Origin of the sequence: Pseudoalteromonas sp. CO325X (assembly GCF_004208955.1) — a bacterium.
Lineage (GTDB): Bacteria > Pseudomonadota > Gammaproteobacteria > Enterobacterales > Alteromonadaceae > Pseudoalteromonas > Pseudoalteromonas ruthenica.
This window is the reverse complement of record NZ_SGPG01000036.1, coordinates 1-57,671: the sequence shown is the minus strand read 5'-3', so window position 1 is coordinate 57,671 and position 57,671 is coordinate 1. Positions and strand designations below refer to the sequence as shown.

The 57,671-nt window shown below is 46.8% G+C and carries 47 protein-coding genes and 1 tRNA gene (1 of these 48 running past the window's edge); 18 read left to right on the top strand and 30 right to left on the bottom strand.

What is annotated here, in order from left to right; translation table 11 throughout:
* The 10 genes from EXT46_RS18425 to rpsB form a co-directional block, all read right to left on the bottom strand.
* Positions 1 to 223, bottom strand: partial view of an OmpH family outer membrane protein gene (locus tag EXT46_RS18425; protein WP_022946763.1) — the start only. It extends 296 nt beyond the left edge of the window; only the first 223 of its 519 coding nucleotides appear in the window; it begins with the start codon at positions 221 to 223; its stop codon lies off the left edge, out of view.
* A 17-nt stretch (positions 224 to 240) separates the two neighbouring features.
* Entirely contained in the window at positions 241 to 2,712 is a 2,472-nt protein-coding gene (bamA, locus tag EXT46_RS18420; RefSeq protein ID WP_022946762.1) for an outer membrane protein assembly factor BamA, read from the bottom strand.
* A gap of 202 nt (positions 2,713 to 2,914) precedes the next feature.
* On the bottom strand, positions 2,915 to 4,267 hold the full coding sequence (gene rseP / locus EXT46_RS18415; protein ID WP_130149047.1) for a sigma E protease regulator RseP: 1,353 nt from the start codon (positions 4,265 to 4,267) through the stop codon (positions 2,915 to 2,917).
* Positions 4,260 to 5,465 carry a 1-deoxy-D-xylulose-5-phosphate reductoisomerase gene (gene ispC / locus EXT46_RS18410; protein ID WP_130149046.1) on the bottom strand — a complete coding sequence of 402 codons (1,206 nt, stop codon included), beginning with the start codon at positions 5,463 to 5,465 and terminating at the stop codon, positions 4,260 to 4,262. The genes rseP and ispC overlap by 8 nt, the downstream gene beginning before the upstream one ends.
* Entirely contained in the window at positions 5,462 to 6,328 is an 867-nt protein-coding gene (locus tag EXT46_RS18405; protein ID WP_022946758.1) for a phosphatidate cytidylyltransferase, read from the bottom strand. Before EXT46_RS18405 ends, ispC begins: the two co-directional genes overlap by 4 nt.
* A 16-nt stretch (positions 6,329 to 6,344) precedes the next feature.
* On the bottom strand, positions 6,345 to 7,130 hold the full coding sequence (uppS, locus tag EXT46_RS18400; RefSeq protein ID WP_022946757.1) for a polyprenyl diphosphate synthase: 786 nt from the start codon (positions 7,128 to 7,130) through the stop codon (positions 6,345 to 6,347).
* Positions 7,131 to 7,211: 81 nt separating this feature from the next.
* On the bottom strand, positions 7,212 to 7,769 hold the full coding sequence (gene frr, locus EXT46_RS18395) for a ribosome recycling factor (protein ID WP_022946756.1): 558 nt from the start codon (positions 7,767 to 7,769) through the stop codon (positions 7,212 to 7,214).
* A gap of 13 nt (positions 7,770 to 7,782) precedes the next feature.
* Positions 7,783 to 8,529, bottom strand: a complete 747-nt coding sequence (pyrH, locus tag EXT46_RS18390) for a UMP kinase (RefSeq protein WP_130149045.1) — start codon at positions 8,527 to 8,529, stop codon at positions 7,783 to 7,785.
* Between the two features lie 211 nt (positions 8,530 to 8,740).
* Complete coding sequence (gene tsf / locus EXT46_RS18385) at positions 8,741 to 9,592, bottom strand: translation elongation factor Ts (RefSeq protein WP_022946754.1); 852 nt, start codon at positions 9,590 to 9,592, stop codon at positions 8,741 to 8,743.
* A gap of 111 nt (positions 9,593 to 9,703) precedes the next feature.
* The gene (gene rpsB / locus EXT46_RS18380) at positions 9,704 to 10,432 is read right to left on the bottom strand and encodes a 30S ribosomal protein S2 (RefSeq protein WP_022946753.1); all 729 of its coding nucleotides are present in this window, start codon (positions 10,430 to 10,432) and stop codon (positions 9,704 to 9,706) included.
* Between the two features lie 304 nt (positions 10,433 to 10,736).
* Here rpsB and map point away from each other — a divergent pair, with 304 nt between their 5' ends.
* The 5 genes from map to EXT46_RS19070 all read left to right on the top strand — a co-directional run bounded on the left by map (position 10,737) and on the right by EXT46_RS19070 (position 16,193).
* On the top strand, positions 10,737 to 11,525 hold the full coding sequence (map, locus tag EXT46_RS18375) for a type I methionyl aminopeptidase (RefSeq protein ID WP_022946752.1): 789 nt from the start codon (positions 10,737 to 10,739) through the stop codon (positions 11,523 to 11,525).
* 18 nt (positions 11,526 to 11,543) lie between these two features.
* On the top strand, positions 11,544 to 14,174 hold the full coding sequence (glnD, locus tag EXT46_RS18370) for a [protein-PII] uridylyltransferase (RefSeq protein WP_022946751.1): 2,631 nt from the start codon (positions 11,544 to 11,546) through the stop codon (positions 14,172 to 14,174).
* Between the two features lie 22 nt (positions 14,175 to 14,196).
* Complete coding sequence (gene dapD / locus EXT46_RS18365) at positions 14,197 to 15,021, top strand: 2,3,4,5-tetrahydropyridine-2,6-dicarboxylate N-succinyltransferase (RefSeq protein WP_026111377.1); 825 nt, start codon at positions 14,197 to 14,199, stop codon at positions 15,019 to 15,021.
* A 122-nt stretch (positions 15,022 to 15,143) separates the two neighbouring features.
* The gene (locus tag EXT46_RS19075) at positions 15,144 to 15,710 is read left to right on the top strand and encodes an LD-carboxypeptidase (protein ID WP_240701171.1); all 567 of its coding nucleotides are present in this window, start codon (positions 15,144 to 15,146) and stop codon (positions 15,708 to 15,710) included.
* Positions 15,711 to 16,193, top strand: a complete 483-nt coding sequence (locus EXT46_RS19070; RefSeq protein ID WP_240701170.1) for an LD-carboxypeptidase — start codon at positions 15,711 to 15,713, stop codon at positions 16,191 to 16,193.
* 52 nt (positions 16,194 to 16,245) lie between these two features.
* Here EXT46_RS19070 and EXT46_RS18925 read toward each other — a convergent pair whose 3' ends face one another.
* The 4 genes from EXT46_RS18925 to EXT46_RS18345 form a co-directional block, all read right to left on the bottom strand.
* On the bottom strand, positions 16,246 to 16,407 hold the full coding sequence (locus EXT46_RS18925) for a hypothetical protein (RefSeq protein ID WP_022946748.1): 162 nt from the start codon (positions 16,405 to 16,407) through the stop codon (positions 16,246 to 16,248).
* An 18-nt stretch (positions 16,408 to 16,425) separates the two neighbouring features.
* The gene (locus EXT46_RS18355; protein ID WP_130149044.1) at positions 16,426 to 17,169 is read right to left on the bottom strand and encodes a putative DNA-binding domain-containing protein; all 744 of its coding nucleotides are present in this window, start codon (positions 17,167 to 17,169) and stop codon (positions 16,426 to 16,428) included.
* 2 nt (positions 17,170 to 17,171) lie between these two features.
* Positions 17,172 to 18,017 (bottom strand): DUF692 domain-containing protein, encoded by an 846-nt coding sequence (locus EXT46_RS18350; protein WP_053910963.1) that lies wholly within the window; start codon positions 18,015 to 18,017, stop codon positions 17,172 to 17,174.
* Positions 18,018 to 18,097: 80 nt separating this feature from the next.
* Positions 18,098 to 18,622: a hypothetical protein gene (locus tag EXT46_RS18345; RefSeq protein WP_130149043.1), complete on the bottom strand. Its 525-nt coding sequence runs from the start codon at positions 18,620 to 18,622 to the stop codon at positions 18,098 to 18,100.
* Between the two features lie 187 nt (positions 18,623 to 18,809).
* Here EXT46_RS18345 and EXT46_RS18340 point away from each other — a divergent pair, with 187 nt between their 5' ends.
* Together EXT46_RS18340 and EXT46_RS18335 are read left to right on the top strand one after the other, a co-directional pair.
* Positions 18,810 to 19,766: a tRNA-dihydrouridine synthase gene (locus tag EXT46_RS18340; RefSeq protein ID WP_130149042.1), complete on the top strand. Its 957-nt coding sequence runs from the start codon at positions 18,810 to 18,812 to the stop codon at positions 19,764 to 19,766.
* Between the two features lie 103 nt (positions 19,767 to 19,869).
* Entirely contained in the window at positions 19,870 to 20,241 is a 372-nt protein-coding gene (locus EXT46_RS18335) for a TraR/DksA C4-type zinc finger protein (RefSeq protein WP_053910966.1), read from the top strand.
* On the opposite strand, the gene EXT46_RS18330 is transcribed toward EXT46_RS18335, so the two are convergent.
* From EXT46_RS18330 to EXT46_RS18300, 7 genes are all read right to left on the bottom strand, one after another.
* Positions 20,210 to 21,190, bottom strand: coding sequence for a hypothetical protein (locus tag EXT46_RS18330; protein ID WP_130149040.1), 981 nt, complete (start codon positions 21,188 to 21,190; stop codon positions 20,210 to 20,212). The two genes, EXT46_RS18335 and EXT46_RS18330, sit on opposite strands and share 32 nt — an antisense overlap.
* 81 nt (positions 21,191 to 21,271) lie before the next feature.
* Entirely contained in the window at positions 21,272 to 22,537 is a 1,266-nt protein-coding gene (locus EXT46_RS18325; protein ID WP_022946741.1) for a tetratricopeptide repeat protein, read from the bottom strand.
* 12 nt (positions 22,538 to 22,549) lie between these two features.
* Positions 22,550 to 23,167: an energy transducer TonB gene (locus EXT46_RS18320; RefSeq protein WP_022946740.1), complete on the bottom strand. Its 618-nt coding sequence runs from the start codon at positions 23,165 to 23,167 to the stop codon at positions 22,550 to 22,552.
* Positions 23,167 to 23,568 carry a biopolymer transporter ExbD gene (locus EXT46_RS18315; RefSeq protein ID WP_053910968.1) on the bottom strand — a complete coding sequence of 134 codons (402 nt, stop codon included), beginning with the start codon at positions 23,566 to 23,568 and terminating at the stop codon, positions 23,167 to 23,169. The genes EXT46_RS18320 and EXT46_RS18315 overlap by 1 nt, the downstream gene beginning before the upstream one ends.
* A 14-nt stretch (positions 23,569 to 23,582) precedes the next feature.
* Complete coding sequence (locus EXT46_RS18310) at positions 23,583 to 24,107, bottom strand: MotA/TolQ/ExbB proton channel family protein (RefSeq protein WP_045979764.1); 525 nt, start codon at positions 24,105 to 24,107, stop codon at positions 23,583 to 23,585.
* Positions 24,107 to 25,471, bottom strand: a complete 1,365-nt coding sequence (locus tag EXT46_RS18305) for a MotA/TolQ/ExbB proton channel family protein (protein ID WP_022946737.1) — start codon at positions 25,469 to 25,471, stop codon at positions 24,107 to 24,109. Before EXT46_RS18305 ends, EXT46_RS18310 begins: the two co-directional genes overlap by 1 nt.
* 6 nt (positions 25,472 to 25,477) lie before the next feature.
* Positions 25,478 to 26,248 carry a DUF3450 domain-containing protein gene (locus EXT46_RS18300; RefSeq protein ID WP_053910990.1) on the bottom strand — a complete coding sequence of 257 codons (771 nt, stop codon included), beginning with the start codon at positions 26,246 to 26,248 and terminating at the stop codon, positions 25,478 to 25,480.
* Positions 26,249 to 26,685: 437 nt separating this feature from the next.
* Here EXT46_RS18300 and EXT46_RS18295 point away from each other — a divergent pair, with 437 nt between their 5' ends.
* Positions 26,686 to 27,891, top strand: a complete 1,206-nt coding sequence (locus tag EXT46_RS18295) for a DUF547 domain-containing protein (protein ID WP_130149038.1) — start codon at positions 26,686 to 26,688, stop codon at positions 27,889 to 27,891.
* A gap of 58 nt (positions 27,892 to 27,949) precedes the next feature.
* Entirely contained in the window at positions 27,950 to 29,734 is a 1,785-nt protein-coding gene (locus EXT46_RS18290; RefSeq protein WP_130149036.1) for a putative 2OG-Fe(II) oxygenase, read from the top strand.
* A gap of 6 nt (positions 29,735 to 29,740) precedes the next feature.
* Here the strand turns inward: EXT46_RS18290 and EXT46_RS18285 are convergent, their stop codons facing one another.
* From EXT46_RS18285 to EXT46_RS18275, 3 genes are all read right to left on the bottom strand, one after another.
* The gene (locus tag EXT46_RS18285) at positions 29,741 to 31,375 is read right to left on the bottom strand and encodes a sulfotransferase (RefSeq protein ID WP_165381162.1); all 1,635 of its coding nucleotides are present in this window, start codon (positions 31,373 to 31,375) and stop codon (positions 29,741 to 29,743) included.
* 95 nt (positions 31,376 to 31,470) lie between these two features.
* Positions 31,471 to 34,332 carry a TonB-dependent receptor gene (locus tag EXT46_RS18280; RefSeq protein ID WP_130149032.1) on the bottom strand — a complete coding sequence of 954 codons (2,862 nt, stop codon included), beginning with the start codon at positions 34,330 to 34,332 and terminating at the stop codon, positions 31,471 to 31,473.
* A 244-nt stretch (positions 34,333 to 34,576) separates the two neighbouring features.
* Positions 34,577 to 36,877: a DNA polymerase II gene (locus tag EXT46_RS18275; RefSeq protein ID WP_240701169.1), complete on the bottom strand. Its 2,301-nt coding sequence runs from the start codon at positions 36,875 to 36,877 to the stop codon at positions 34,577 to 34,579.
* 147 nt (positions 36,878 to 37,024) lie between these two features.
* On the opposite strand from EXT46_RS18275, the gene dinG reads away from it, so the two are divergent.
* Genes dinG through rsmS form a run of 6 tightly spaced genes read left to right on the top strand, consistent with a single transcriptional unit; the run spans position 37,025 to position 41,870 of the window.
* The gene (gene dinG / locus EXT46_RS18270; protein ID WP_130149028.1) at positions 37,025 to 39,097 is read left to right on the top strand and encodes an ATP-dependent DNA helicase DinG; all 2,073 of its coding nucleotides are present in this window, start codon (positions 37,025 to 37,027) and stop codon (positions 39,095 to 39,097) included.
* Positions 39,098 to 39,874, top strand: coding sequence for a TSUP family transporter (locus EXT46_RS18265; protein WP_022946729.1), 777 nt, complete (start codon positions 39,098 to 39,100; stop codon positions 39,872 to 39,874). It abuts the gene before it with no gap.
* Positions 39,874 to 40,482, top strand: a complete 609-nt coding sequence (locus tag EXT46_RS18260; RefSeq protein WP_130149026.1) for a primosomal replication protein — start codon at positions 39,874 to 39,876, stop codon at positions 40,480 to 40,482. Before EXT46_RS18265 ends, EXT46_RS18260 begins: the two co-directional genes overlap by 1 nt.
* Positions 40,479 to 41,393: a histone deacetylase gene (locus tag EXT46_RS18255; RefSeq protein ID WP_130149024.1), complete on the top strand. Its 915-nt coding sequence runs from the start codon at positions 40,479 to 40,481 to the stop codon at positions 41,391 to 41,393. The genes EXT46_RS18260 and EXT46_RS18255 overlap by 4 nt, the downstream gene beginning before the upstream one ends.
* A gap of 53 nt (positions 41,394 to 41,446) precedes the next feature.
* On the top strand, positions 41,447 to 41,737 hold the full coding sequence (locus EXT46_RS18250; RefSeq protein WP_022946726.1) for a late competence development ComFB family protein: 291 nt from the start codon (positions 41,447 to 41,449) through the stop codon (positions 41,735 to 41,737).
* On the top strand, positions 41,709 to 41,870 hold the full coding sequence (rsmS, locus tag EXT46_RS18245; RefSeq protein WP_130149022.1) for a pleiotropic regulatory protein RsmS: 162 nt from the start codon (positions 41,709 to 41,711) through the stop codon (positions 41,868 to 41,870). The genes EXT46_RS18250 and rsmS overlap by 29 nt, the downstream gene beginning before the upstream one ends.
* A 60-nt stretch (positions 41,871 to 41,930) precedes the next feature.
* Here the strand turns inward: rsmS and EXT46_RS18240 are convergent, their stop codons facing one another.
* The 5 genes from EXT46_RS18240 to EXT46_RS18220 all read right to left on the bottom strand — a co-directional run bounded on the left by EXT46_RS18240 (position 41,931) and on the right by EXT46_RS18220 (position 50,983).
* Complete coding sequence (locus EXT46_RS18240) at positions 41,931 to 44,594, bottom strand: 7TM diverse intracellular signaling domain-containing protein (RefSeq protein ID WP_130149020.1); 2,664 nt, start codon at positions 44,592 to 44,594, stop codon at positions 41,931 to 41,933.
* 47 nt (positions 44,595 to 44,641) lie between these two features.
* Positions 44,642 to 46,882: a TonB-dependent receptor gene (locus EXT46_RS18235; protein ID WP_130149018.1), complete on the bottom strand. Its 2,241-nt coding sequence runs from the start codon at positions 46,880 to 46,882 to the stop codon at positions 44,642 to 44,644.
* A 68-nt stretch (positions 46,883 to 46,950) separates the two neighbouring features.
* Entirely contained in the window at positions 46,951 to 49,167 is a 2,217-nt protein-coding gene (locus tag EXT46_RS18230; RefSeq protein WP_053910980.1) for an NAD(P)-binding protein, read from the bottom strand.
* Entirely contained in the window at positions 49,160 to 50,110 is a 951-nt protein-coding gene (locus EXT46_RS18225; protein ID WP_053910981.1) for an acetoacetate decarboxylase, read from the bottom strand. The genes EXT46_RS18230 and EXT46_RS18225 overlap by 8 nt, the downstream gene beginning before the upstream one ends.
* A 108-nt stretch (positions 50,111 to 50,218) precedes the next feature.
* Positions 50,219 to 50,983: a class II glutamine amidotransferase gene (locus EXT46_RS18220; protein WP_022946720.1), complete on the bottom strand. Its 765-nt coding sequence runs from the start codon at positions 50,981 to 50,983 to the stop codon at positions 50,219 to 50,221.
* Between the two features lie 307 nt (positions 50,984 to 51,290).
* Here EXT46_RS18220 and EXT46_RS18215 point away from each other — a divergent pair, with 307 nt between their 5' ends.
* The 3 genes from EXT46_RS18215 to EXT46_RS18205 all read left to right on the top strand — a co-directional run bounded on the left by EXT46_RS18215 (position 51,291) and on the right by EXT46_RS18205 (position 57,351).
* The gene (locus EXT46_RS18215) at positions 51,291 to 52,607 is read left to right on the top strand and encodes a diguanylate cyclase (protein ID WP_130149016.1); all 1,317 of its coding nucleotides are present in this window, start codon (positions 51,291 to 51,293) and stop codon (positions 52,605 to 52,607) included.
* 170 nt (positions 52,608 to 52,777) lie between these two features.
* The gene (gene fadE, locus EXT46_RS18210; RefSeq protein WP_022946719.1) at positions 52,778 to 55,237 is read left to right on the top strand and encodes an acyl-CoA dehydrogenase FadE; all 2,460 of its coding nucleotides are present in this window, start codon (positions 52,778 to 52,780) and stop codon (positions 55,235 to 55,237) included.
* 188 nt (positions 55,238 to 55,425) lie between these two features.
* Positions 55,426 to 57,351, top strand: coding sequence for an alpha/beta fold hydrolase (locus EXT46_RS18205; protein WP_130149014.1), 1,926 nt, complete (start codon positions 55,426 to 55,428; stop codon positions 57,349 to 57,351).
* Positions 57,352 to 57,594: 243 nt separating this feature from the next.
* Here the strand turns inward: EXT46_RS18205 and EXT46_RS18200 are convergent.
* Positions 57,595 to 57,671, bottom strand: a tRNA-Asp gene (locus EXT46_RS18200).

Below are 57,671 nucleotides of genomic sequence, written 5' to 3'. Positions count from 1 at the left end.
TCTCAGTTTCAAAGCGGATGTCGCCTTGTAGTTTTTCTAGCTCCTGACGACGCTCGGCAAATTCGCTTTGCAGGGTCTTCTCAATGGCTGCGGTTTGCGGCACTTGCGCATAGATTGTTTGCATATCAACAATGCCCACTTTGTGCGCCAAAGCGCTCATTGAAGTACCCATTGTTAGTGCAGCGAGTACCGCCATAGCCGTACTTTTAAATAATTTTTTCACAAAAAACTCCTTAAGAATTAGAAAGTATTACTGATGTTAAAGCTAATGGTCTTGGTATCATCATCTTCTTGTTCTTTCAACGGATACGCAAAACTAATTAACATCGGCCCCATAGGTGAAATCCACTGAATGGATAGACCTGTCGACACCCTAAAGCGTGACGGGTCTGAATAGTCATCTAAGCGAGCACGTTCATCAGGTTGTAAATTTTGATAACGATCTACGTTAAACTCAGTATCCCATACGTTAGCTGCATCAACAAAGAAGCTGGTACGTACGGAACTGGTATTTTCCTCGTCCAAGAATGGCGTTGGCACAATCATTTCCATACCAGCCACGGCCTTGGCGTTACCACCAATACGCCCAGCAAGGCGCAAGGTGTCGAACTCTTCTGCCCCACCGATACTGCCAGCTGGCGTGCCATCTGGCAAGGTGGTGCCAGGAATGTTCTGAGGTGCTCTTACCACTGCGCGCGGTAAGATGGTGTTTCTATCGAATCCACGAAGCTCTTGTTCCGTGATTCGGAAGAATTCTTGCACTGGTAATACTTGGTCAAAGCCGTTGGTAGAGCCATAACCATTACCATAGCCTAACGCCGCACGGGTTGAGAATACCCAGCGATGGTCGTTACTGATAGGCCAGTAAAAACGCGAGTTATAGTTCACTTTGTAGTAGTTAAGGTCAGAGTTCGGCGTGGTTGCCGTTAAGTTAAGCGACTGACGTGAACCCGCTGTTGGGAATAACCCTCGGTTCACGGTCACCCGTGACCAACCGGTTGAGAGCTCAAATTTAGTGAACTCAAAGCCCGCATCCGGATTTTCAGGATCTAAGAAAGTCTCACGCAACACTCGAGTTTGCTCGTATTCGGCTAAGTCTGAGAGCTCTTCTTCAATCCAACGAATACCGAAATTAACTCGGTTATTGGCATTAATTGGGAAGCCAATGTTAGTACCAAGGCCATAACTCTTTGACTTATAGTCAATCAAGCTGAACTCACTGGCATCGTAGTTACGATAGAAAATGCTTGAACCCTGAGATACCCCATCTGGTGTGAAATATGGGTCGGTGTAGGACAAGCTCACACTTTCAGAGCCGCGCGAGGTGTTGATATTAAACGACACCTGGTTACCTGACCCTAGGAAGTTTGACTCACTGACACCAATGTTAAATTGCAGGCCGTAATAAGAACCATAAGCGAGACCCGCAGTAAAGCTACCTGCTGACTGCTCTTTTACGGTGAAATCAACATCGACTTCATCATCAATACCGGGCACTGGGGTAACATCAAATTCAACACTTTCCATGTAAGGAAGACGCTGAATTTGCAGCTTTGAGCGCTCTAGGTTTTGGTTTGATAACCACGCACCTTCAAGTTGCGTCATTTCCCGGCGCAGTACTTCGTCAGCGGTGTTTTGGTTACCAGAAATATCGATACGGCGCACATAAACACGTTTGCCAGGGTCAACTGACAAGGTTAATTGCACCTCTTTATTTTCATCGTCGATTTCAGGGATGGTACGTACTTCAGCATTGGCATATCCAAAACGGGCTAAAAAGCTCTTAATGAATTCTTCTGAAGACGTCACCACCGAGCCATTATACAACTCACCTGTTTTGAGCGGAATAACGCTTTTAATTAACTCTTCACGGCCTAACAAATCACCGATGAAATCAAAGCCTTTGACCATGTACTGCTCACCCTCGGTGACGTTCGCAGTCACATAGACTGATTCACGCTCGGGGCTCACTGATACTTGGGTTGAGTCAATATTAAAGCGCAGGTAACCACGGTCGAGGTAATAACTGCGGATTTTCTCCAAGTCCCCTTCAATGGTTTGCTTTTGGTAGCGATCCGATGACATGAACATGTACCAAGGCAAATCTTGTTTAGACTCAGCGAGGTTAAGTAATTCTTCATCTGGGAATAACTCATTACCGACGATATTAATCTGGCGAATTGAAGCGGCATCACCTTCATCGAAGTTTAACTTTAAGCGCACCCGGTTACGCGGTAGGCGCGTGATTTCAAGGTCGATTTTGGCGTTGTACTTACCAATACTGTGGAAGAAGTCGATTAGCCCCTTCTCAACACTATCAAGCACGGTTCTGTCGAGTGGCTCGCCTTGGCGGATATTTTGTTGATTCAAGCTCTCACTGAGCTGCTCGTCTTTAATATCTTTGTTGCCATCGAATTCGATAGAGCTGATCGTGGGTCGCTCTGTCACTTTGAACACGATGCGTTCACCATCACGATACGCTTCGATATCATCGAAGTGACCAGACTTGTATAGCGACTTGATGGTTTTTGACACAGTGTAGGTGTCTACCTGATCGCCAACGTTAATTGGAATATGTGTCAGCGCTGCACCGAGTGCAACACGCTGCAACCCTTCTACTTTTAAATCTTCTACGATAAAGGATTCTTGGCCTAGGGCTGCAAAGCTTGCCCCTAATAAACTCGTAACTGCCAAATGTTTTTTTATAGCCATTTTATTATCTTTGTCCTTTACTACAGTGTCTTCACCCAGCTCACCCTCATTCCCGTTTTGCGCACGGCTGGCTGGGTGAGTAGGCCGTTGGCTGCATCATTGGCTGCCATCTTATCATTGCTGTTTGGCTTACACAGCTGTTTCTTTATACATCACGCTCAAAAAACACGCAGTTGACGCGTTAAGCGGATGGTGTACCTGTTTACAATCTTGCTATGTCGTTCAGTAATGCAAACGCGGTAAGCGCTAGCAACAACATGGCACCGATGCGAAAGCCAATTTCTTGTGTCTTTTCAGAGACTGGCTTTTTACGAATTAGTTCAATTACGTAATACATTAAATGCCCGCCGTCTAACACCGGCAAGGGGAGCAAATTAAACACCCCTAGGCTGACGCTGATTAACGCTAAAAAGCTCAAAAAGGCAACGAAGCCGTAGCTTACGCTAGTTCCAGCCCCGACTGCAATGCCCACCGGGCCACTGATATTTTTGATTGATACTTGCCCGGTGACTAAATTAGCAATCATCTCAAAGCTCAGGCTAATCATTTGCCATGTTTTTGCCACGCCCAGGCCAGCTGCATCAATCACGTTATAGCTGCGTGTTGAAGTGGCCTCTTCTGGCCAAGGCTCAACGACCGGCACCACTCCCAAGTAACCTCGAGAGAAGCCATCTTCAGTAGGCTTGTTAGCAGGGGTAATGATCACATCAAGGCCTTGGGCACCGCGCATAACATAAAAGTTCAATGCTTGCCCTGCTGAGCGCTCAATACGATTGACCAGGGCCTGCCAACTTTTGATAAGTTCCCCCTCAACACTGACCAACACATCGCCCTCTTTGAGCCCCGCACTGTGTGCGGGCGAGTCCGGAGCAACCATCGCAAGCGTCAGCGTTGCATCGGGTCGGTAAGGCTTGATACCTATCGACGTCAGTGGCGACTCATCGCGCTGCTGCAGCTTCCAGCCTTGTAAATTTAAGGTGCGCACTGCTTGAGAACCAGACTCAGCTTGCACTTTGACATTCACCTCGTCATCCCCTAGGTGCTGCATCAATGCCAATGTGACTTCTTGCCAATCTTGAGTTTGTTTGCCATCAATAGTCAGCAATTGTTCACCCGCCTGCAGACCCGCCGCTTCAGCACGGCTTTGCTCTGTCACATCACCGACGATGGGCTTGACTGACTGCACGCCGATGACATACATCAACGACAACGCAAAGATTGCAAATAGGAAGTTGGCCAGTGGGCCGGCACTGACAATAGCAATACGCCAATACACTGATTTGCTGTTGAAGGATAAATGCTTTTGTTCTTGCGGTACGTCATCTAATCGTTCATCGAGCATTTTCACGTAACCGCCCAGGGGGATCATTGCCAGCACATATTCGGTGCCATATTTATCATGCCAGCGTACCAGTGGCTTGCCAAAGCCAATAGAAAAGCGGAGCACTTTAACGCCCGCTTTGCGCGCCACCCAAAAGTGGCCATATTCATGAACGGTAACCAAAATGCCCAGAGCGAGAATAAACGAGCCTAGGTGCCACACAAATTCAAACATCAACCGCCCTCTTTGTAATTAATTGCTGCGCCGTTGTTCGTGCATCCGCATCACAAGCCAACACGCCCTCGAGACTGGCATCATACGTAAGCGTCAGCGCTGATAAAGTGTCAGCATTAATACTGTAGATATCAGGAAAACGGATCTGACCGCGTAAAAACGCCGCCACGGCCTCTTCATTGGCAGCATTAATGGTGGTGGTGGCATTTTGCCCCACACGACATGCATCCATCGCCAGTTTTAAGTTGGGGTAGCGGGTAAAGTCAGGAGCGTGAAAGCTAAAGTCTTTCATTTGGCTAAAGTTTAGCGGTGCTACGCCGGCATCAATGCGCTCGGGATAAGCCATGGCATGAGCGATAGGTGTACGCATATCGGGTTGTCCCATTTGCGCAAGCACTGAGCCATCGACATACTGCACCATGGAGTGAATCATACTTTGCGGGTGGATAACCACCTCAATATCGTCGACCTCTGCGTTGAAGAGCCATTTTGCCTCAATAAATTCAAGCCCTTTATTCATCATGGTGGCGGAATCTACAGAAATCTTTTGCCCCATAGACCAATTTGGGTGGGCAACGGCTTCGGCAACAGTAATATCGTCAAAGGTCGATAATGGCCGTTCACGAAAAGGGCCACCCGAGCCGGTTAATAAAATTTTACTCACCCCATGGTGGTGCAAGCATTGATCGCTGTGCCCTTGAATACCAGAGGGCATGCTTTGGAAAATAGCATTGTGCTCGCTATCAATCGGCAATAGCGTCGCCCCATGCGCTTTTACTTTGTCGATAAAAAGCTGCCCTGACATCACCAAGGACTCTTTATTCGCTAACAACACAATTTTGCCAGCTTCCACAGCATACAGTGTCGGTAATAGCCCAGCGGCTCCGACAATAGCGGACATCACCATATCGACCTCGTTGTCTTGGCAGGCCATAGCGAGGTCTGTTCGGTAATCGATCACCTTGGTGGGCAGTTGCAAGCGATTGAGCTCTGCTGCGAGCGCCTGATTAGCGGCATCGTCACTGAGGCAAGCAAACTTTGGAATAACGCGCTGGCAATCCGCAACCATCTGCGTCACATTGCTACCAGCGACAAGGGCGAAGACGCCATAACGATCGCTGTTACGGCTAACAACATCCAGTGTACTTTGCCCAATTGAGCCGGTGGAGCCTAATACAGTGACCCACTTTTTGCTCATAGTGTCATGGTCCATGCGTAGAACACCACAAAAATAGGCGCGGCTGCCGTTAGGCTGTCTATACGGTCAAGAATGCCGCCATGGCCAGGGAGACATTTACCGCTGTCTTTCATACCTGCTTCGCGTTTAAACATACTCTCAAGTAAGTCGCCAATGGCTGAAAACGCCGCCACAATCACCGCCATAGCGCCGTAGATAAGCCATAAGCTGGGGTCGATGCCATTGAAATAGCAAAATCCCACGACAAAAAGAGCAGCACTTGCGAGACCACCGACGAAGCCTTCAATTGTTTTGTTTGGGCTCACTTTAGGCATCAGCTTGTGTTTACCAAAGTTTTTACCGCAAAAATAGGCGCCGATGTCCGCGCTCCATACGATGCCGAGCACGGCAAGAATAAGAAATGAGCCAAATTGGCTGGAGTCGGTGTAATTGGCACTGCGCAATACGTTTAATGCCAGCCACAATGGAGCCAAAGTCAACAGCCCGGCCACACCGCGCATTACCAGACCTTGTGACCAAGCATCGCTGAATCTAGGATAACGAATGACCAAGATGGTGGCCACTAACCACCAGGCGAAGGATAAGGTGAACACATAATTGGCATCTGCCAGCAATTGGCCTTGCTGCCATAAACTATCGACTGGCCAATGCCACTGCATCAGTGCCACCAATACGCCGACCAAGGCAACATAGCCTAGGCGCTGTACACGCTTACAAATCCCCATTAGTGCAGACCATTCATAGGCGCCTAGTAAGACAATTGCGCCTGCACAATAACTAAACCAGTCTAACGGTGTTAAAAATACCAGCACCAAGGCCAGTGGCGCTAACACCAAAGACGTTAAAATTCGTTGTTTTAGCAAATGTTATACCTTCAACTTAGGGCTGAGCTGTACAGAGTAGTTGTTTTATTTGTTCACCAGTACATCCAAACCGGCGCTCTCGCGATACGTAGCAAGCGATCGCGTCAGCAAAAGCCGACTCGTTAAAGTCTGGCCACAACGTCGGCGTAAAATAAAGCTCAGCATAGGCCGCCTGCCAAAGTAAAAAATTGCTGATGCGTAAATCACCACCAGTGCGGATCAATAAATCCAGCTCACTTTGTTCATTAAGACTAATATGCTTTGCCAACGAATGCTCGTCAATGTCATCCGCTGATAATTCGCCTGCTTGTACTTGCTTCGCTAACTGTTGAGCGGCGTACCCTATATCCCATCGGCCCCCGTAATTGGCGGCGATATTTAAGCGTAACCCGGTGTTTTCAGCAGTTAGTGACTCAGCTGCAGCTATTTTTTCTTGTAACTTGTTAGAAAAGCGACTCATGTCGCCAATTATGGATAATTTAACGTTATTTTTATGGAGTTTTTTAACTTCGCGGCCCAGTACCATCATGAATAGCTCCATGAGCGTGCTGACCTCTTCCTCAGGACGACGCCAGTTCTCGCTGCTAAAGGCAAACAGAGTCAATGACTCAATACCTAGCTTAGAGCAAAATTTCACTGCATCTTTAACCGCATCAACACCCTTCTTATGTCCGTAAACACGAGGACGCCCTTGCGCCTGTGCCCAGCGGCCATTGCCATCCATGATAATCGCGACATGTTTAGGTAGCGATTGTTGTGCTATTTGCTGTGCGTCTAAAGCCATAAAACTCACATTATCCACAAAAAAACGCCGCCTAGTATACCCTAGACGGCGTTACAAGCCTAATGGCAATTTATGAGCAATATGCCCATAAATTGGGCGTTAGATTTCCATCAATTCTTCTTCTTTAGCGCTTAGTTGCGCGTCCATTTCTTTGATGTACTTATCTGTTAGCTTCTGAATTTCATCTTCGCTTTGGTGCGCTTCATCTTCAGAAATATCTTTGTCTTTTAGCAAGGCTTTAATTTCACTGTTCGCGTCACGACGGATATTACGCACAGCTACGCGGCCGCTCTCTACTTCACCACGCACGACCTTGATAAGGTCTTTACGACGCTCTTCCGTAAGCGGAGGAAGTGGTACCCGAATAACCGTGCCAGCTGCAGCTGGGTTAAGGCCCAAATCAGAGGTCATGATCGCCTTTTCTACTGCCTGCGCTAACGATTTGTCAAATACGCTGATAGCCAATGTACGTGAATCTTCAACTGTTACGTTAGCCACTTGGTTAAGCGGAGTATCGGCGCCGTAATAAGAGACAGTAATGCCGTCAAGTAATGCTGGGTGAGCACGACCGGTACGGATTTTAGATAGTTGGCTGCCTAGAGCAGCGACACTTTTTTGCATGCGCTCTTGCGCACTTTTTTTAATATCGTTTATCACGCTAGTATCCTACTTATTTTGTCTCGCTTGAGGCTTCTGAGGAAATTAAAGTTCCCTCTTCTTCACCCATGATCACGCGCTTAAGCGCGCCAGGTTTATTCATATTAAAGACGCTGATAGGCATTTTGTGGTCGCGGGCCAAAGTAAATGCCGCTAAGTCCATCACCTTCAACTCTTTTTCAATAATTTCATTATAGGCAAGATGGCGATAAAGCGTGGCATCTGGGTTTTTCACTGGGTCTTCACTGAATACCCCGTCCACTTTAGTGGCTTTAATCACGGTATCTGCTTCAATTTCAATGCCACGTAAACAGGCTGCTGAGTCTGTGGTAAAGAAAGGATTACCGGTGCCCGCCGAGAAGATAACGACGCGGCCAGACTTCAACAGGCTAATAGCTTCTGCCCAGTTATACGCGTCACATACACCGTTTAAAGGAATCGCCGACATGAGGCGAGCATTTACAAATGCACGGTGAAGTGCATCACGCATCGCTAAGCCATTCATCACTGTGGCCAGCATCCCCATGTGGTCACCAACAACACGGTTCATACCCGCCTCTGCTAACGAGCCACCGCGTAAAAAGTTACCACCACCGATCACCAAACCCACTTCTACGTCGAGTTCTACCAGCTCTTTAATTTCTTGAGCCATACGATCTAAGACTTTCGGGTCTATACCAAAGCCTTCATCTCCCATCAGTGCTTCACCACTGAGCTTGAGAAGAACACGTCTAAAAATAGGTTTGCGATTAATATTCATATTTTCCTGGCCAATAACGAATTGAGATAAAAAATAACCGCGCCTATGTGAGTACATAAGAGCGCGGTTATTCTAATTAATTTTGCTGTCTGACGCAAAAGCAAATCATCGCTTCAACCCCGTAAATAGAGGGATAAACCCGCTACCCGCGAAGCCTTGAACAAGTTGCTTATAATGCCAACACAACATGGTTAAATTCCAACCTAAGCGATTACTCGCCTTTTGCAGCAGCTACTTGAGCCGCAACTTCTGCAGCGAAGTCTTCTTCTTTCTTCTCGATACCTTCACCTACTTCTAGGCGCTTGAAGGTTGCAACAGAACCGCCACGCTCTTTAAGCATTTCACCAACAGTTTGCTTTGGTTCCATGATGAAAGCTTGACCAGTTAGTGAGATCTCACCGGTGAATTTCTTCATGCGGCCAGTAACCATTTTTTCAGCGATTTCAGCAGGCTTGCCTTCGTTCATCGCGATCTCAACTTGTACTGCTTTTTCTTTTTCAACTACGTCTGCTGGTACGTCTTCAGGGTTAACGTAGTCAGGCTTAGAAGCAGCAACGTGCATAGCAACGTGCTTAAGCGTTTCTGCGTCTGCATCACCGGCAACAACAACACCGATGCGCTCGCCGTGACGGTAAGAAGCCAGGTTTGCACCTTCGATGTACTCAACACGACGGATGTTCATGTTTTCACCGATTTTAGCAACTAGCGCTACGCGGTCTTCTTCAAACTTAGCTTGAAGCTCTTCAATGCTTAGTTTTTCAGCAATTGCAGCGTCCGCTACTGTGTTAGCGAAACCTAGGAAGCTGTCGTCTTTAGCAACGAAGTCTGTTTGACAGTTAACTTCAACAAGCGCAGCAACACCATCAGCTTCTTTGATGATGATAGTACCTTCGGCAGCGATGTTACCTGCTTTTTTAGCAGCTTTCGCTTGACCGTTTTTACGCATGTTTTCGATTGCTGCATCGATGTCACCGTTGGTTTCAGTCAATGCTTTTTTACAATCCATCATGCCAGCGCCAGTGCGCTCGCGTAATTCTTTTACTAGGGCAGCAGTTACAGCCATGGGAATTTCCTCAAATCAATGTGTTAGAGCAAGTGACCAAGGTCACTTTGAAATAAGAATATCAAGTCTTCATCGCACTAGGATGAAGACTTGATGACAAGCGAGTTGCAATTACTCAGCGGCAACGAAATCGTCTTTTTCAGCTTGCACTGCGATGTTGCTTTCACGGCCTTCAACAACTGCATCAGCAACTGCGTTAGTGTAAAGCTGGATCGCACGGATTGCATCGTCGTTACCAGGAACAACGTAGTCAACACCGTCTGGGTTAGAGTTAGTATCAACGATAGATACTACTGGGATGCCCAGGTTGTTTGCTTCTTTAATCGCGATGTGTTCGTGGTCTGCATCAATAATGAAAAGCGCGTCAGGAAGACCGCCCATATTTTTGATACCGCCAAGGCCTTTTTCAAGCTTAGCCATTTCACGAGTAAGCATTAACGCTTCTTTCTTAGTTAGCTTCTCAAACGTGCCGTCTTGGCTTTGAGTCTCAAGATCTTTAAGACGCTTGATTGACTGGCGAACAGTTTTCCAGTTAGTCAACATACCACCTAACCAACGGTGATTTACGTAGAACTGGTCACATTTAACTGCCGCTTCTTTTACTGCTTCGCTTGCAGCGCGCTTAGTACCAACGAAAAGGATTTTGCCTTTGTTAGACGCTACGTTTGACAGGTAAGTCAACGCGTCGTTAAACATAGGTACAGTTTGCTCAAGGTTGATGATATGAACTTTGTTGCGAGCACCGAAGATGAACGGCTTCATCTTTGGATTCCAGTAACGAGCTTGGTGACCGAAGTGTACACCCGCCTTAAGCATATCGCGCATTGAAACGTTTGCCATGGTATTTTTTCCTCTAATGTTTAGGGTTAGGCCTCCACATATCCCATAGCACCAACACCTTAGAAGTTATTCCGCGATGCACCCAAGTGTATGTGTCGATATGTGTGTGTGTTAATATTAAATGGTTATGTGTCTTCGTTACAGATAAAGCACTTCACTGTTATAGGTGAACACCAACAACAAGCAAGTGATTTTAATTTGTAAAAAGACGGCGCGCTTTATACCATATTGGCCGTGAAGACTCAATCTTTTGTGCACTATTTGTGCGCACTTAACTTATTTAAAGAACACAATTGGAGCATCAATGACTGCAGTGATCAAAACCCCGGAAGAAATCGAAAAAATGCGCGTAGCCGGCCGTTTGGCCGCAGACGTATTGGAAATGATAGGCCCACATGTCAAGCCTGGGGTGACCACTGATGAGCTCAACACCCTATGCCATAACTACATTGTTGACGAGCAAGGGGCTATTCCGGCACCGTTAAATTATCATGGTTTCCCAAAATCAATTTGTACTTCGGTTAACCATGTTATTTGTCATGGCATCCCCAATGACAAACCATTAAAAGAAGGCGATATCATTAATATCGATGTCACCGTGATTAAAGATGGTTACCACGGCGATACCTCAAAAATGTTTCATGTAGGCCAGCCAACTATTCAAGGTAAGCGCCTGTGTGAGATTACCCAACAGAGCTTGTATCTGGCCATAAAAATGGTTAAGCCTGGCGTGCGTTTGGGCGATATCGGTGCCGCCATTCAAAAATACGCAGAAGGCTTTAGCTACTCGATTGTGCGCGAATACTGTGGCCACGGTATAGGTAAAGAGTTTCACGAAGAGCCGCAAGTCATGCACTATGGTCGCCCAGGCACTGGAGAGACACTCAAAGCCGGTATGTGTTTAACCATTGAGCCCATGGTCAATGCTGGCAAGCGCCAATGTAAGCTGCTCAAAGACGAGTGGACGGTGATCACTAAAGACCGTAGCCTATCAGCACAATGGGAGCACACTTTGTTGGTGACCGACAATGGCGTAGAAGTACTAACCCTACGCAGCGATGAAGAGCTTCCTCGCGTGATTGAACACAGCTAATTAAAAAGGGGCAAACCTGTGGCCTTACCGAATAAATTAAAAGACCTGCTTGAGCAGGCTGACGAGTTGGAAGAATATAAGGCCTGTAGCCAATACTTTTATAAGTGGCTGGGCAACCAATTTGATAAACAACCGGTAGGGTCACTCATCCGTGCGCGCGCGGAGTATATCGACCGCTTATTGATCAAGCTGTTTCACTGCTGCAACCTTGCCCATGAGCCTGAGCTGGCTTTGGTTGCCGTAGGCGGCTACGGCCGAGGAGAACTACACCCCTACTCCGATATCGACTTTCTGTTGCTGGTTAGCGAAGAGCCCAACGCCGAGTTGCGTGAAAAAATAGGCCAGTTTGTGACCCTGCTGTGGGATCTGAATTTGGAAATTGGCCACAGTGTACGCACCATAGAGCAGGTGATTGAACAAAAGCGTGAAGATGTCAGCTTTTCCACAAGCTTACTGGAAAGCCGCCTTATTTTTGGTAACCACATCGAGTTTGAAAAGCTCAAACAGCATATTTTACAAACCCCGGTGTGGCGCTCTGACGAGTTTTTTATTGCAAAGCGCCAAGAGCAAGACCTACGACACCGAAAGTGCCATGGCACCGCCTATAATCTCGAGCCGAACATCAAAGAGAATCCGGGCGGTCTGCGTGATTTACAAACCATCATTTGGGTGGCGAAAAAGCACTTTCATGCCGAAACCTTAGAAGAACTCATTAACCATGGTTACCTCACCCATGAGGAGTACCAAGAGCTGCTCGAGTGCTTAGAAAACTTGTGGAATATTCGTTTTGCTCTGCATTTGGCCGCCGAGCGCAGCGAGAACCGTCTGTTGTTCGACTACCAGCCCCATGCCGCAGAAATTCTCGGCTTTGGTAGCGATGGTAAGGCCTCGGTCGAGCGTATGATGAAGCGCTTATTTCGGATTATGAGTCGGGTTCGTGAACTCAACCAAATGCTGCTGTCTTATTTTGAGCAATCCATTTTACCGGATCATCGGGATTTACCGGTGGTTGAATTGGACCGCAGTTTTGAGCGCATTGGTCATCAAATTCGCGTTAAAAACCCTTCCGTGTTTTTCCGCCGCGATCAACTATTGGTGCTGTTCGAACACATCGCCAGTAACCCGCAAATCACTCATATTTATCCCAGCACCATTCGCACTATGCGCCAAGTCCGTCGGCGCCTACTTGGTGACTTGCAAGATTATGCCGCCTGTCGCGATGCATTTTTACGCTTGATAAAACACCCCAACGGCATGGGCCGCGCGTTCACCTTAATGCACAAACACGGCATCATTGCTGCGTATCTACCCCAGTGGCGTAATATTTTCGGACAAATGCAGTTCGACTTATTTCACGCTTACACCGTCGATGAGCATACTCATAAGCTGATTAACAACATCTATCAGTACAGTGATAAATCCAAGGTCAGCGACTTCCCCTTGTGCAGTGAGATTGTCACCCGCATGGATAAGCCAGAACTGTTATATCTAGCGGCTATTTTTCACGATATTGCCAAAGGTCGCGGCGGCGATCACTCCGAACTCGGAGCAGTCGATGCGCTTGCATTCGCCAAGCTGCACCGCCTACCTACATCCGATGGCAAATTGATTGCTTGGTTAGTGGAAAATCATTTATTAATGTCGGTCACGGCGCAGCGCAAAGATATTAACGACCCGGATGTGATCAACGAGTTCGCTTCTAAGGTGAAAAATGAGCGCCAGCTGGACTACCTCTATTGCCTAACCGTGGCTGATATTCGTGCCACCAACGATAACCTGTGGAATGATTGGAAGAACACCCTGCTGCGCGAGCTGTATTTGCATACTCAGCGGGCATTGCGCTTAGGGCTAGAAAACCCCATGGATATGCGCGACCAAATTCGCGATAAAAAGCAGCAAGCTAAGCAGCGGTTAATCAATCTGGGGTATGATGAGAGTCACATCGACTTGCTTTGGAGCCGCTTTAAAGCCAACTATTTCACCGCCTTTAGTGAACAGCAAATCTCTTGGCACTGTGAACACTTACTCAATGCACAGGACTTATCCGCACCAAGTGTCACCGTTTCCGATTGTGCTATGCATGGCGGCACTCAGGTTTTTGCCTATAGCCCTTATACCGGTGGCTTATTTGCACGTTTAGTTAGCGTCATAGGCTCAAAAAAAGCACAAATTCAGCATGCTCAAGTAATGACCACCAAAGATGGCTATGTCATTTTCAGTTTTGTTGTTCTTGAGGTGAATGGCGAGCCATTAAGTAAAAGTCGCGGCAACGGCATGCGCCGTGCCCTTGAGCAAATAATGCAGGATCCGAAGAAGAAGATCCGGATCAAGAAAAATCGCTCGCAACGTTTTAAAGACTTTAATATTAAACCAAAAATTGTATTGCGGCCGCACGCACGTAAAGACCGCAGTTTAATTGAAATTCAAGCGGTGGATATTCCTGGCCTGTTAACAAAAATAGCGCAGGTTTTTCAGCGCCATCGCTTACATATACACGCTGCCCGCATTACCACTGTGGGTGAGCGCGCAGAAGACTTTTTTGTCGTCTCAAATAATGATTACCAAGCTCTGACGGATGAAGAACAAGTTAAAATCCATCAGGCACTTCGGAAAAAACTAAATGCCGATAATGAAGCGACCACCGCTTAATTGGCTAACAAATGAGGACACCATGGCAGATTTAAAAACCCTTATTGAAAACGCGTGGGAAAACCGTGACGCGATTAGCCCAAGTACGGTTGATGCTGATGTAAAAAACGCGATAGATACGGTATTGGAGCGTTTGGATAAAGGTGATGCTCGGGTGGCTGAAAAGCTCTCGGGTGAGTGGGTGGTGCACCAATGGCTTAAAAAAGCGGTGCTGTTGTCTTTTCGGATCCGTGACAACCAGCCTATTAGCGATGGCGTTAATCAGTTCTACGATAAAGTGCCGCTTAAATTTAGCGATTACAGCAGCGAGCAATTTCAACGTGAAGGCATGCGTGTAGTACCCAACGCAGTTGCACGCAAAGGCAGTTATATTGGTAAGAACGTCGTTCTGATGCCTTCTTACACTAATATTGGCGCTTATGTCGATGACGGTACCATGGTCGATACATGGGCCACAGTGGGCTCATGCGCACAAATTGGTAAAAACGTGCACCTTTCGGGGGGCGTCGGTATCGGCGGCGTGCTGGAACCCCTGCAGGCTAACCCTACTATCATTGAAGATGACTGCTTTATCGGTGCGCGCTCTGAAATTGTTGAGGGCGTTATTGTCGAGCAAGGCGCGGTCATTTCTATGGGTGTGTACATCTCGCAAAGCACGCGTATCTTTGACCGTGAAACCGGGCAAATTCATTACGGTCGCGTTCCAGCCGGAGCCGTTGTAGTGCCTGGGTCCATTCCTAGCAAAGATGGCAGCCATAGCCTGTATGCCGCCGTTATTGTCAAGAAGGTGGACCAACAGACACGCGAGAAAGTTGGCGTCAACGCCCTACTTCGTGGTGTAGAGTAACTGTAAAGCAGCCTTCAGATCACTTTGAGGGCTGTCTTAAAACTATTTTATTCCTGCTAACTATTTTATTTGAAATAATTGCTTCATTACGTTACCTATAGGGTAAACGATGAGGCAATACCATGAATAAACGTCACTTCCTAAAAAGCTGTACTGTGCTCGGAGCCGGCGCGCTACTCGCTCCTGCGGCTCAGGCGATTGGTGTGCCACAACAAAGCACCTTAGCGACACTGAAACCCAAAGCCTTGCCTACTGATGCAACCATAGGTATAGCTAGCCCCTCAGCAGCCACAGCTGAACATAAAGACATCATATTAGCGCAGCAATTAATCAAAGTACTGGGTTATCGCGTAAAGCTCAGCCCCCATATCATGGCGCGGCGTGGGCATTTAGCGGGTCTGGATCAACAGCGCGCCGACGACCTTAACGGCTTTTTTGCCGACCCCAATGTTGATGCCATCGTCTGCTTGCGTGGCGGCTCTGGCGCTGCACGTATTTTGCCACTGCTCGACTACCAAATTATCAAGGCTAACCCTAAGCCGTTACTCGGCTACTCTGATATCACCGCACTGCACAACGCCTTGCTTGCCAAAACTGGATTGATCAGCTTCCATGGTCCCAACGCCACAAGCCAGTGGAATCCCTTTAATGTACACCAATTTAAACAGGTATTTGTTCACCGCGAGTGAGTGCTATACCAAAATTTAGACAAAGCGGATGATGAGCTTGTTAATCGTCACTACCTCACCCAAACCATTACCTCAGGACAATCGCAAGGACACCTTATCGGCGGTAATTTATCGGTACTGTCGGCGCTTGCCGGCAGTGACTATTTACCCAATTTTGAGGGCGCGATTTTATTTTTAGAGGATATTGATGAAGCGCCTTATCGCATTGACCGGATGATGAGTACACTCAAGCTCATGGGCGCATTGGATAAGATTAACGGCTTCGTGTTTGGTGATTGCAACCAATGTCAACCTGGCAGTGGGTATGGGTCGTTAACACTGGAACAAATCTTGGCTGATTACATTGCCCCGCTGAACATTCCAGCCTATCACGGAGCCATGATCGGCCATATTGATCGCCAATTTATTTTACCTGTCGGTGCCCAAGTTATGCTTGACGCGGACCAAGGCAGTCTCCGTGTTTTAGAAGAGGTGTTTAGTTAAACTAAAAAGCCCCGAATAACACGGGGCTTCAATTTCTTTGTATGTACTGCGATTAGGCGGCCAAAGACGTGGCCCAACCTAGAATGGCATTTAAGCAACCAATGCCAGCAAATACAGCGATAAACGCGACGAAATATTTAAAGTTGAAAGGGTCTTTAAAATCACCTTTTTGCGCCATCTTCATTACCTCTTTAAGCACGATAAAACGGCGCATATAATAATCGAATCGAGGTTAACAATCCAGCGTTTGCAGTACTTGACGCTGCGCCAGTTGCTCTGCAATTTGTAGGGCTCCCTGATAAAGCTGCTGATAATTAAATTGCGGCGCCTGGCGCTGTAACGCTTCACATACTTGCGCTAAGGTCATGCCTGGTTGCTGTGAAAGCGTATCAAGCAATAACGCGGTCATCATGTTTAACGCGAGAAACTGCACTTCATCTTGTTGGTCGCGATAAACACAAATATAGCTGGGCTGTTCATCCGCTTGCTGCGGCTGATTATCCACCGAGATGGTTTGTACAGGGAAGTGATAACACACTACTTGCGCGGTTTCACTCATATACAAAGGTTGCTTTTGCACATTAAAAAGCGGCTTTAACTGGCCACTGTCTTGTGCACTAGACACTGCCAACTCCACCCACTCGTAATGGGCTAACTCTTGTAAAAAAGGCGGATCGCTGTGTTGTACCTCATACTGCTGTGCCAAAAACAGTACAAATTCTTTAGAAATATCCAAAAAATAGGGAGATGTGGCGTGATGGCTAGCAAAAAATCGACGTACTAACTGCTGCCACCGCTGATCATCGTACAAGCTTCGCAGCACAGGAAAGCCACTTTCTAAAAAGCCGTTGACGTTATTGAAAAACAACTCACGATAAATTTTCATTCGCCGGTCTTCAACATCTGCGGGGCGCGGATTAGCTTCGGGGTCGCGAATATGGGCGCTAAATTGCTTCTGTAGTTGTTGAAACTGCATGATCAGGCTCTTTGCTGTTGGGCTAAAAAAGGCTGTTGGATATCAGCAATGGTATCGATTTCTTTAAGTAGTTGGCTAAGCGGTGGAATATTAAAATCCCGCTCTAATAACGTTGGCTGTACACCGTGCAACTCATAAGCTCGCCTGAGCAGCTGCCAGACGGGGTCGATCACATCAGCGCCATGGGTGTCGACAATTAAATCTTCAGCCTCGTTGTAGTGCCCAGCCACATGCATGTAGGCGATCCGCTCGCTAGGGAGACCGGCTAAAAACTGCTCAGCATCATAGCCATGGTTTACCGAGTTTACATAAATATTATTAACATCAAGCAGCAACTGGCAATCGGCTTCTGCCAATATACGTTGAGTAAATTCAAGTTCTGTAAGCTGCTGCCCTGGCGCGCCATAGTAAGACACATTTTCAATGACTAAAGGACGCTCTAACACATCTTGCACCTGGCGGATCCGCGCAGCGACATAGCTTATCGACTCCTCTGTGAAAGGAATGGGCATCAAATCATACATATGACCATCGGCGGAACAATAACTGAGGTGCTCGCTGTAAAGGCGGATATCGTGCACATCAAAAAACTGCTTCAGATCTTTTAAAAACGCGACATCCAAAGGATCGGGCGAGCCCAATGATAAAGATAAACCATGACAAATGAACGGATGACGCTCTGTGAGCGCTCGAAACTGCTTGCCAAGCTTACCACCTAGACGCAACCAGTTCTCAGGGGCGACCTCCATAAAGCCAATTTGCTTAGGAATATGATTAAGCATATCGCTCAGCATTTCACGACGTAGACCCAAGCCCACATTAGCTAATGACGCTGACTGCTGCAACATATTGCACTCCTTAAAGTGTACAAGCCGCTCAACGGCGGCTTGTTAGGTACTACGGGTAATTAACGATAGTTCATGGCTAATTAGCTGTGACCACCGCATTTGCCTTCACCACACTTACCTTCTTTACCTTTGGCTTCACCGCCGCATTTACCTTCTCCGCACTTGCCCTCTTTGCCTTTGGCTTCGCCGCCGCATTTACCTTCGCCACACTTGCCTTCTTTGCCTTTGGCTTCGCCGCCGCATTTACCTTCACCGCACTTGCCCTCTTTTCCTTTGGCATGACCGTGGCCGCCACATTTGCCTTCGCCGCACTTGCCTTCTTTACCTTTGGCTTCACCGCCGCATTTACCTTCGCCGCACTTGCCTTCTTTGCCTTTGGCTTCGCCGCCGCATTTACCTTCGCCGCACTTGCCTTCTTTGCCTTTGGCTTCGCCGCCGCATTTACCTTCACCACATTTACCCTCTGCTGCATCAAGCTGGTATCCTGCAACCATCTCTTGCATTTCAAATGGGTTGGCCTGCGCATCAGTTGCAGTCACAGCCGCACCCGATGCAACAACAGCACCTAAGGTTAAGGCGATGGAGTTCTTTTTTAAATTATTCATGCTTTAGCTCTCTCTCGGTTGGTAGCATTCAACAGATCAGACCCGAATGCATCCTGGATCCTTTCAAATTATTTTAAATTTTTATGTGGTATATCGATTACCAGAATAACTATGGCGCGATATAGGTATTTTATCAATAGCGACGAACGGGTTAGAATACGCGCCCAGCTAGCAGTGAAGGTCATATATGAAACTTATTTTAGCCCCCATGGAAGGCGTTGTTGATTTTAAAATGCGCCAACTACTTACCGATATTGGCGGCTTTGATCTCTGTGTGACCGAGTTTGTGCGGGTAGTCAATCAGCGATTACCACGCCGAGTTTTCCTGCGCTATTGCCCTGAGCTACTCAACGGCGGTTATACGCGTGCAGGAACGCCCGTGAGGATTCAACTACTTGGACAGCATCCACAGTGCCTGGCAGAAAATGCGATTAAGGCTATAGAGCTCGGTTCTCATGGCATTGACCTTAACTTTGGCTGCCCAGCAAAAACGGTCAATAAAAGTAAAGGCGGCGCCGTACTACTCAAAGAGCCCGAACAGCTTTATCAAATCGTTAAAACAGTACGTGAAGCAGTAGCACAAGAACACAAGGTAACCGCTAAGGTACGCTTGGGCTTTGACGATACCTCACGTAGTAGTGAAATTTTTGATGCTGTTGTGCAAGCAGGCGCAGACAGTATTGCTATCCACGCCCGCACTAAACGCGACGGCTATCGCCCTCCCGCTTATTGGCACTTGCTGGCACCGCTGGTGCAGCGTAAAGCTGATATTGAAATTGTTGCAAACGGAGAGATTTGGAGCCTCGACGATGCTCATAGTGCGAGAAATCAAAGCTTATGCCAACATCTGATGCTCGGTCGCGGCGCGCTTGCAATGCCAGACTTAGCGGCTTGGATCAAAGCCGCAGACCAAAACAAAAAACATGAGAAAATGACTTGGCACGATGTGCTTTACCATATTATTCACTCATCTATGCACGATGACGACACCAAAGCGAAGCGTTATTTTGCCAACAGGACTAAACAGTGGTTAGGGTATCTACGACGAACTTACCATCAAGCAGATCAACTATTTGATGATATTCGCCGGCTACATGATAAGGACGAAGTACTCGCGCAATTACAGCACCACGCTCAACGATGATAAAAAATGTCTGCTAAATTCGCCAAGGTTGATCCTTGTCATGTTCCCAAGTTTGAATATTGGCCACAATAAAAGTCTATTCAAGGCAAACACGGGGCGATTTATGAGTATCCTCACCCATGACTTCGAGCAACAGGTTTCTCAGGCGCTTGCGGATGCGCGCAGACAACTCTTGGCAAAGCTACAACAAGCTTCACAAGTCCATGAAAGAAGGCTGCATGCAAAGCTTACCAACGAGCCGGAAAGCGACTGGGTGGCATTACTGAGCGAACATTTAGGCCCAGAATACAAAGACCTGATTATCCGGCTAGAGCGCTTAGAAGCGACTCAGTGCCAGTTTGATTTGGGATTATTTGGCTTTTGCTCTGACTGTGAAGAGCCCATAGAGCCACACCGTTTAGAAAAAGATGTGACGACGCAGCGCTGCGCGCGCTGCGACAGTATCAGTCGCGCGCAATCAAATGGCCATAAATAAAGCTCATTGCTGGATAAGCGACCACCTCATACACCATTTGCTTTGCTCGTCGCTCGCTGATCCCCTGTTTGGCTAGCGACGTTAGCGCCATTTGCTCAGTCCAAAGTTGGCTGTGAATACCTATATCAAGCTCCATATACAAAAGCGCTAACCGCGTTTGTTCCACACTCAAACTCTGTTGCTGAGCCCACAGGCGCTTATTCACATAGCCTTGTCGCCAATCTAGCTCTATATCCCCCTGGTCATTGTCTGGTTGGCGCAGGGGCGCGATGCCATACTCAGAAAGTGTAGCCAGCTTGCTTTGAATTTGCATAAGCCATTTAATCGGCGCCTGCACCCGGCCAGTGTAGTAATTTAGTTTTGCTTGATACCACTGAGTGCCATTTGGCAGCTGACTTAGCCCCAGCTGGTTGCGAGGGCGATAGTTAGCTAAATACTGTTGTAGTTGGGTCGCTGCACTTTTGAGTTTACTGTTATCAGTGAGCTCGATTAACCGCTCTACTTCACCTTGCATCATTGCTAATTCATAGCGATTAACAAAAATTTGGCTTTGTTCACCTTGTTGCAAGCGGCTTTTCACTAACTCTAGCCACTGCGCCGCTTGTTCTTGCGTTTGACTATCTTGCAATGCCTGCTCAGAGCGAAAAATAGCGCTGCTCAGCGGCCAAGGTTGATAGCGACGTACATACCTTTGCTCGGTAATTAAATAGTCTAAGGTTGCGCGCTGTGCGTTGCTGAGCGCCGCTCTATCAAACTGCTGATATAGGTCATGGCGCTGCTTGAGATACGCATCAGAATAAGGCCAAGGCGTTAAGGGGCTGGTTAAATCGCCTGTAAGTTTGGCGTTCAATTGTACTAAGGCCTGCTGCGAGGTCGTTGCTGAAATAGATTGAGGCTCAGAGCACCCTGTTGTTAACAAAGCAAGCAAGATTAAGCTGTGTATGCGCACCGCGTATGGCTCCTTAAATAAGCATTGCGTGGAAATAAAAAAGGCCCCAATGAAGGGGCCTTTTATTATTGCATAAGGAGCTTAAAGACTCACACCATTACGTTGTGCTTTATCTTTAATGAAGGTTTTCCAACTACGCGCGAATTTACGCGTGCTTGGATCTTCTGCTGCTTTAGTAATCGCAGCGTAGGCTTGCTTATACTTTTCTTGCTGTAGGTAAGCTTCTGCTAAGTCAGAGTAAATAGTCCCTTTCTTATCAGAGCCTTCATCAAGAGCACGCTTCAATAAAACCACTGCTTTATCGAATTGTTCCTCTTGTAAGCGCAAGGCACCGGCTTTACGGAATAGCTCTGCATCGTTATCAAACTCTGCGGCTTCCTCGTAATACTTTGCTGCTGTCTTAATGTTTTTAGCATTATGAAAGTAGCTCGCCATTGCCGTGACATTTTGCTTAATGCGCTTAACCTTACCATCAGTGATGGCCTTCTCCATGTGGAAACCGGCTTTGTAAGGAACGCCTACAAATGAGTAGAGCTGTGCTAACACTTTATAGTCAGTTTCTGATTCAAAGAAACCACTGTCGTAAGCAATATCCATCGTAGTGAGACCTTTTTCATAGTCTTCTACTTGCATATAGAACTTACCAAGGTTAACCCAGGCTTTGCCGTCTGTTGGCCAGGTTTTCACCATGCGCTCAAGAATTTTAACTGCTTTATCAAATTCTTTTGCTTCATAGTGAGCTGCCATCAATAACTGAAACGGTGCTTTCTTTGGCTCTTTTTTAGCATTGAGCTCAATAGCACGCTCAGCAGGCTCTACCACATCTTTAAACTGACCAAGCTCATAACTCGCTTGTGCGATACGCGTGTATACAGTGGGATCTTCTTCACCTGTGAAGTCCATCCAGTCGATATACGCTTGCTTTGCTTCTTTGTACTTCTTGATGTTAGCCAACAAGTCACCAAGCAGCTTCATCGCCTGCTCTTGATCGTTAAAGTTAAGCTCATCTGGCTTGATTGCGTCTTGTGTATACTTAATAGCCAACTGATAGTTGTCTACTTGGGCATATAGCTGACCTAAGTAGCGATCAATAGTCGCACGGTCAAACTCATCAGACGGGTCGAGTTCTTTAAGAACTGCGATTGCGCCGTTGAAGTCTTCTGCATCAACAAACTCAAACGCTTTCATGACCTTCTTACCAGTGCGCTCACTCATGACCTTGGTCTTAGCGTTTTTGCGCTTTTCTATCTCTTCGTAGTTAGGCGCAGCGAATACCGAAGTACTCACTACACTACCAGACAACGAGATAAGCAGAGCGAGTGCAGTCACTTTAGATAGATTTTTCATACTACACTCTCCTTACTGGTCTTGGTTAAGTTTGAAGTCAAGCTGAACAGTGATGCCAGGCTGTTTAACCGGCTTGCCATCAACTACTTTTGGCTTGTACTTCCACTTACGCAAGGCACGCTTAGCTTCACGGTCGAAGATACGACGAGGTTCTGCATCGATTACCTCTACATCTTCTACACCGCCCACTTCGTTAATGGTGAATGAAAGCTGTACCCAGCCTTCTTTACCATCACGCGCGGCTTGCACCGGGTATTTAGGTTCAATTCGAACAAGAGGTGTTGCATCACCATCTCGACCAAATGCACCTGGGCCACTTAGACCACCCGCTGAGCTACCGACATTAACACTTGGCATATTGAAACCGAGTGAACCTGGATTAGGGTTACTATTCTCAGGCTGTGGCGGCTGCGGTTTAGGCGGCTGCTTAGGCGGTGGTGGAGGCGGCGGCGGTACACGCTTACGCTCCTGCACCTTGGATTCAGGTGGATTCGTCATAATTTCGACAACGATCTTCTCTTTCTCGTTGGCTGCCCTGTTATCTCCACCGGAGATTAGGTAAGCCATGAAAAAGAATAAGCCGAAAGTAACTGCCCCACCTGCAATCAGTGAAAACAGAAAACGAATCATTACTTATCTCCAGCGATTGATATCTTATCGATACCTGCAGCTTTAATCTGGTCCATGACCTTTACAACCACACCGTGCTTCGCATCTTTATCCGCTTGGATAATTACGATTTCGGTAGGCTGCTCAGCCAATAGACGTTCAATGTTTGCAGCAACACGCTCGACATCGACCTGACGCTTGTCCATCCAAATTTCACCGTTAGAGCGAATAGCGATGAAGATGTTTGCATTCTTCTTCTTAGTCGCTTGCGCTGCTTCCGGTTTATTTACATCAATACCCGCTTCTTTAACGAACGAAGTAGTTACGATAAAGAAGATAAGCATGATGAATACGATGTCCAGCATCGGCGTCATATCGACGGCTGCTTCTTCTTCTTCACGAAAACGTTGTTTACGTGCCATATTCAAATCTCTCTCTAGTGATGAGGCAAGCTATCGACGAGCTTCTCTTTAGCCATTTTTGCACGTGCTTCAAGACGTGTACTAAAGAATACACCCGATAGTGCCGCAACCATTCCAGCCATTGTTGGGATTGTTGCCATTGAAATACCTGATGCCATTAGTCGAGGGTTACCTGTGCCCTGAGTTGCCATGGTTTCGAAAACCGCGATCATCCCAGTTACAGTACCTAATAGACCAATAAGTGGACATACAGCTACCAATGTCTTAATCAACAACATGCGCTCATCTAATTTTTCAGACGCTTCAGAAATCCATGCATCGCGGATTCTGTGTGCGTACCAAGACGTAGTGTCCTGGCGGGCGTCCCACTTCGCTACAATCCCCTTTTTCATTTTCGGGAACTCAGAGAGTAGGAACCAATAGCGCTCAATCATTAAAACCCACATGAGGAAGAGTGCTATCGCGACCACGTATAATACCTGGCCGCCTGTGCCAACAAAATCCCTGATAGATTCCCAAATCTCCATCAGGACTAGCATTAGGCTTTCTCCTTCTCCGCGTGAGCAGCGATAATACCGGCGCTTTGCTCATCAAGAACGTGGATGATTGATTTACTGCGACCAGCAACAATAGCGTGAACTAGGATTAGCGGTAGTGCCGCAATTAGACCTAGAGCAGTAGTTACTAGAGCCATTGAGATTGAACCAGCCATGATCTTCGGATCACCTGTACCGAACAAGGTAATTTGTTGGAAGGTGTTGATCATACCTACAACGGTACCAAGTAGACCTAGTAGCGGCGCGATAGCAGCTAAGATCTTGATGATGTTGATACCCGCTTCGATACGTGGCGTTTCACGTAGAATCGCTTCGTCTAGTTTAAGCTCAAGGTTTTCAACGTCTTGGTTTTTGTTGTCGTGGTAAACTTTAAGAATACGGCCCAGCGGGTTACCTTCTGAAGGTGAGCTGGTGTTCTTAAGCTGACTCTTGATTTTACCTGAAACGATAGTTAGGTCGATTAGGCGCACAACAGCGATAAGTAGACCAATCACTAGTAGTACAGCGATGATGTAACCTACTTCTTCACCTTGGTGGAAGCGCTCTTCAGGTGTTGCTTTTTGCGTGTTCAGACGCAGGATTGAGCCACGAGTTGGGTCAATGTAAAAGCCTGTGTACTGGTCTGCTGAAGTACCGATTAGGTCTTTCGCTGAATCAAGTACGAAACCGTCTGGCTGACGACCTAGCGGTTGAATTGCTTGGTTTTCAGCAGAGTAAACTAAATAACCGTCGTCGGTAATAAGGTTAAAGTTACCGATACGAGTTACTTGCTTAGTTGATGTTGAACCGTCTAGCTCTGAAACTTCAGCTTCGAAAGAAGATACTTTCGCAGATTCAGTCATTTCAGTTTGTAGGGCAATCCAAAGCTCTTCTAGTTCACGTGTAGTTGGTAGCTCTTTCGCTGCCGCTAGTGAACGAAGAATTTCAGCACGGCCAGGCTTTTCAGCACTAACCAGTGACGCTTCGATTGAACCAATGGTTTCTTGCGCTGCACGACGTACAACACCGAACATCTCACCTAGTGTACCTTTTGCGTTTTCAAGCGCTTGCTCTTTTTCCGCTAGGGTTACTTCGTTTTGAGCATACTCTTTTTGTAGACGCTCGCCACGTGCTTTTTCTGCTGCAAGTTCACGTTTTGCTTGGTTAAGCAACGCTTGCTTGTCAGCGCGTGCAGACAAGAATTCTTGTTCACGCTGTTTGTTTAGTTTGCCTTCAGAGATACGCTCTTTTTTAACTTGATCAAGGATCTGGTCAAGTACTTCTGTGTTTGCATGAGCGTTAAGCGCAGCACCGGCAGAAACTGATAGTACTGCTGCAACAGCAAAACCTTTAAATAGTTTCTTCATTCTTTATTACTCCGCGCCGAAGATTGGAAGTTTAACAAGATCCGGTGCAGCCTGTTTACGGGCCATACGGATTGTCTCTTTAACAGGCTTTAGGAATTCTTCACCCAAAGCTTCCCACTGCTTAGTGTTGTTGTTCCACACCCAAGCATTCTTCTGGTCGAATGATTGCGCAACATAGGCAATACGACCTAGACGTGCGAAGTCTACAGAGATGTCACGACCGTCGATATTTAGGCTACCTTGGTCAGCAACCATTGTCGTACTGTAGTCTTTCTCAACCATGTATGCTTCAAGTACCTGACGGAACTTCTCTGAAGTCGTTACAGAAGCACTGCTCATGATTTCACGTAGTTTTTCAACGCGAGCTAGGCGATCTTCGGTATTAAACGGAACGTCCGCTTTGATGAATTGCTCAAGCGTATCGATCATGCGATACATCAAAGGCACAACGTTTTGTTTAGTTTTGTCGATACCTGCAATCTGGCGCTCTAGTGATTCAATTTGTGAATTTTGATCATCAACTAGACGCTGAACGTGGTCGTTATAGACCTTCATGATTTCAGTTTCATCAACAGTCGCGCGGTAATCAGCGATTAGCTCTTGCGTTTGACCATAGATGTTATCGATTTTAGTTTGAGACTTTTTAGCAGCCGTTTGGATAGTTGCACCCGCTTTGTGGATGTCATTCAACGGATCTGCCATCACATTGTTGCTTGCAAGTGCAGCTGCGCCAACCAACGCAGAAGCTACAAGACTCTTTCTGATTTTAACAGACATAGTTCCCAACCAATTAAGTAATGTTACTTTTTGAATTTTAATTAGCTTGCCTTGTGACAAACCAACCTAGGTATCTTTCTACTGATACCAACTTGCCAATAATGCTAAAAGGTTCCAGTGCTGTCAACTTGATGTTTATCGCAATTTTCCTTGATTTCGTCTTACTTTTTTGGTTTAAACATATTTTTAACAAATCAATTCTACTTATAAGCCGCTATACTGGGCATTGACATAATTTGGAAATGAAAAGTTAAATTTCTTTTTTTTTACAGTAAGTGAGGTATTAGCGGTAAGTTGCTTACTAAGTCAGTCTATATCGGCCATTTGTACCTTTTATAAGTAGTCTCATACCTACTTGGTAGGTAAAGGTTAGTTACTCTGTGTTGCTCGCAATCAACATAAGGCAACTATATAACAATAAACAACAAGGACCTTTTATGTTTAGATTCACCACTGTGCTCACCACCATACTTATATTTTTATACAGTGCTCCAAGCTTGGCACAGCAAGATCAGGAGCAATCATTGGCGCAGGCCTTCGGTGGTTTCAAATGGAATTCCCAATTTGAAGTCGCATACGATGATATTGACCAACTGTTAGCGATGACCGTTGTTAACACGGGAATGTCGGATCGCTCGCGCTTAAAAAGCGAGCAAACTATCGGCACGCGTATGACATCGGGTCGTAATAAAGCAACAGCGCTTGAAGCTAATCGCTTTTATTTTGAAGGCGTTAAAAAGTCTGATCTCAAGCTCGCACTCACTAAAATAAGAGAAAGCCTGGAAAATTTGCCGCAAGAAATGCCCCTAAGTGAGCTTAACAAGAAAGAACAGCTCGCCTATTGGCTTAATCTTTATAACATGACTCTGTTAGAGCAGCTGGTTAAGCGTTATCCGCTGCACTCATTAGATGATGAAATTGAAGATGAAGGGCTCCTTGACGCTAAACTCATTACCGTTGCGGGCCACCCACTTTCACTCAATGACATCCAACAACGTATTGTGTACCCCAATTTTTCAGAAAAGCCGAATGTCATCTATGGCTTCTATCAAGGTTATATTGGCAGCCCCAGCCTTCACCCCGCAGCGTTTAAAGGGGCCACTGTATATAAGCAACTAGAAAAACGCGCAGAAGAGTTCATTAATTCAAATCGCGGCGCTCAAGTTGATGATGAAATACTTGAAGTGTCACAGTATTACCGACAAGCCACATTTTATTTCCCTCAGCTTCAAGATGACTTGAAACGCCATATTGCTATTTATGCTAAAGGCCAATTCGAATATGACCTACGTAACGTTGAAAAAGTTGAGATTGAAATTGAAGATTACACACTCGCCGACTTAACTGGTTCGGCCCGCCAAATTGGCGGTGGCGTCGCGAGCAATCAAGCTGGTATGCTTGATGCTGTTGTTAATGGTTCTGGTGGACAAGCTGCGGGGATGGCGGGCGCGGATGGTGGTTTAGGTGCGCAAAACGTAGGCGTGGTATCACAAACTATGCAAACGCGCACTGCAGACTTCGGTCGCTTTACTCCTGAACAGGCAGAAATTCTGCGTAAGATAAGAGAAAAGCAGGAAATAGCAGCCGGCTCTGTGGAAATCAAAGATATCGATAAAGAGAAAAAGGAAAAGTCGGAAAACTAACATTCAAATGCAGCATTGAAATGTTACTATAAGGTAAAGTTAACATTTCAATGCTGTAATGAAACATTATCAAATCGCGTTCGCGCTTTATCAAAAAGGTCAGTTTTCCCAATCACTCAGCGCCTTAGAGAAGGCCGCTGAACAGAGCCCACAGGATTTATTACTCAAAGCGGCTAATTTGATTTCCTTGAATCAAGGTGCTGATGCTGAACGCGTCCTTCAAGAACTTTTGCGTATTGAACCTGCAAATTTAGGGGCCCAATTTGAGCTCGCTAAGTTGCAATTTAAACGACAAAGCTTTTGTGAATGTATTACCACATTGGCTAATTCAAAGCGCAACGAAGCCACGAACTTACTCTATATCGACGCGCTGATACGGACCTTACAGCTACGCGAAGCCAAAACCTTATTACTACAGAGTAAACGCTCTACCGAGCAGGCGATACATTGGCACTTGCTGGATGTGGACTATGAGCTTGCCTCTGGGCATTACTTGGAAGCCAGTGAGTTGCTTCATCAGCTACTAAACCAACACCACAATAACTTTCATTTACAATATAAATTAGCTTGCTTATACCGTGATGTAGGTGAAACTGAAAAGGCCAAAGCGCTTTTTATCGACTTACAAAAACGGCAGCCAAAACTGCCCGAGTTGAGCTATGTGGTTGGATGTTGCGCTTACGAACTCGGTGATTATCGTAGCGCGCAGCAAGCATTACTTCACACCCTCAGCTTGGCTCCGAATTATATTCCCGCACACGAAAGTTTAAATAAGCTTTACTGGCACACTGAGCAAGAACAACACTATATGAGCAGTTATAAACAGACACTGCATCATTATGACTGGCACCCAGATTTAGTGTTGTCCGCCATCGAACAACTAATACGCATAGGCCATATAGATGAAGCTCAGCAGCTATGTGCCCAAGGCCTCGGAAAGTTCAATAGCGACCCTCGGTTTGTGCATGCAAAAGCGCTGATTTTAGATAAACAAGGTAAAGGCGAGCAGGCTTACTCCTTGTTCCGAGAAGCTGCCAATTTATGCCCCAGTGTCACACGTTACCAAATTGATTTGGCGAACTGCGAACTTGAGCTGAGTCATTATCACGCTGCCGAAACACTCATAAAACAAGCGCTAGATTACGCCCCAGACAATCAAGAGCTATGGGCTTATTTAAGCACAATATGGCGCTTGAAGGGCGATGAGCGATGGCAGTGGCTGTGCGACTACGAGCATACGGTTAAGGTTAAATCATTACCTACGCCTGCTCGCTTTTCTCAATTGTCGGACTTCTTATCTGAACTCTCGGCACTTTTAACAGCCAAGCACCGTAAAGTGACCAAGCAACCATTAGATCAAAGCGTTGAATTAGGCACACAAACTTCAGGTAACTTGCTGTTTTCTAATCATGTGCTCATAAAAGAATACAAATGGGCATTGCACCTAGCCATTACCGAATATTTAGCATCTCTACCAACCGATCGTTCACATCCCCTTTATAGACGCAACTATGGCCAGTTTAAAGTCAATGGCAGTTGGTCGGTACAGCTTGGAAAAGGCGGTTATCATCGCAACCATATCCACCCCTCAGGATGGATTTCAGCCCCGGCTTATATTCAAGTACCGCAGTCAATGCATGAGAACGATCCCACACGAAGTGGGTGGCTGCGCCTTGGAGAAACCTGTTTGAATTTAGGTGAGCGAGAGCAGATAGACAAGCTCATTTGCCCTCAGCCGGGACAGATTATTATTTTCCCAAGCTACCTGTGGCATGGCACCTACCCTATCACCAGCGAACAACCGCGTGTCACCTTGCCCACGGACATTATGCCAACCGCTTGAACCGGCTCACAGCAGTTCACTGAAATAGGGGTATGCGCGCTGCGCTAAAATCGCCTCTTTATAGTGCTTAAAACGGCCGACGGATGAGCTATACAAAGGCTTTCTAACTTGCCATACGCTTGCAGTTTTAACATGTGAGCGCTGATTATGAAAGCGCTCTGCCTCACCGTTATACTGGATACCTAGCTGAGAAAACAATGTCGTGAGCACTTGCTCCGGCTGCGCTACTAGTTGTTCATACTCAACAGTCATAATGTCATTGCCGTACTGCTGATGCCAGTGCGCTTTGAGGCGCTGTTGATGTTCATACATGTGACGAATGTTATCAAGGTCAGTTGCATAGTTAAGGCTCGGCCCCAAACGCTGAAAGTAAGCCGAAAGCGCGTTATCTCTTATATCACGTTGCGTCCATATCACTTTTAAGCTGGGGTAGAGCTGCTTTAATATGTCTATATAGAGGTAATTTTCGGGCCGCTTATCAGTAACCCAATCGTGCCCCTTGGCCACACTCACTAACAAGTCATCATACGCATGAGCGAAACCCGGCGTCCCTGCTTTATTCAGCAACTGCATTGGTTTGTTGGTGAGATCAAATAGCTGGCGATGTACAAACTCCAACTCACCACCGGCCTGAATATAGCTGCTAGCGCCTAATATTTGCTCTAATAAAGTCGAACCCGAGCGGAACATACCACAAATGATAATTGGCTGGACTGATGGCGAGTCTTGCGCGGCTAGCTGAGATATATGTTCGGCGCGGGCGAAAATATTTTGTTCAATGCGCTCAAGTGAAGCAACATTGAATGGTGCAAGAGATTGCTTATTGAGAGAGTTAGCTTGATAGTAATGCATCCACGCCTGTTCATACAGTTTCGCATCATCGAGCGCTTTGCCACAACTATAGTGTAAATCACACCTTAGTTGCGCGGGCATATTCGTCATCATATCTTGGCATCGAGTCACATAATTGTGCGCCGACTCAGTATTGAACTGATCTAGGTCAGCAAGACGCGACAGTGCCAATGGGTGCTGCGCATCAATGGTCAGGACCTGCTCAAACAATTGCTTTGCAGCGAGCCTGTCTCCGGCAAACTCTTTAATCGCAGCGAGATTAAAGAGTGCATCAACATAATCTGGCTTTAGCTTTAGTGCTCTATCTAGCCACTGCTTCGCGGTCTCCGGGTCAAGTAACAGCTCAGAGTACACCAATGCCAAATTGAGGTGCACCTCATGAGGGTCTTCAATGCCGAGCTCTAAAGCTCGCTTAAAGTGCGCTATCGCTATTTCTGGGCGTGTTGCTTTGCGGGCATAGTACCCGCAATTGAAATGTGCTGTTTCGTCGGTGTCATGACACTGCAAATAACGCTCATACCCAGCAAAAATAAAAGCAAAATCTTCTAAATGCTCACCGATATCAGTAATAACTTGACGATACTCGCGACTACTCGGGTTTAATTGCTGTAAACACACGACATAGTTTTTGGCTTCCTCCCAGCGCTGTTCTGCTAAGGCTAAGCGCAGTAAATGGCGAAACGCAGGCTCTTTTGTGTCGGTTTTCTTAGCCAACTCTTGAAGCAGAGTAATGGCTTGCTCTTTATTGTCTTCTTTTAATAGCGCTGCGGCATGTTGCAAGCTAGTCAAGCGGCCTCCAAAAACCATGAGATAGGATTATTAATATTAAAATTTAGCAACAAAAAAAGCGAGCCGAAGCTCGCTTTTTCAGGGATTAATCAAGTTTAGAACTTGAATGTTACGTTTGCGTGGAAATAACGACCTAATGTGTCGTAGAAGCCAGCAATCGCGTTACCGTTGGTAGAAAGCGAACCGCCTACCAATGGTGGCTCTTTATCCATGATGTTGTTAACACCCACTAATACGCTGGTGTAATCATTGATAGTGAAGCTACCTTTAAGGTCTAAGTAACTTTGTGAGCTGATGCCATCTTGAACAAGCGTATCATCACCACTGTAGTCACTAACTTCACCGTAGTAACGCCATTTCAACGTAGCACGCCAGAAGCTGCCAGTGTCATAGTTCATAGTGAACACGTGACGCCACTCAGGCTGTGCAAAACACCCATTATCAAGTGTACCTACACAGTCATACGCCTCAGTAATACCTGGGAGGTTATCGTACTCTTTGGTGATGAAATATGAACCAATTAAGTTAGTTGAAAGCGTACCGCCTGCAACTTCAAAGTCATAATTCGCAGAAAGGTCGATACCCTCCCAATGCAATTGACCCAAGTTGATATCTGTCGCTACCACTTGACCGCTACCTACCCATAGGCTGCCGCTTCCTGGTGTACGTTGAACGTCATCACATACTGCTGGGTCTCCAGTAATACCACACTGACGAACAATGACTTCAGGGTCGATATTGCCAATCGCGTCTTCAAGTTCAATATCCCAGTAATCGAGTGAGAAGTTAAGCCCTTCAATTGGCTCAGCCACTAGACCTAGGGTAATGGTATCCGCGATTTCAGGTGTCAAGTCAGGGTTACCACCGAAGAAACCATTATACTGATCCGCAGGGCTCTTACCTACGCTACCGTATTGGGAAGCAGATACACCTGTGTTCGCACATTGTGTGGCTGTAAGTTCTGGCTCATCGCCTGCACATGGATCTACACCTGGCCATAAACCAGAGCTTTGCTGTGCGAAGAGCTCACCGTTGTTTGCAGCACGTACTGCACGGTTATAGCTTGCACGGATTTTCCAATCAGACGTTACATCCCAGTTAATGGCTGCTTTATAAGTAGGCTCTGAACCTGAGGTGCTGTAATCTGACCAACGGTAGGCTAAATCAAGGGTGAAGTTTTCGAAGCCTGTTTTACCCTCTACAATCGGTAAGCTTACCTCTGTATAGAATTCAGTTACATCGTAGCTACCTTCCAGGCTCTTAGTTGTACCGCCTTGACCTAACAGAAGGCCTTGCGCGTATACTTCATCCGCTGTACGTTCAAAGTTTTCTTCACGATACTCTGCACCAAATACCGCTGCAATTGGGTAATCTGAGCTCGGTAGCGTGTAATCAAATTCACCTGAGACGAAACCACCTAGGATGATTTGTTCTGTAACACCGTTCAAGATAGCCGTACCCGTAAGTGCACCGGCCGCCTCTGAGGTTACGCCCTCGTAGGTGAATACTTCGTATGGAATACAACCATCGCTGTCTGCACAGCTTTCACCATTCGCTGAAAGCGCTGTGGTGATGCGTGGACCAAAGAAGTCGTTAATATACGCTGACGATGATGACGTTGAGCCGTATTGAGCAGTCACATCATACGTCCAAAGGTCGCTCAGCTCACCGCGCGTACCCAATACCATACGGAATGAGTTGTGCTCAAGCTTATCTGAACGGGGACCGCCTTCTACGTTACGCTTACCAATATAGGTTGCGAACTGATCACCAGAGCCGATGCCGAAACGATCTGCTAGTGCTTCACGTTGTGCATCAGAGATAAGTGGGCTATCGAAATCCATCACATAACTGGTATCGAAGAAGGTGCCCGACTCCGCGATTTGCGCTGTAGTGCGGTCACGCATGAACATAGTTTCAACATAAGGGTTGAAGTGCTCATTAATTTCATAGTTAGCAAATAAACCAAATGTATGACGCTCATCTGGGCGCATAAAGTGGTTAATAGGTGCATAGTTATACACATTGCCTACTGAATCGGTGAAGCCACTGTCTGGCGTAAGTGTCCAGTACTCATACATGTCTTCGCCGAAATCTACACCACCGGTTTCGGTCGGAAGTGATACGTAGAAGTTAGGAATAACCGCGTTACCAGAACCACCACACGAAGTACCTGCGGCGTCTAATGCACATGAAGAGTAGTCACGTGCACCTTGACGCAGCTCGTTTTGCTTGGTGTAGGTAACATAGCCGACCGCATGACCTTTACCGCCATCAAAGGTGCCGCCAAGTGTTGCACTGAAATCAAACGCCGCGCCATCAAAACCGTCGCTACCGCTTGGATATTCGAAGCCCTTCTCATCCATCAACCCTTGGATGTACTCATTGTCATTATCGTGTTGGTACGCAGAGCCACCAATATCAACTTGGAAGCCTTCGAAGTCATCATTCATTACGAAGTTAACAACACCGGCTACCGCATCGGCACCATAAGTTGTTGAACCACCACCGGTCATTACTTCAACGCGTTTAATTAACGCAGCTGGAATTTGGTTAATATCAGCCGATTGCGTGTAAATACCACCAGCCTGTGCTCGACGACCGTTGATAAGTACTAGCGTACGCTGAGCACCCATACCACGAAGGTCAAGTGTTGCTGTACCGGTTGCACCATTTGATTGGAAAGCAGTTTGTGATGCTTCGATTTGCGGAAGGTTATTCATGATATCTTCGACGCGGGTAAAGCCCGACATAGCGATATCTTCTGCAGAGGTTACTTGTACTGGAGTAGCTGTTTCAAGATCAGTACGCTTGATACGCGAACCGGTTACTTCGATACGCTCGACATCATCAGCACCCTCTTCAGCAGCGATGGCATTTGCCGAAATGCCTGCTGTTGAAGCAGCACCAAAAGCAAGTGCTAAGCGCACTGATTTTGCGATTTTGCTATTTAACATTAGATTCTCCCTGGATCACTTGTAGACGTGATTGTTTTTATTGCGGCTGTTAACCGCTTGTAATTAAATGCACTAAGTAATGCACTTTGATTGTGATAATAAACAATTATGGAATTATTGGTCAACACCAAATTAACAAGACAACTATATCTATAACAAATAACGCTTAATAAATATAAAATCCCAACACTTAGATCAAAAAAGGAACAATGGGGATGCTTTTGTAAACAAAGAGGTTTTTAGATTAAATTAATGTGAACTGACTATCTAGGGGGCAGTGAAGCGATGCGTCGCACACATCAGCAATATCATCGATGATGGGTTTTAGCTGTTTCTCAAGGTAATGAGCTAAGTCCAGAGGCCTACTGCAAGGGGTACAGCGAGGACCATCAACTGTTATAACGTACTCAACCCAATCACCTTTAGCGTAACTTTGAGTGCTATTTCGGGCAGCCTTCACATGAGGGGGGGTTGCTTTGGTGTATTCATCAGGACTTTTGCCTAAGCGTTTGGCATAAGTTAAGAGCTGGGCGTTATCCCCTTTTTGTAAAATGTTAACATAATTATCAATGATATGTTGCAGATTTGCTCCGGTGAATAATCCTTGAAACAGTTCACCTTGAAACTTTCTCGCCAGTGGCGTCCAATCGCTACGCACCGACTCCATGCCTTTAAAAACGAGCTCACGGTGCTTCTGTACCAATAAACCAGTGTAACGTTTCTTCGTTCCCGCGTCTTTATGCCTTGCCTTGGGCATAAAAAAAGGTCGATATAGGCTTTCGTATTCAAGCTCCAAATAGCTAGGTATTCCATAGCTTTGTTCAAGTGTTTGCCGCCAACGGTCGTTAATTTTTGTCACTAACTCTTTGGCTAACGTATGGCTTTGTTCGTCACTAAGCTTTTCGGGTAGTGCGATAAAGGTAGAGTCGGTATCGCCGTAAATCACATCAACGCCGTATTCAATCAGCCACTGTCGCGTTGTTTGCATAATATCGTGCCCGCGTAAGGTAATCGAACTGGCTAGCCTAGGGTCGTAAAAGCGACAGCCTTTTGAGCCAAGCACGCCGTATAGGCTGTTCATGATAATCTTGATGGCCTGCTGAAGATGAGGGTCGCGGTGCTTTTTGGCCTCTTGACGGGCCTGTGCGAGGCTGGCAACCAGATCAGGAAGATGATGTTTGCTGCGAGAAAAAAATGCCTCATGATACCCAGCAATTGCGTCATCAGGGGCATTGAGTCCCTCTATTAAGCCCATGGGATCGATACAAAAGGTACGAATAATACTCGGGTAAAGGCTTTTAAAGTCAAGAACGGCAACATTTTGATAAAGACCGGGCACCGAGTCCATCACATAACCGCCTGGGCTGTCGAAGGTCAATCCATGATCGCCTAAATTAGGAGCCACATAGCCACTGCGATGTAACAATGGCAAATAAAGGTTAGTGAACGCTGCGACCGACCCTCCTAGCCGTTCTAATGGCAGCCCTGTAAGCTGGGTCCGCACAATAGCAAAGTCGACCAATTCTAGACGAGCAAAGATGGCTAATACAAGCTCACAGTCTTTTAAGTTATATTCAGCAAGTTGCAGTTTATCTTCGTTGAAAAGCCGGGAAATCTCGGAAACTTTGTCTTTATTTCCGATAAGCTTTCGCTCGCCAAGGATTTCGTGGGCAACATTATCAAGGGCAAAGCTGGGGTAGTAATATGTGGCGTTTTTAAGCATATCAATGCCATCAAGTACCGCGCGCCCGGGAACTATAAGCTTAGCGACTTTTCCTCCGCGCCACACAACCGCCTCGTTATTGCGTCCTAAATTAAGACGAATACCCAATTGCTGAGCGCGATAGCACAGCAGCTGAAAGTCAAAATCGACCACATTCCAACCAATGATCACATCAGGGTCAATATGGTGTATGAGCTCCTGTAACCGCACGAGCAAAGCGGCCTCGTCCTCAACATAATCAAGCCACGAGCGCTCTTCTGTGTTACGCCCAACCATCAGCACCTTTTTAAACCGTTCACTTACCAAGCCAACACTGTAAAGCACCCCATCGCCACTGCATTCAATATCCAGCGATAAAACCCGCAAAGTGGGCCGGTAGTGGGGATGGCTTTTAAACCGCGCTTGAGCTAAGGTGCCATTAGCACTAAAGGTGCCGTCTACCCAAACGCCGCCGCGAATAAATCGCTCCATTAAGAAACGCTCGTGGGCGCGGATATCATCTTCGTATAACGTAATCCCCTGCTCTTTAAGCTGTTCTCGCGCCGCATAAAACTGATTCAAGTGCGTGAAATAACACCCTGCCATGGGTTTACCGGCAAAAGAGTGCAGCGCTACTGCGCGGATATCACAAGGCAAGTTGGCGGCTTGGAGTAATTTTGTCACTCGCTGCTGCTGCGATTGAGCAACGAAAAATACCGCAGACTCAGCGACAGATTGTGCTTTAACTGGGCCGTTGTCTGTGGCCAGCCAAAAGACATGACTGATACCATCGCTCAGTTGTCGTGTTTGCGCGGAAAGGATAAACCCTGCTATTGGAGCCAACCGAATACCTATAGAAGTGAGTAAATACAGCGCGTTGTTTTCTATGCCTTGCCCAAGCATCGCGACATAAGTGAATTGTCACTTGAGTCATATGCAGCCACACTCTAAAATGGTCGCACTGTAAATATATACATAAGTTGATACACCATGCTATCCGATCCGCTGAAAAAAACAATCCGAAACGCTCATCAGCGGATAGCTTCAAGCATGGATGATTATCGCCCTCGTGCCAGCCAAAACTACTTGGTCGCAGAGATAGCAAAAACACTCGCTGGTGAATATGACAAAAAGCAACGCATTTGCGTGGTCGAAGCCGGTACCGGAACCGGCAAATCTTTGGCCTATTGCTTAGGTGCCTTACCACTGGCACTCAAACGTAATAAAAAGCTGGTGATTGCAACCGCTACAGTGGCCTTGCAAGAGCAGCTGCTCTATAAAGAGTTACCCTTTTTTGCCCAGCACAGCGGTCTTATTTTTAGTTATGATTTGGTCAAAGGCAGGGGACGCTATATCTGCACCCATAAGCTCCATAACGCCGTCAATGGCGAACAAGAGCAACTGGCGTTGATGCCCACCTTAAGCTCTCCTTTGAGTGACATGGAGCAAAAATGCCTGCATCAGCTGCATGATGCTTATCAAAACAAACAGTGGCAAGGTGACCGAGACTCATGGGCCGACGTGATCCCAGATCGCGTATGGCACCTCATTGCCTGTGATAAGCATGCCTGCCAACGGCAGATGAAAGCACACCAAACCTGCCCTTTCCATCTTGCGCGGCAAAAAATAGCGCAAATGGATGTGTTAGTGGCCAACCACAGTCTATTATTGGCTGATTTGGAGCTCGGCGGTGGCGTGATTTTGCCAGAGCCAGAAAACTGTATTTATGTGATTGATGAAGCACACCACTTACCGCATATCACTCGCGACTTTTCATCTGCCGCAGCCACCTTAAAAGGGACTCAGGATTGGCTCGAGAAACTACTCAAATTCAGCGGCAAAATGGCGCAAACCATTTTTAGCGCCAGCGCATCAGGCAGCCAATTTAAGCTCAATGATGCCCTTGATGATGTGGCCAGAGGCATGAAAACCGTGCTGAGTATGCTTGATAGTGCAGACTTTCAATACACCGAAGACGACACCTATCGTTTCTCACACGGAGTGCTGCCGCAACAGCTCACAGTGCAAGCCAAAGATATCAGTGAAGCCAGTAAAACGGCGCTACGCACCCTCAACAAGATGCACGAAGCACTCAGTAGCGACGTAAATGATGGCGATGTGAAGCCGTTTATTGCTGACCCTATTTTAGCTGAAAGTGGGCAATATATAGCCCGCTTAGAAACGCTACAAAAACTGTGGCAAAGCTATGCTAAAGAAAGCGAAAGCGTTCCTCATGCCAGGTGGATAAAGCGCATGGAGTATAAAAACCACCACGACTATCTCTTGAGTGACTGCCCTATAGAAGTGGGATTTTACCTCAAAGATAAATTATGGCGCGAGTGCGCAGGAGCGGTATTGTGCTCGGCCACACTCAGCGCCTTGGGCTCCTTTGAACATTTTGCCCATGAAAGCGGGCTACGCTCAGAGCAAGGAGTTAAGTTTATTAAGGTGCCCTCACCGTTTGATTACCCCAACCAAGCGCAGCTGCATATTCCCAAAACCGAGTGTGAGCCAACCGACAAAGCGTTTAGCGACTACCTTGCCAAAGCACTGCCCAACACCTTAGATAAATCCAAGGCCAATCTGGTGTTGTTTGCTTCCTATTGGCAAATGCACCATGTCGCCGAGCGTTTGCGTAAACAGGGGTGGGATATTTTGATGCAAGGCGAGCTCTCTCGGGATACATTGATCCGCCGTCACAAACGCCGTATTGATGATGCCCAAGGCAGTGTGCTGTTTGGCACCCAAAGTTTGTCTGAAGGGCTGGATTTGCCTGGCGATTACCTTACTAATCTAGTGATCACAAAAATCCCGTTTGCGGTGCCTACCTCACCGATTGAAGAAGCGCAAGCAGAGTTTGTGGAGCAAAAAGGAGGCAATCCGTTTTTATCCATTACCGTACCGGACGCCGCCAAGAAATTAGTACAAAGCTGTGGTAGACTGCTGCGCAAAGAAAGAGACAGTGGTGTTATTACCATTTTCGACCGTCGCTTAATCACCAAGCGTTATGGTAAAGCCATGCTCGATACCTTGCCGCCCTTTAAACGAAAAATAGATTATTAGATGTTTGAACTAGCTCTCGACCCATCGACTTGGGCCATTTTATGCGCCGTAGCCCTTGCTGCAGGCTTTATCGATGCTATCGCCGGCGGCGGCGGTATGTTAACCGTACCTGCCCTACTTACGGCCGGATTACCCCCGCATTTAACGCTGGGAACTAACAAGTTAGCGGCCAGTTTTGGCTCACTGACAGCCAGTGTCACCTATTACCGTAAACGTTTGTTCGACCCTAAGTTCTGGGCTGCGTCGATTCTCGCCACCGCTATCGGCGCTACCTTAGGCACCTTATTGGTCGATAGTATGAGCACCGAGTTTCTCAACAAACTCATTCCTGTGGTGATCATCGCCGTCGCTATCTACTCGTTATTTGGCAAGCTCAGTCCACAGCAAAGTAACGATTTACCGCTGCTCTCTGGCGCTATGCGTATAAAACAGTGGCTACAAGGCTTAGCCTTAGGCTTTTTCGATGGCATGGCTGGCCCAGGCACGGGCACATTCTGGACCGCGTCAAATAGCCTCCTTTATAAAATGAGCCTGTTGATCAATTGCGGTTTAGCCCGTTCGATGAATTTTGTCAGTAACTTTATTTCGCTGATCACCTTTGTAGCCCTCGGTCATGTTAACTTCTTACTCGGCGCCACCATGGGGTTATTCTTGATGTTAGGGGCCTGGCTGGGGGCTCATTCAGCTATTCGCTTCGGTTCAAAAATGATCCGCCCGGTATTTAACACCGTTGTTATTGTGTTAGCACTGAAACTCGTCTACGAGGCTTATTTGTAATGAGCTCTGGCCATGCATTAGCGCGATTACAGCAACAACTGGAGCGTCTGCGCAGCGATGCTGAACAATTTGATAAAGCCAATTGGTTTGCTAAAAATCGTTTTATGCAATCCAAACATGCATTGTTCGATCGCAGTGTGTTTAATAGCAAAAGTATGCTACTCGTTGATTACGTTGATGAAGTGCAAACACAGCTTGAAAGACTAACGAGAAGCCTTGAGCATCAAGGTCGTCATCAATATGGTTTTGCTCTCACGCATATTACCGAGCAAATAGAAGCCATTGTCAAAGTACTTAAAGCAACGCCTGTGTGGGCGAAAGAAAATACACCTACGGCGAGGGCAAAAAAGTACCAAAAAGCGGTGAAAAAAATTATTCAGCCAACCAATGAGCTTTATCAAGAGCTGGCTAAAAATCACGAATTTGAACGTCGCTTGGGGCAAATGATTGACGACCGCAAACAACAGATGCAAGGCGCTGATGCCGCCACCGTTACTAAGTTAAATCAGGAAGTCTTAGCGCTGCACGCACGCTTAGGACGCTGTCGTAAGGCCATTAGCGCCTGTGAAGAAAAAATACAATTAGCAGAGAAACAAGCGATACGATGAAATTATTTTATCACCCTATCTACTCTCAGCTCGACCTACCTGCTCACCATCGTTTTCCAATCAGTAAATATCAACAACTCTTCGACATGCTGTGCGCACACCCGGAACTCAAATCAGGTTTTACCATTAGTTGCGCCGAACCTATCTCGGTGAGCACGTTAGCGCTTACTCATGATGCTGACTACGTTCATCAGTTCATCACTGGCACGTTGGCAGATAAAGCGCAAAAACGCATCGGCTTTTGCCACAGCGACGCTTTGGTAGAGCGCACCCTACAATCAGTTGGCAACACTTTGGGCGCAGCCCAAGCGGCACTTAAAGACGGGGCTGCGATGAATTTAGCTGGCGGTTACCACCATGCATTTGGCAATTATGGCAGTGGCTTTTGTATTTTTAATGATGCTATCACCGCAGCCCGATATTTGTATCAAGCGGGGCTCATTGATAACGCCCTTATTATTGATTTAGATGTTCACCAAGGTGATGGCAGCGCTGCCATCGCTGAAAGTGACAACGCCATTACAACCTTGTCATTGCATGGTGAGCGTAACTTTCCACGCATCAAGCAAAGCTCAGATTACGACTTTGCTCTGCCCTTGCATTGCGACGACCGTGTTTATTTGGAGACGCTCACACAAGCGCTCAAGTTAACGCAGCGTCTGCATCGCCCGGATATTATTTTCTATAATGCCGGGGCCGATGTACACAGCGATGATGAGTTAGGAACACTGAGCCTAAGCTTGGCCGGTGTCAGCGCCCGTGATGCTCAGGTGCTTACTCATGCAAAACACCATCAAATCCCAATTTGCACTATGCTTGGCGGCGGATATCAACGCAATGTAGAGCAGCTTGTCAACGTGCATTGGCAACTTGTAGAGCAATTTCATCAGTGCTTTATATTGGACAGTTAGGTAACCTGAGCTATGCTAATTAAGATGGTATAGTTACGGGAAAACAGTGAGTTATGAAACTACATGACGACGTCCACAATTATTACGAAAAGTTGGTATTAGAGGAAATCGATCGCCAACAATTGCAGCATATGTATGACAGCGATACACTAGCAGACCTATGTTGTACGGTGCTCAATCAACTTCCACCCCGCTATATTCGCTTTGATGTTGACATGGCATTTTACCTATCCACAGCTGAGGCTGAGCAAATGCAGGAGAAGGTTGAGGCCGCCGTAAAAGTAGCGTTAAGCCTAATCGCAAAGCGAGGAAGTCATGCCCAAACCCGAGAACAATCTCGATAACGCACCAGAAGAAGTCAAATTAGCCGTAGATCTAATCATGCTGTTGGAACAAAACGACATTGAACCAAGCACCGCCCTCGCGGCATTGGATATTGTACGCCAAGATATGCAAAGGCGAGTACAATCAGACTGAGTCGTGTAACCTAAGCCGCGCCACCTGTCTTAGCTTGCTTTAACTTAGAAAAGCGACCCATTAACATAAGTTCGGGTCGCGCTTAAGCGCATCATGCTCAAGCTTAGCCAGCTCTGCGATGAGGCCATCAATCAATCCCATAGCCTGTTCCGGGTGCTCACCTTTTAATATCTTATCCGCTTGCTCCGCTAATGCTTGAAGCTGCTCGAAACCAAACATTGCAGCGCTTCCTTTAAGGGCATGAACCGATTTACCAAGCCCGATTAGGTCCCCATATCTGGATTGGTTTTCTAGCTGCACCCGCTGCTCAGCCAACCCTGATACATAGTCATCGCGAAGAGCCTGCATATCCGACTCAGGCAAATCAATATCAACAAATTGCTCCGGCAGTGCGAGATAGTGGGCAATCTTTTTAGCAAACTGCTCTCTGTCGATGGGTTTGCCAAGGTGATCCGCAAATCCAAGCTTTAAATATCGCTCAATTTCATGGCTCATGGTGTTCGCCGTGAGTGCAATCACCGGCGTAGTACATCCCGTCGCTTGCAAAAACGACAGTGCTTGCTCGCCATCCATAATCGGCATTTGGATATCCATTAACACCAGGTCGAAGTCTCTTTCCAGCGCCTGAGTAACAGCTAACTGCCCATTTTCGACCCAAGTCACCTGCAATCCCATGCGCTCCAGTATACGCTGCAGCAATTTGGCATTATCACGGTTATCCTCTGCCAACAGTACATGGCCATGCAGCTCACTTTGAGCGATACAATCCTCACTATGCTCATCTGCATTGAGCGCTTTGCTGTAGCTCTCTAACCATTGCGTTTGCTCAGTTGTTTTAAGCGCTAAGTCGACAGTAAAAGCGGTGCCCTGCCCCTGAATACTCTGCACGTCAATATCGCCGCCGAGTTTGCGCGCCAAGCTCTTTGATATATTTAGGCCCAACCCAGTGCCACCATATTTACGTGACGTGGAAGAGTCCGCCTGATAGAAGGCTTCAAATAGCTGAAACTGTTCTTGCTCACTCATGCCAATACCGGTGTCTTTTACGGTGATAATAAGGCGCTCATCCTTTGCTGCAACATCAATATTAATGCTGCCAACACTGGTAAACTTTAAGGCATTGGCGGTTAAATTTAACAGTATTTGTCGTAACCGAGTGGCGTCGGTGTAGATATAGTCCGGCAATGGAAAGTGGTAATGCAACGAAAATCCCAAACCTTTATCGCGAATTTGCTTACCAAGAATAGACTCCACTTGGCCTATGGCGCTAAATAAGTGCGTTTTCGCGCTTTCGACCTCAAGACGGTTGGCTTCTATTTTCGACATGTCGAGAATATCATTGAGTAAACCAAGCACATGGCGGGCGTTTTGTGCAATCACATGGGTCGCTTGGCTTTGCTCATTCGCTTTTACATCCCCTAATAACAGCCCTTCGGCGTAACCAATGATAGAGGTCATAGGAGTGCGGATCTCATGGCTCATGTTCGCCAAAAAGCGAGTTTTTGCTTCGCTGGCATCCCGTAGCTCAACCGTTAACGCCTGCAACTCCCCCGTACGCTCTTGCACTTTTGCTTCAAGATTTTTAGTTAATTCAACATTGGCATCATTAATCAGTCTAAACTTGTCGGCCACGGCAAAAGCGAGTAACAACGCATCCAACGCTGTACCGATTAAACCAAGGTGATACAAATTAATATTGACCGAAGGCAATAGCCCAAGATTAGTTAAGTTGCCCACCATATTTGGTAGCGCCATACACATGTAAGCCAACACAAAATAACGGGCTGGTTTGTAGCCTTGCATTATTCGTCTAATACCAATGTAAAGCCCTAAACACAGCGCTATCGCGGTCGCGAATGTGGCCCAAATAAACCCAGCTCCGGGGGAGATTACACTTATTGGCAAACCAATTAACGACACCCATGAGAAGATTAACGCTCCTCGGGCAAACCGTGGGTGGGTCTCATTAAGCTTGAGCAGGTGGATGTAAAATAGGGTATTAGCCAAAGGTGTTAGAATAAAGCCAAACCAGTGCAGAGCGGTCAAGTCGATGGTAAAAAGCTGGCTCGGAATATGAAAGAAGTGACTCCATGCAAACACCCAGGCGGCAGTAAAAAATGCATAGTAAAGATGGGTTTTGTCTTTCGAACCTAGATAAATCAATAAGTTATAGAGCCCCAGTACAATACCCACACTGAAACACAGCATCATGATGAGGTTTTCCCAAATCGCTTGCTGCTGATAGTCACCCGGCGTAGATAGCTTTATCTTGGGTGGGGTATAAAATGCCGCGCTATGAAACTCAGTCACGATAATTACCGACTCATCTACCGGCAGGGTGAGTGTTTTCCCATAGTGAAAAGCAAATTCATACTGACCGCGCTCACCGCTTTGATAAAGCGTGCTTCCTGATTGCGTAAATACCTGCGTATTAATGACAGATACCACGCTATTGTAGGGGGCATACACCCACTGCTGCTGCGCAGACTGATTGGTAACCTTGTAGACGCTAACGTAACGCCCACCAAATAACTGCGGACGCTCTACTTTAGGCTGCTGTTCGAGCCAGCTAAGTAACTGTTTTTTTGATGTCGGTAATTGAGCTGTTTCGCTGATGCGGTAGTAATGGGGTGGCACGTCAAAATCCACGGAGTTCTGTGTTACCACCACGTGCTGCAAACTCGCCGAATGTGTCTGGGCACTTATCAGCAACAGTAACCCCATCAATACCTGTATTAAGTGCCTCGTCACAACAACCTCAAGGATCTATCTTAAAAATGGAAGGTTACATCCAAACCTACACGCCGGCCCTCGCCCTTGAAGTCTTCATACATTCCTAGAAACTCGCTGAGATCGAACTTTAAATGGCTGTAGTGTGTATCAAACAGATTTTTTGCCCATAACCTTGCTTGCCATTGCTGGTAATCGGCCACAATATGCGCATCCCACAGCGTATAATCGCCTTGAGACGCAATAGGGTTTTCGTTTTGATCAAAATAATAATCTGATTGGTAATCAAATGACACCCCCGCCCTCATATCGACGTTGGTCCATGCCCACGAGTAAGCGAGTGCGCCATTGATATTCCACTTAGAGGTGAATGGCAACCTATGGTCCGTCAAGGTGTTGCCTAGGGGATCTGTATATTGCTCAAACTCTGCATTAGGAATATAACCAAGTGCCAAGTGTGCACGCCAGGGCCCTTTAGGGCGATAGTACATTGCCAGCTCTGCTCCGCTAATACGCGAACTAGCGACATTTTCTAACAGTTGCAAAGGCGGCTGCTGAGGGTTAGCTGAAGCTTGATTCATGAAGACTTGTTGGTCATCGTACTGATAGTAAAAAATAGCCCCATCAAAACCAAACCCTGAGCGCATTACTGGCGTTTTAAACCCTACCTCATGGGCACTAAGCTGCTCTGGTCCATAATTAGCCTGTTGCGCCTGCTCTGGCGTAGATAAGAAACCGCCATTGTAGCCCCCGCTCTTGTGGCCGTCTGAATAACGGTAATAATAAAGGTTATCACGGCTATCATTATAGTGTAGCGCCAGCTCCGTAGAAACGCCGTCATCATCTTGCTCTCCACTGACTTGGTAATAATCAATGGTGACACCGCCTTGAGGGTCTGCGGCAATCGGCACATTGAGTGTGGAAACTGAATCATACTCGACAGTTTCATCGCTGTAGCGTATCCCAGTAATCAATGCCCAACGCGGTGATAACTGCCATTGGGCATGAGCAAACAGTGCCCAAGAGCGAGTGTCTATCTCATTATCGTATAAAAAATTAGCCGTCAGGCTCGGGTCTAAGATGCCGCGAAAGTCACGCAGCAAATCATTGTTATTTAACTGCTCTATTTGCTCGGATAACTGATATGCACCCAAGGTAATATGATGCTGCTGATAGTGTCCTTGCAGTCTTAGTTCGTTGCTCAAGCTGCGTGTCTGCAACCCGAGGTTTCCTTCGCACAACCGCGCGAGCGAGCCATCGCAATTAAAACCATGGTCGCGCTCAAGGTCGCTCACTCCCAGTAACCAGAGCGCTTGCCAGTGAGTGTTCACTTGCCAACCTAACTCATTAGTGAGTCCCCAACGGGTGGTTTCATGAGCATTGTTGTTGTTTACCTTCACCGCCCAGAAGTCATCGCTGCCATCATTAAAACCAAATGCGTCAACACACTCACCTTGGTTAATTTGAGCCAATGTACAAGGTGAGCCATCGCTGGGAGATATAATTCCAATGTTTCCGACAGGCTGTGTCAGTCCCTGCCAGCGACTGTACTCAACTTTAGTGAACCAATTGAGCTGTTGCCACTGCCCTAAATAACTAACCCGGGCATCATTTTGCTCAAGGCCGGCTTCGGGGTAGGCTTGGGCTAGGTTATAACTGGTGTAATCATATTTCTGATGATTTAACGCGACTCGCAAAGCTTGCTGTTCGGACAGCTGCATATTCCCCACCAGCTGCGCTTGACGCCAATCATCACTGCCGATAGCGCCTTTGACGTAGCCGTAGTTATCGAACTCAGGGCGTGCAGTGCGTACTAAAATTGCCCCCCCGGTGGTGTTACGGCCAAAAAGCGTACCTTGTGGCCCTTTAAGAACCTCCACTTGCTGTATATCGTATAGATTAGCAATTTGATGGCTGGCAGAGCCGCTGTTTACCCCATCAACATACAAACCGACCGGGGAAGTATTAGCGGTATTGTAATCAATCAGCCCGACACCACGAATATTAATGGCCGGCGGTGTACCTTCGGCGGCATTTTGCGATATTTTCACATTTGCCGAGAACCGTCCTAACTCGGTGGTATCTTTGATAGCCGCATCCGTGAGCTGTTGCTCGCCGATATAGGTAATCGATACACCGACTTCACTGGCTTGCTGAGCCCGTTTTTGCGCGTACACTTCGATCACTTCCATCTGCTCATCAGCTGAAGTTTGTTGAGCCTGTGCGACCGTCGTACAAGCAAAAGGTATACACAGCAGAGTCCGCTTAAGTTGCCAAGTCATTTTTTTATAACGCATTAATTTAATTATTGATCTTAGTATAGAAGAAACCTCGTCATAACAGTAGCGTGTTACCAAGGTAAAAAGCCGCGCTCACCACTAATATGGGTTGGCACACCGGATAGCGCCCGTGCTGTTTGCATGCCAGCCATCACCGCCGCCTCTACACAACCGGCATTAACGCCGGTGCTAATCCAATCTCCAGTAATGTAGAGGTTGCTAAAGTCGGTTTCTTGCGTATGCAAACGGTACTGACTCGTGCCAGTTAATGACAGCACATAGCGCTCGCTGGGGTCGAGGTTTACGCGCCAATATTGATAATCAAAACGTTGCTCACCCTGTGCGCTCGCAGGAGCATACAAAGTATGCCATTGGAAGCCTTCCCTATCGCCAGCTTCTGGCCACAACCAATGCATGCTGTGCTTGAGTTTGTCGAGGCAATTGCTTTTCACGTTTTGCAATTGCTGCTGCACAAAGCCCGTGTCGCTCGCGGGAGGGAAATCAGCACACGTATAGGCGCTGCAAAAATACGCGACATTAACTGGTTGATTATCCTCTGGCCACTGTTCCCAAGGTAGTAGGTGTGCCATCGCGGCCCAGGTGTCGAAGGGCTTGGAAAACGCGCTGAGGATAGGCGGCTTTGTCGATGCTTGCCAACCTAGCTGCCGGTCGTCTTTATTTAGCCACAGCTGCATTGCTTGGGTAGCCACGGTGCCAAGCTCCTTAACACTCGTCGCTAACCGAGTGTCTGTTGCTAAAAGCGCTGGCGCTATATGCTCCATGCTTGCCACTGATACACCACATATCACATGATCAAAGTCCACTGCGCGCTCAAGGGTAATGCGTTCAAGCGGCGCAGAAAAATGACGCTCATACACCGCCTCCCAATCACTCCAATGTGACTCTAGGTTTATGTTGTGGGTCTTTAATAGTTGCGCTTGGTCTGCGTTAATTTGTGTATATAACGGCTCACTTGGCCAGCAAGGTAAGCCGTGGATATCCACTAAAGGATGATAATCTGGGTGCTTAAGATCAACTTGCTTGCACAGCTCAATCTTTTGCACAAAGCGCCCGCTACTGTCGGGATACAATTGCTGCACCTGATGAAAAAAGGCAAATTTCACGCCGCGCTGCTTTAATAGCTCGTAGATGGGCGCAAAAATAACATCGCCCATTCCCGCTTGCATCTTCCACATTACGCCGCCACGGTAACACAGCAGAATTCGTAGGATAGCCAAGGCTGCAACCCCCGCCTCCACATTCGGTTTGCTAAAATCGCCATCTTGGTAGCCAAACACTAAGTCGTAAAACCCTCTTACTGGAGCGCTATCAACGCTAAAGTGCGGGTCTGCACCATTATCGCTAAGCCACTGGCGTAAATCACGGTCATTAATACTGGCAAAGCCACGCTCATGAATTTTGTCGCGTATTAAACCAACCAACATGGCAATCGCTAAATCGGCACAAATATATGCTTGGCGCAGCTTTGCATTGCCATCGAGTAACTCACGAACTTCTTCACGAAGCCAGCGCTTAAGCTTACGGACAATATACCAAGTTCCCAAACGATCCGACTTGTGACTAAAACTTTCGTCGTTAACACGCAAATTGAGTAAAGCACTAAGCTGCTCTAATAATAACCTAGGGTTAGAAATAACCTGCTGCGCATCTTGACGTAGCTCGGTGTAAAACTGACTTACCTCCAGAGTGATACTGCTGAAGGTACTTTGCACTTGCTCCATAATGCTGGCTAAAAGATGCTGATCACGGCGCTTCCGAGTGGTGAGTACAGGTTTATGTGCCAGCTCATGCTCTATATCGTCGACAAACTTCTCTAGCCAGGCGACCAAAAGCCGAGCAATTTGCCAAAAGTGTAAATCCAAAGTGCCCGCACTAGGGTTCCCCTCGATTCGTGGAAATTCAATGGCCCAAGGCTGCCATTGGCCGTTAATATGCTCTTGTAAGGCGATAACATCATGAGGTTTAAATGCCTGTTGCCACGTTGCCATAGGGTGAGTCGCAGGTCTATCCAGTGCTTGATAAACTCGCTCTATGGTGCGGAACGAATTTACATAGGCGCCAAACCAAACATGCAAGCCATGCTCCTCGATACGTTGGCCCATATTTGCGTTGCGACCACTGGCGCCTTTACCACCCAAACGCCAGCCTTGCTGGTACACGGTTATATCAAACTGTTGTTGCCAATTGGCTTTTTCCGTTAAATACACAGCAGCGGTCATAGCACTGACGCCACCGCCAAGAATCGCGATTTTTTGCTGCTCAGACATAGCCTTGCTCCACAATTACCCTTGCTCCAGCCTGCTCAAAGTCCATATTGACGTAATAAGGCAGCCGCGCCCATTGCTTACCTGTAGCGATACCAAAGAGTTGCTGCAGTGGAAACGCATCAAGATGGCGAATATCAACCTCATACTCCCCTTCTAATAACCCCACCTCATGAATAGCATTGATGGTTGAGGGCGAGTGCAGCACGGCGCTGTAAAGACTGTTTTGGGCCATTCCATCCGGGCATTGTTTAAACAAAATTTGGTCTAAATAAGGGTGTGTAACCCCGCCTAACAACTGTTTGATGAGCTCTTTGCTCAGGTGCGCCCCTTGCGCTCCTTGCGACAATAACTCGGCTATTTCTTTAGTCGTCTCATACGCTTCGCTTAGCCAATTGTCATTATCATCCACTCTACGAACCCGTAATAGCTCATGCCAGGCCATTTGCGTGTTTGGGTGGTAAGGTTGAAAGGTTTCTAGTTGCAGCGAAAAGTCACTGTTTGCCCGCTTATTTTCGGGCATGCTGTAGCGACATAAATATTTGTTATAACCCCAAATCTCGCGGCCATTAATCAAAGCATTAATGTTATTTACACAAATAAAGGCAGGAAACCAATATAGATGCAAAGCGCGGTCGTCACCCTTTGCTTGTTTGACGACAGGCAACCAGATGATGATATCAGTCTCTTGCATCCAGCCATACTCACTAAAGGGCGCCTGCAACGAAGCGATGCGGGTGATATCAGTAAAGCTTAGTAACGGCGATGAGCCCAGTACTTTAAAAAAGTAAGGTGAGGAGTCGATTGAATTCAACGTGGTATCAACAAAGTGCTGCATTTTTTGCTCACAGCCTGCTAAGAAAAAGCCGAACATGCGCGCATCTTTCATGCCACACGGCGGTTTGGCGATGGGGTTTGAAGGGTAATGAATATAAGGTAAAGCCATCCTACTCTACTCGCTGGTTTTGTTCTTTTAGGCCCAAAAGTTAGGGCAACGCGTGCACCGAGTATAGATGGCTTTTTATTTGTTCACATTATTTAAACAAGTACGTTGTTAAATTTTCTCGCCCAACTTAAACAAGACGAACTCGCCAGGTTGCATTTTTTGCCAACGCTCATCATTGGTTAATGGCCGCGTTGCGATGACCGTCACTATGTCATCAGGTGTTGTTTCCTGTTGAAAGTTAACCACCATATCAGCATCGATTAGCGTGGCTTTACCAAAAGGTGCGCGGCGAGTGATCCAGTGCAAATTGTTAGTACAATACGCCAGTACAAACACACCATCGGTTAGCAGCATATTAAATACGCCTTTTTCTCTTAGTTGGTGCGCCAGTTTGGCTGCGTAACGAAAAACACTCGCCATATTGCTGGGTTTTGTGGGGTACTTTTCACGAATTTTGTCCAGCAACCAGCAAAACGCCAGCTCACTGTCGGTATTACCAACAGGACGATAGTAAGAGGGCTTTAAATCACTGTAGTCTGAGAGCTGACCATTGTGCGCGTAGGTTATCTCCTTACCCCACAACTCGCGAGTAAACGGATGGGTGTTTTCCAAGCAAGTTCGTCCACGATTCGCTTGACGAATATGACTGATCACCGACTTACTTTTTATGGGATACGCACGCACCAGTTTGGCTATTTCCGACTCGCTACTCGGCAATGGGTCTTTAAATGAGCGACACCCTTTACCCTCATAAAACGTGATCCCCCAACCATCTTTGTGCGGGCCCGTATTTCCGCCACGCTCTAACAAGCCGGTAAAACTAAAACAAATATCTGTTGGTACGTTGGCAGACATGCCAAGCAACTCACACATCAATAAATTCCTAAATAAAAACAAAAATATAAAATAAAACCTAATCAAAAAAAGCTATCGTTCACTGTTATGAATGAACCAAAAGTACTCGTTATTCGATAGCTTATTAGCTAAATTGAATTTGTTTCCGCTAGCTCCAAAGGTACTCTTGATATAAGCGCTAGTGCAAACGAAAAAGAATATCACTTCCCTAAGCCACAAATACTCACCATTTAAGTAAGTCAATGTTTGAGCGACACTTTTTATTGTCATTGTACCCTACTACACTTATTGTAATTAAATTAGTTTGAAGTCCAAGCGCGATTAAATGATATCCAATAAAAGCACACTCTTGCTAGTTATCGCAGCAGTCGCTTATATAGCCACTGCAGCTTTTATTGTGTATCACGTTTCAATGGTATTTTACGATAAGGGTGAACAAGCGACTCAAAATGAGTTGAGAAATAAGGTCATGCTCATTAAGGCCACAATCGAGTCGAAGCTCTACAAAGAACTCCATGCAATTGACCGGCTAGCCAATATTGTATCTTCTGACCCTGATAAAGCATTAGAGAATTGGGGTCCGGTCGCCACAAACGTTTTGAAAAAAACATTTTACGTGCGAAATCTCGCTTTAGCGCCCAACGATGTGGTTACTCGAGTGTTTCCGTTAGAGGCTAACAATAAGGCAATTGGCTTAGACTACAGGACAAAACCAAAGCAGTATGCTGGTGTCCTAGCCGCTAAAGAAGACGGGTTTATCCATATCACTGAACCTGTGAATTTGGTCCAAGGCGGCCAAGGCATATTAGTGCATTTTCCTATTTACCTAGACTATCCTGATAACAATCGGTACTGGGGAGTGTTAAGTATCGTAATGGATCATCGAAGGCTGTTAATGGATAGTAAGATAGCTCACTTACAGGATACATTCATACTCGTTTCAAGCCCCAGCCAATCGGAACTTTTTTCATTTGGTCACGCTCACTTAAAAACATCAACTCCCGCTTCCGTACTCGAAATTTCCCTTCCACATAATAATTGGCAATTACAGGTATATGCTAGACCAGCAGGTGCTTTTAATTCTATGTTTTATGTGGCGGTCGTTTCGGGTGCCATTATATCCACTTTGGTTTTCGTAATATTACTTCTGCTACTTATAAACTATATGAAGGCTCGAAGTGCAGCGCTACACGACCCACTAACCAGCCTCCCAAACCGTAGATTCCTTCATGAATATTCAGCCCAGCTCGACTCAACTCAATTACCTCCTAGTTATGCCGTAGTCTGTATTGATTTAGACAAATTTAAAGAAGCTAATGATAGCTATGGGCATGCGTGCGGAGACGCTATTTTAAAAGAGGTCGCTTGGCGCATCAAAAATTGCATTCGTTCGTCCGATATTGCCATTCGTTATGGAGGAGACGAGTTTTTAATTCTATTGACTCGAGTGACACTGAAAAGTGAAATCCCTGATGTAGTGAATAAAATAGAACACGCTATCGAAGCCGAACCCATAGTATGGGATGGCCACAATATAACTATACCTACCAGTATTGGTTTTGCTGACAGCTCTGAAGGCTCAAATGTCGAAGCTACAATTCATTTAGCAGATAAACGTATGTATGAAAATAAGCAAAGGTAAGAACACATGACGTATACACTGTAAATATTTAGGGCTATTTGAAACACTGCAAAATTTATCAGTGATAAAAGGTGCAAGCACCCTATAATTAGTCCAAGAGGGCTTGCAACCCTAATTGAGTAACGCTAATCTAGCTGCTAGTGGTCAGACCTCTAACAAGGAATCAGATTATGACACTTCTTTTTTTTATACTTGCGCTTATCGTGGTGCTGTCTTACGCCAGTTACCATCGCGCCAGTTTTAATACCTGCCTCGGTCTTGCCGTTGCAACAATGATTGTCGGCACCATTGCCGGTGGTTTTGGTATCATTAGCTGGCTTATCTTTTTAGTTATTGCCGTGCCTCTGTCTGTAACGACAGTTCGACAGCAATACCTCGTAAAACCTCTTTTTGCGGCTTTCAAAAAAGTCACCCCGACGATGTCAGATACCGAAAAGTCAGCCATTGATGCTGGTACTACATGGTGGGAAGCGGATCTTTTTTGTGGTCGTCCTAACTGGAATAAACTACACCAGTACCCCATTCCAAAGCTGAGCGCTGAAGAGCAGGCTTTCCTTGATGGACCCGTGGAAGAAGTGTGCGGTATGTTTAGCGATTGGGAAGCAACCCACGAGCTTACCGATTTACCGGAAGAGGTTTGGCAATATCTGAAGGACAATAAGTTCTTCGCCATGATCATCAAAAAAGAATTTGGTGGTTTAGAGTTCTCAGCTTACGCCCAATCATGCGTGCTACAAAAGCTCACCAGTAAGTCGACCTTGTTATCGTCAATTGTCGGTGTCCCTAACTCATTAGGCCCGGGCGAGCTACTCCAGCACTATGGTACCAAAGAGCAAAAAGACCATTACCTCCCTCGTTTGGCTAAAGGTGATGAGATCCCATGCTTCGCACTGACCTCACCCGAAGCGGGTTCTGATGCCAGTGCCATTCCTGATTTTGGTGTGGTCTGTAAGGGTGAATTTAACGGCGAAGAAGTTACTGGTATTCGCTTAACTTGGAACAAGCGCTACATCACACTTGCACCGGTCGCGACAGTGCTTGGTCTTGCTTTTAAGCTGCGTGATCCAGACGGCTTGCTGGGCGATGAAAAAGAACTCGGCATTACCTGTGCGCTTATTCCAACCGATATGGAAGGCGTTAAAATTGGCCGTCGCCACTTCCCTTTGAATGTGCCGTTCCAAAATGGCCCAACCCAAGGCGAAGACGTTTTCGTGCCATTAGACTACATCATTGGTGGTCCAAAAATGGCTGGTCAAGGCTGGCGTATGCTGGTTGAGTGTTTGTCGGTTGGTCGTGCTATTACCCTACCCTCAAATTCAACGGGCGGCATTAAATCGCTTGCTGTTGCCACCGGTGCTTACAGCCGTATTCGCCGCCAATTCCGCCTACCCATTGGCAAAATGGAAGGTGTTGAAGAAGCTATGGCGAAACTGGGCGGTTACGCCTATGCCAGTGATGCTGCGGTCAGTATGTCTACCGGCGCGGTTGATTTAGGTGAAAAGCCATCTGTCATTTCAGCCATTTTGAAATATCACCTGACCGAGCAAATGCGTGAGTCCACCATGCATGCCATGGATGTTCATGGCGGTAAGGGCATTTGCCTAGGGCCAAATAACTACCTTGGCCGAGGTTATCAAGGTGCCCCTATTGCGATCACCGTAGAAGGCGCCAACATCCTCACTCGTAACATGATTATTTACGGTCAAGGCGCGATTCGCTGTCACCCGTTTGTGTTAACCGAGCTGAATGCCTGCAGCATCGAAGACAGCAATGAAGCTTTGGATGTATTCGACAATGCCCTAATGGGCCATATCGGCTACACCATTTCTAACTTGGTACGTACGAAGTGGCTAGCATTAACCGGAGCGCGTTTTACCAGCGTGCCTTATAAAGATGAAACCACAGAGTTTTATCGCGATGCGGCGCGTTTCAGTGCCTCTTTGGCGCTGATGTCTGATATTTGTATGGCGGTGTTTGGTGGCTCACTAAAACGCAAAGAGCGCATCTCTGCACGCCTTGGTGACATGCTAAGTTACCTGTACTTAGTATCAGCGACTTTGAAACGCTACAATGACGAAGGCCGCCGCAAAGAAGATTTGCCTTTAGTTAAATGGGCCTGTCAGGAATACTTGTATCGCTGTCAGCGTGCGCTGGCTGATTTAATCAATAACATGCCCTCAGTGTTTTTGCGCGGTGTGCTTAAGGTTATTTTGTTCCCTTGGGGCCGCCCAGTGCGCAAGCCAACTGATAAGCAAGAGCATGTTATTGCCCAGCTACTGCAAACGCCTAACGAGACTCGTGAGCGCTTGTCACAGCATATCTTCTTAACCGATGGCCCACACAGCCTACTCGGTAAACAAGAGCAGACACTACGCAACATTCTTGCTGTGGAGCCGCTGTTCGATAAGGTATGCCGCGCGACGGGCAAAAAGCTGCCTTTCACTCAGCTTGATAAGGTGGCACAAATGGGCCTTGATGAAGGCGTGCTCAGTGAGCAAGAAGCCCATCAATTGCGCGATGTCGAGCAGCAACGTTTGGATGTGATCAACGTTGATGACTTTGATCCCGCCGACCTACTCGCGGGTAAAGCGGCGCGCAGACGACCAAACAAAAAGGCGTCTGCTGCTTAATAATTTGTGCACAATTGCACTTTTCCACGACACCAAGCCAGCATATGCTGGCTTTTTTATGGCTGTTGCAAAATTTGCTAACAATTTGCACCTAAAAAAGACCCTGCCTAGCCTTGCTTTTCCCAGCGTGAACCCGAACACTAAAAGCGCAAATAACAATACCTAAAAAACTAACAGGATATATATTTATGATAGCGAAGCATTTTATTGCCAGCGCCCTAGCAGGCGCCATCGCGCTCTCTCTAGCTGGATGCCAGCAGAGCTCTTCTAACGAGCGACAAAGTGTACAAACGCAAAGCCAGTTCCAAACTTACAGCGCCGAGACCTTCTACGATACCGTGAGTTTAAGGGGCAATAGCATCAACCATAGTGGTGATAAACTGCTACTGAGCAGTGATGAGAATGGGGTGTTTAACCTCTATGAGGTCGACATTAAAACCGGCGCTCGCACACAGCTGACCGATGCCAAAGACAGCACCTATGCACTGGCATTTTTCCCCAAGGACGACCGAATTCTGTTTAGCCGAGATAGCGGGGGTAACGAGCGCACGCACGTGTTTGTTCGCGATCAGCAAGGCGAGATCACCGATTTAACGCCCGGCGAAGAGACCCGCGCGGCATTTGCAGGCTTTAGCCAATACGGGCAACATTTTTATGTGCTGAGCAACCAGCGTGACGCCAAGTTTATGGACTTATACAAATTCGATAGCAATAGTTATGAGTCTCAGCGTGTTTATACCAACGAAACAGGGCTCGATGTCAGTGCCATCAGCCCAGATGGCCGATATATTGCGCTAACTAAGCACCACGATAACCGTGATAGTGATTTTTACCTACTGGATACTGCATCGGGTGAAGGCCCTAAGCTTCTCAGCGCTCACGAGCAACCAGCCAAGTATAGCGCCTGGAGTTTCAGTGTTGATGGGCAATCACTGTATTACACTACGAATGCCAAAGGCGAGTTTCGCCAGATGTGGCGCTATAACTTGGCCACACAAGAGCATGAACTTGCTTTGGACGCCGACTGGGATGTCAGCTTTATGGAATACTCAAAGTCTGGACGATACCGCGTCAGCGCCGTCAATGCCGATGCCAGCACCCAGGTAACGATTTTAGACACCAAGACAAACCAAGAGCTGGCATTGCCATCGACACTGCCTAAGGGCACGCTCAGTGGCGTCGAATTTAGTGATGATGAACAAATCATGTCATTTTATTTAAGCTCAGATACCAGCCCACGCAATCTATATGTATGGCGAATTGGCAGCGATCAAGCGCAGCGTCTCACCAACACCCTGAGTGCAAACATTGCTGAAGAAAACCTCGTGAGCAGCGAAGTGGTCCGTTTTAAAAGCTTTGATGGACTCACCATTCCCGGCATTTTGTATAAGCCTAAGCAGGCCTCAGCCACGAATAAAGTCCCGGCATTAGTCTGGGTGCACGGTGGCCCAGGTGGCCAAAGTCGCACGGGTTATAATGCTATGCGACAGTTCTTAGTGAACCAAGGTTACGCGGTTTTTGCAGTGAATAACCGTGGCAGTGCCGGCTATGGCAAAACCTTCTTTCACCTTGATGACAAAAAGCACGGTGAAGAAGACTTACAAGATATTATCTACGGCAAAAAGCACTTACAAACGCTGGATTGGGTCGATAACGATAAGATTGGCATTATCGGCGGCAGTTACGGTGGCTATATGACGGCGGCAGCACTCGCCTTTGCCCCTGACGAATTTGAAGTGGGTATCAATATCTTTGGTGTCACTAACTGGGTGCGGACACTAAAATCCATTCCACCTTGGTGGGAGAGCTACAAAAAGGCACTCTACGATGAGATGGGCGATCCGGCCACCGATGAAGAGCGTCATCGTCGTATTTCACCGTTGTTCCACGCAGATAACATCAAAAAACCGTTATTAGTGGTACAAGGAGCCAATGATCCCCGAGTTCTGCAGGTTGAAAGCGATGAGCTTGTTGCCGCAGTGAAAGCCAACGGGGTGCCAGTTGAGTATGTACTCTTCCCCGACGAGGGCCACGGCTTTAGTAAGCGTGAAAACCGCATTACAGCGGCCAATGCGTACCTGTCTTTTCTTGATAAACATTTAAGAGGTCAATAATACTGCTGTGGCCAGTGCATGCTGGCCACACCCTCTCCCTGTTAACTGCCTTCACGCACCGCCTAAACATGTAGCGTCGTTCTTTGCTAGCGCGCTTATAGCTATCAGTTTACTGAAAACACAGCACCCGCCTATCTACGCTTATTACAGGTAAATAGAAGCAGCACCCATAACGGGTATTAAAAGGGAATAGATAAAGGAATAACAAGAATGTATCTGGAGATACTGAGTGAGCACACTCAGTGGCGGAGTGGACGGGACTCGAACCCGCGACCCCCGGCGTGACAGGCCGGTATTCTAACCAACTGAACTACCACTCC

Coding starts and splice junctions, on each gene's coding strand:
- bamA (WP_022946762.1), bottom strand. CDS start 2,712: ATGGCTATAAAAAAACATTTGGCAGTTACGAGTTTATTAGGGGCAAGC.
- rseP (WP_130149047.1), bottom strand. CDS start 4,267: ATGTTTGAATTTGTGTGGCACCTAGGCTCGTTTATTCTCGCTCTGGGC.
- ispC (WP_130149046.1), bottom strand. CDS start 5,465: ATGAGCAAAAAGTGGGTCACTGTATTAGGCTCCACCGGCTCAATTGGG.
- pyrH (WP_130149045.1), bottom strand. CDS start 8,529: ATGAATATTAATCGCAAACCTATTTTTAGACGTGTTCTTCTCAAGCTC.
- tsf (WP_022946754.1), bottom strand. CDS start 9,592: ATGGCTGTAACTGCTGCCCTAGTAAAAGAATTACGCGAGCGCACTGGC.
- rpsB (WP_022946753.1), bottom strand. CDS start 10,432: ATGGCAAACGTTTCAATGCGCGATATGCTTAAGGCGGGTGTACACTTC.
- map (WP_022946752.1), top strand. CDS start 10,737: ATGACTGCAGTGATCAAAACCCCGGAAGAAATCGAAAAAATGCGCGTA.
- dapD (WP_026111377.1), top strand. CDS start 14,197: ATGGCAGATTTAAAAACCCTTATTGAAAACGCGTGGGAAAACCGTGAC.
- EXT46_RS19075 (WP_240701171.1), top strand. CDS start 15,144: ATGAATAAACGTCACTTCCTAAAAAGCTGTACTGTGCTCGGAGCCGGC.
- EXT46_RS18925 (WP_022946748.1), bottom strand. CDS start 16,407: ATGCGCCGTTTTATCGTGCTTAAAGAGGTAATGAAGATGGCGCAAAAA.
- EXT46_RS18355 (WP_130149044.1), bottom strand. CDS start 17,169: ATGCAGTTTCAACAACTACAGAAGCAATTTAGCGCCCATATTCGCGAC.
- EXT46_RS18350 (WP_053910963.1), bottom strand. CDS start 18,017: ATGTTGCAGCAGTCAGCGTCATTAGCTAATGTGGGCTTGGGTCTACGT.
- EXT46_RS18345 (WP_130149043.1), bottom strand. CDS start 18,622: ATGAATAATTTAAAAAAGAACTCCATCGCCTTAACCTTAGGTGCTGTT.
- EXT46_RS18340 (WP_130149042.1), top strand. CDS start 18,810: ATGAAACTTATTTTAGCCCCCATGGAAGGCGTTGTTGATTTTAAAATG.
- EXT46_RS18335 (WP_053910966.1), top strand. CDS start 19,870: ATGAGTATCCTCACCCATGACTTCGAGCAACAGGTTTCTCAGGCGCTT.
- EXT46_RS18325 (WP_022946741.1), bottom strand. CDS start 22,537: ATGAAAAATCTATCTAAAGTGACTGCACTCGCTCTGCTTATCTCGTTG.
- EXT46_RS18320 (WP_022946740.1), bottom strand. CDS start 23,167: ATGATTCGTTTTCTGTTTTCACTGATTGCAGGTGGGGCAGTTACTTTC.
- EXT46_RS18315 (WP_053910968.1), bottom strand. CDS start 23,568: ATGGCACGTAAACAACGTTTTCGTGAAGAAGAAGAAGCAGCCGTCGAT.
- EXT46_RS18310 (WP_045979764.1), bottom strand. CDS start 24,107: ATGCTAGTCCTGATGGAGATTTGGGAATCTATCAGGGATTTTGTTGGC.
- EXT46_RS18305 (WP_022946737.1), bottom strand. CDS start 25,471: ATGAAGAAACTATTTAAAGGTTTTGCTGTTGCAGCAGTACTATCAGTT.
- EXT46_RS18300 (WP_053910990.1), bottom strand. CDS start 26,248: ATGTCTGTTAAAATCAGAAAGAGTCTTGTAGCTTCTGCGTTGGTTGGC.
- EXT46_RS18295 (WP_130149038.1), top strand. CDS start 26,686: ATGTTTAGATTCACCACTGTGCTCACCACCATACTTATATTTTTATAC.
- EXT46_RS18290 (WP_130149036.1), top strand. CDS start 27,950: ATGAAACATTATCAAATCGCGTTCGCGCTTTATCAAAAAGGTCAGTTT.
- EXT46_RS18280 (WP_130149032.1), bottom strand. CDS start 34,332: ATGTTAAATAGCAAAATCGCAAAATCAGTGCGCTTAGCACTTGCTTTT.
- dinG (WP_130149028.1), top strand. CDS start 37,025: ATGCTATCCGATCCGCTGAAAAAAACAATCCGAAACGCTCATCAGCGG.
- EXT46_RS18265 (WP_022946729.1), top strand. CDS start 39,098: ATGTTTGAACTAGCTCTCGACCCATCGACTTGGGCCATTTTATGCGCC.
- EXT46_RS18260 (WP_130149026.1), top strand. CDS start 39,874: ATGAGCTCTGGCCATGCATTAGCGCGATTACAGCAACAACTGGAGCGT.
- EXT46_RS18255 (WP_130149024.1), top strand. CDS start 40,479: ATGAAATTATTTTATCACCCTATCTACTCTCAGCTCGACCTACCTGCT.
- EXT46_RS18250 (WP_022946726.1), top strand. CDS start 41,447: ATGAAACTACATGACGACGTCCACAATTATTACGAAAAGTTGGTATTA.
- rsmS (WP_130149022.1), top strand. CDS start 41,709: ATGCCCAAACCCGAGAACAATCTCGATAACGCACCAGAAGAAGTCAAA.
- EXT46_RS18240 (WP_130149020.1), bottom strand. CDS start 44,594: ATGGGGTTACTGTTGCTGATAAGTGCCCAGACACATTCGGCGAGTTTG.
- EXT46_RS18235 (WP_130149018.1), bottom strand. CDS start 46,882: ATGACTTGGCAACTTAAGCGGACTCTGCTGTGTATACCTTTTGCTTGT.
- EXT46_RS18230 (WP_053910980.1), bottom strand. CDS start 49,167: ATGTCTGAGCAGCAAAAAATCGCGATTCTTGGCGGTGGCGTCAGTGCT.
- EXT46_RS18225 (WP_053910981.1), bottom strand. CDS start 50,110: ATGGCTTTACCTTATATTCATTACCCTTCAAACCCCATCGCCAAACCG.
- EXT46_RS18220 (WP_022946720.1), bottom strand. CDS start 50,983: ATGTGTGAGTTGCTTGGCATGTCTGCCAACGTACCAACAGATATTTGT.
- EXT46_RS18215 (WP_130149016.1), top strand. CDS start 51,291: ATGATATCCAATAAAAGCACACTCTTGCTAGTTATCGCAGCAGTCGCT.
- fadE (WP_022946719.1), top strand. CDS start 52,778: ATGACACTTCTTTTTTTTATACTTGCGCTTATCGTGGTGCTGTCTTAC.
- EXT46_RS18205 (WP_130149014.1), top strand. CDS start 55,426: ATGATAGCGAAGCATTTTATTGCCAGCGCCCTAGCAGGCGCCATCGCG.